Annotated in this window: 32 protein-coding genes; 3 read left to right on the forward strand and 29 right to left on the reverse strand. The window is 55.3% G+C overall.

The annotated features are described in order from the left end of the window. The 12 genes from B4A77_RS01830 to B4A77_RS01885 all read right to left on the reverse strand — a co-directional run. Nucleotides 1–197: alanine-zipper protein (locus tag B4A77_RS01830; protein ID WP_290737785.1), on the reverse strand; the 197-nt coding region annotated here is incomplete at its 3' end. Between the two features lie 64 nt (nt 198–261). Continuing rightward, nucleotides 262–660 carry a four helix bundle protein gene (locus B4A77_RS01835; RefSeq protein WP_290737788.1) on the reverse strand — a complete coding sequence of 133 codons (399 nt, stop codon included), beginning with the start codon at nt 658–660 and terminating at the stop codon, nt 262–264. A gap of 313 nt (nt 661–973) precedes the next feature. Next, nucleotides 974–1,390, reverse strand: coding sequence for a hypothetical protein (locus B4A77_RS01840; RefSeq protein ID WP_290737790.1), 417 nt, complete (start codon nt 1,388–1,390; stop codon nt 974–976). A gap of 292 nt (nt 1,391–1,682) precedes the next feature. After that, entirely contained in the window at nt 1,683–1,874 is a 192-nt protein-coding gene (locus tag B4A77_RS01845; protein ID WP_290737793.1) for a hypothetical protein, read from the reverse strand. Nucleotides 1,875–1,879: 5 nt separating this feature from the next. After that, a complete protein-coding gene (locus tag B4A77_RS01850; RefSeq protein ID WP_290737796.1) occupies nt 1,880–2,212 on the reverse strand; it encodes a DUF2442 domain-containing protein in 333 nt (110 codons plus the stop codon). 9 nt (nt 2,213–2,221) lie between these two features. Then, a complete protein-coding gene (locus tag B4A77_RS01855) occupies nt 2,222–2,488 on the reverse strand; it encodes a DUF4160 domain-containing protein (protein ID WP_290737800.1) in 267 nt (88 codons plus the stop codon). 191 nt (nt 2,489–2,679) lie between these two features. Next, nucleotides 2,680–3,621, reverse strand: coding sequence for a PD-(D/E)XK nuclease family transposase (locus tag B4A77_RS01860; protein WP_290737803.1), 942 nt, complete (start codon nt 3,619–3,621; stop codon nt 2,680–2,682). A 222-nt stretch (nt 3,622–3,843) separates the two neighbouring features. Beyond that, nucleotides 3,844–7,341: a glycoside hydrolase family 2 TIM barrel-domain containing protein gene (locus tag B4A77_RS01865; RefSeq protein ID WP_290737807.1), complete on the reverse strand. Its 3,498-nt coding sequence runs from the start codon at nt 7,339–7,341 to the stop codon at nt 3,844–3,846. Between the two features lie 112 nt (nt 7,342–7,453). Further along, nucleotides 7,454–9,475, reverse strand: a complete 2,022-nt coding sequence (locus B4A77_RS01870; RefSeq protein WP_290737810.1) for a M6 family metalloprotease domain-containing protein — start codon at nt 9,473–9,475, stop codon at nt 7,454–7,456. Beyond that, the gene (locus B4A77_RS01875; RefSeq protein ID WP_290737813.1) at nt 9,472–11,586 is read right to left on the reverse strand and encodes a hypothetical protein; all 2,115 of its coding nucleotides are present in this window, start codon (nt 11,584–11,586) and stop codon (nt 9,472–9,474) included. Before B4A77_RS01875 ends, B4A77_RS01870 begins: the two co-directional genes overlap by 4 nt. Before the next feature lie 147 nt (nt 11,587–11,733). Further along, nucleotides 11,734–13,776: a hypothetical protein gene (locus tag B4A77_RS01880; protein WP_290737816.1), complete on the reverse strand. Its 2,043-nt coding sequence runs from the start codon at nt 13,774–13,776 to the stop codon at nt 11,734–11,736. 24 nt (nt 13,777–13,800) lie between these two features. Next, nucleotides 13,801–15,945, reverse strand: coding sequence for a glycoside hydrolase family 9 protein (locus tag B4A77_RS01885; RefSeq protein WP_290737819.1), 2,145 nt, complete (start codon nt 15,943–15,945; stop codon nt 13,801–13,803). Nucleotides 15,946–16,313: 368 nt separating this feature from the next. Here B4A77_RS01885 and B4A77_RS01890 point away from each other — a divergent pair, with 368 nt between their 5' ends. Next, nucleotides 16,314–17,255, forward strand: coding sequence for an aldolase catalytic domain-containing protein (locus tag B4A77_RS01890; RefSeq protein WP_290737821.1), 942 nt, complete (start codon nt 16,314–16,316; stop codon nt 17,253–17,255). Nucleotides 17,256–17,351: 96 nt separating this feature from the next. Here B4A77_RS01890 and B4A77_RS01895 read toward each other — a convergent pair whose 3' ends face one another. Then, on the reverse strand, nt 17,352–18,827 hold the full coding sequence (locus tag B4A77_RS01895) for a M16 family metallopeptidase (RefSeq protein ID WP_290724932.1): 1,476 nt from the start codon (nt 18,825–18,827) through the stop codon (nt 17,352–17,354). Nucleotides 18,828–18,877: 50 nt separating this feature from the next. Further along, entirely contained in the window at nt 18,878–19,807 is a 930-nt protein-coding gene (locus B4A77_RS01900; protein ID WP_290737823.1) for a cation diffusion facilitator family transporter, read from the reverse strand. Between the two features lie 130 nt (nt 19,808–19,937). Here B4A77_RS01900 and B4A77_RS01905 point away from each other — a divergent pair, with 130 nt between their 5' ends. Further along, on the forward strand, nt 19,938–21,296 hold the full coding sequence (locus B4A77_RS01905) for an efflux RND transporter periplasmic adaptor subunit (RefSeq protein WP_290737826.1): 1,359 nt from the start codon (nt 19,938–19,940) through the stop codon (nt 21,294–21,296). 2 nt (nt 21,297–21,298) lie between these two features. Here the strand turns inward: B4A77_RS01905 and B4A77_RS01910 are convergent, their stop codons facing one another. The 10 genes from B4A77_RS01910 to B4A77_RS01955 all read right to left on the reverse strand — a co-directional run bounded on the left by B4A77_RS01910 (nt 21,299) and on the right by B4A77_RS01955 (nt 35,088). Beyond that, complete coding sequence (locus tag B4A77_RS01910; RefSeq protein WP_290737829.1) at nt 21,299–24,127, reverse strand: CotH kinase family protein; 2,829 nt, start codon at nt 24,125–24,127, stop codon at nt 21,299–21,301. An 87-nt stretch (nt 24,128–24,214) separates the two neighbouring features. Beyond that, nucleotides 24,215–25,051, reverse strand: coding sequence for an EamA family transporter (locus B4A77_RS01915; RefSeq protein WP_173381657.1), 837 nt, complete (start codon nt 25,049–25,051; stop codon nt 24,215–24,217). Nucleotides 25,052–25,054: 3 nt separating this feature from the next. Further along, nucleotides 25,055–27,409 carry a lytic transglycosylase domain-containing protein gene (locus B4A77_RS01920; protein ID WP_290737832.1) on the reverse strand — a complete coding sequence of 785 codons (2,355 nt, stop codon included), beginning with the start codon at nt 27,407–27,409 and terminating at the stop codon, nt 25,055–25,057. A 14-nt stretch (nt 27,410–27,423) separates the two neighbouring features. After that, nucleotides 27,424–29,271 carry a phosphoenolpyruvate--protein phosphotransferase gene (gene ptsP, locus B4A77_RS01925; RefSeq protein ID WP_173381655.1) on the reverse strand — a complete coding sequence of 616 codons (1,848 nt, stop codon included), beginning with the start codon at nt 29,269–29,271 and terminating at the stop codon, nt 27,424–27,426. After that, entirely contained in the window at nt 29,243–29,515 is a 273-nt protein-coding gene (locus B4A77_RS01930) for an HPr family phosphocarrier protein (protein WP_173381654.1), read from the reverse strand. Before B4A77_RS01930 ends, ptsP begins: the two co-directional genes overlap by 29 nt. A gap of 7 nt (nt 29,516–29,522) precedes the next feature. Further along, the gene (locus B4A77_RS01935; RefSeq protein WP_173365856.1) at nt 29,523–30,431 is read right to left on the reverse strand and encodes an MlaD family protein; all 909 of its coding nucleotides are present in this window, start codon (nt 30,429–30,431) and stop codon (nt 29,523–29,525) included. 84 nt (nt 30,432–30,515) lie between these two features. Continuing rightward, nucleotides 30,516–31,178: a TrmH family RNA methyltransferase gene (locus B4A77_RS01940; RefSeq protein ID WP_290737835.1), complete on the reverse strand. Its 663-nt coding sequence runs from the start codon at nt 31,176–31,178 to the stop codon at nt 30,516–30,518. Continuing rightward, nucleotides 31,175–32,218 carry a hypothetical protein gene (locus B4A77_RS01945; protein ID WP_173381653.1) on the reverse strand — a complete coding sequence of 348 codons (1,044 nt, stop codon included), beginning with the start codon at nt 32,216–32,218 and terminating at the stop codon, nt 31,175–31,177. The genes B4A77_RS01940 and B4A77_RS01945 overlap by 4 nt, the downstream gene beginning before the upstream one ends. A 3-nt stretch (nt 32,219–32,221) precedes the next feature. Then, on the reverse strand, nt 32,222–33,754 hold the full coding sequence (locus B4A77_RS01950; protein ID WP_290724914.1) for a M16 family metallopeptidase: 1,533 nt from the start codon (nt 33,752–33,754) through the stop codon (nt 32,222–32,224). A 305-nt stretch (nt 33,755–34,059) separates the two neighbouring features. Then, a complete protein-coding gene (locus B4A77_RS01955; RefSeq protein WP_290737838.1) occupies nt 34,060–35,088 on the reverse strand; it encodes a vWA domain-containing protein in 1,029 nt (342 codons plus the stop codon). Between the two features lie 134 nt (nt 35,089–35,222). On the opposite strand from B4A77_RS01955, the gene B4A77_RS01960 reads away from it, so the two are divergent. Continuing rightward, the gene (locus B4A77_RS01960) at nt 35,223–36,341 is read left to right on the forward strand and encodes a GGDEF domain-containing protein (RefSeq protein ID WP_290737840.1); all 1,119 of its coding nucleotides are present in this window, start codon (nt 35,223–35,225) and stop codon (nt 36,339–36,341) included. A 2-nt stretch (nt 36,342–36,343) separates the two neighbouring features. Here B4A77_RS01960 and B4A77_RS01965 read toward each other — a convergent pair whose 3' ends face one another. The 5 genes from B4A77_RS01965 to B4A77_RS01985 form a co-directional block, all read right to left on the reverse strand. Beyond that, nucleotides 36,344–37,447: a vWA domain-containing protein gene (locus tag B4A77_RS01965; RefSeq protein WP_173381649.1), complete on the reverse strand. Its 1,104-nt coding sequence runs from the start codon at nt 37,445–37,447 to the stop codon at nt 36,344–36,346. Nucleotides 37,448–37,599: 152 nt separating this feature from the next. Next, entirely contained in the window at nt 37,600–39,867 is a 2,268-nt protein-coding gene (locus tag B4A77_RS01970) for a glycosyl hydrolase family 8 (RefSeq protein WP_290737843.1), read from the reverse strand. Between the two features lie 172 nt (nt 39,868–40,039). Then, the gene (locus tag B4A77_RS01975; RefSeq protein WP_290737846.1) at nt 40,040–41,911 is read right to left on the reverse strand and encodes a cellulase family glycosylhydrolase; all 1,872 of its coding nucleotides are present in this window, start codon (nt 41,909–41,911) and stop codon (nt 40,040–40,042) included. Between the two features lie 184 nt (nt 41,912–42,095). Next, nucleotides 42,096–43,796, reverse strand: a complete 1,701-nt coding sequence (locus B4A77_RS01980; protein ID WP_290728631.1) for an endo-1,4-beta-xylanase — start codon at nt 43,794–43,796, stop codon at nt 42,096–42,098. 255 nt (nt 43,797–44,051) lie between these two features. Next, the coding region (locus B4A77_RS01985; protein ID WP_290737849.1) for a cellulase family glycosylhydrolase at nt 44,052–45,149 on the reverse strand (1,098 nt) is incomplete at its 5' end.

Below are 45,149 nucleotides of genomic sequence, written 5' to 3' on the forward strand. Positions count from 1 at the left end.
TGCTTCTGAATTTCGTCAGCACGATCCTTCGCCTCGAAATAACGCCTTTCAGCATCATTTGCACGATCCCTTGCCTCGAAAAAGCGCTTCTCTGCATCATTTGCACGATCCCTTGCCTCGAAAAAGCGCTTCTCTGCATCATTTGCACGCTGGCGTTCCTGGTCTACGGCGATGTCGATTTCCTGCTGCCAAGTCATATAGCGTTTCCTCGTTTCGTTGTCCGTCTGGTACCACCAAATATAGAAAAGCACTTAACATACATCAAATGCGAAATGTGGAATGTGTGGTGTGAGATTTATTATTACAAGCTGTTTTAGTTATAGCGTTAAGTATTCGAATAATCGCTCGGCAAGGCGAAACAATATCTTCAAATTCCTTTGCCTCTAAATACTGAGCTTCATGCAATAATTCTAGCCAATACTCTGTTTCACCCGATTCCTTCAAAGCAATATACATTTTTGCAATAAAATCGGCCTTACTTTGAGCAAACTGCGCCTCTTTTATATTAGCGCCGATACTTGTGCCGCTACGAAGCAATTGCTTGCTAAGAACAAATTCTCTTTTACTTGACACCAAATATTGATGCAACCGTACAACCCGCAAGGCGAACGTTTTACTTAACAAGAGCACATCATTCTGTTTTGCAGTAATTCCTTTCACTCCATGTATCTTATTACCATCACACATTTCACACCTCACATTCCACACCGATTCGCCGGTCCGTGATGGGGAGCTGTTCAAAGGGTATGCGTTTGTTTTCCATTTTTCCGTTTTATGGCGGGAACGCCCCCGCAAAGGCGGATAGAGATGGCCCTATCTATACTATAAAACGATTTCGCGGCGAAAATAAGCCAAACGGGGCGTGAAAATTTTGTTTACACAAAAAAGGACGAAACGGTTCGCACACCATACTTCAAAAAACAGTTGGCAAAATCAAGGAAGCACTGTCAAACCAGGTAATTATTCTGATATTCTAGTCATCGTTATAAATTACCTCGCCGGTAGCCAATAAGGCAATACGTTCCAGGTCAAATACCTTGCCGGCCCTGCCGTCCGGCCGGTCTACCGGCTTTATGACGCAAAACGAGCCTATGCCGTAGACTATATTCACTTCCGAATACAGGTCACGATATTTCAGGGTAAAGTTGTAATTTTCCCACTCGTCATCGTCGTCGTGCCATATGAAGTCGCCGAAGGCCTGGTTATACAGGTTCTGGTAAAAGAACTCCATGCACGTCCAGATTTCTTCCTTGTCCGCGCCTTCATAGCCGTACATCAGGGATTCCTCCTCAAACGACTTTCTTTCTTTTACGAGCTCGACAAGCTTTACCAGCCAGATCCTGCCTTCGAGGCTTCCCATATCCTTTTCGACAAGGGTTTTCCGTGTCATCTAATCGCAGTCCTTGCTGATAATATACTTTTCCTTGTTTAACTTTTAGGGCTTCGCCCAGCCTATTCTAAATATATCCGATTATTGCATTATGCGCAATAGCAACACTTTGGGTGTCTGAGCCGTCCCGGATTCACACAGGCTCTTGTGGCGGAAATCCTTCGAACTCCATATCGTGGATAAAACTTACAATCTATCTAAATTATTGTTCGCTTTCCCAATTTCACGGTTTTGTCACTCAAAGCAAAAAAGCCCGTTCAATGCACGGGCTTAAAGTGTTTTGTTGCGCGGGTCATGTATCCGGCGAATCGATTTCCTTCTTGAGTTCAAGGACGGTTGACTGGGGAAGCCCCGTATTGCGGGCCACTTTTTCAACAGAATCCCCGTCCAGAAGGAAATTCTTTGCCACTTCCTTCGCCTTCTTCCGGGCTGCGCCGTACTCCCAGTACGACTTGTCGATGTCCTTCATCATGTTGCTGAGCATATGAATTATTTTGCCGAATAAGGACGAGTCGATTCGCACACCATACAGGCGTCTTCGCTTTCGTAAGCAACACTATCATGATACATTGTTTCAGGAGCTACGTCTACTTTGCCGTCGTCCCAAGTCACGATTCCGTGAAAAAGGCTAGGCTTACTGAAAACAGCCTCGTCATCAAGCACCGAGAATGCAGATCCCTTAAGAGATTTCGTATCAAACAAGCGCTTTTCACCAGTAGAAAACGTTAGCAACAGCATCCTGCCCACAAGAGGTTTTACCTCCGTGACCTTGATGTTCTCTTCAAAAGAGCCCGCATAGCAGATGCCATCCATTATAAACATAAATCCATCCTATTGCATCGGAGCAATCTTTTCAAAGTGTTCGCCTTTTACAGCTAGGTTCCATGCCTTATAGGCATCTTCCTCATGAAAAGCAAGCCAGCCCGTCACCATCTTCAATTGCTTGTGAGGAAGCGACCCGGCCAAAAGTTCGCCATCAATACCGATTACAGCCTCAAAATCCCCGTAATAGACATGTACATGAGGCTTGTTATGTTGCTTTACATCACAAAACAACATGTAAATAACCATTCCAGCAAATCGACTTAGTTCAGGCATCTTCGCTCCAAGTTTCTATTTTTGAATATAGTTTTTTGTGTTTAAAAAAACAAGTTCACTTGATGGAATACACCAACTTGTTGGCGAAATAGTGTTCTTACTTAGCAAATTATCGCGCACACACACAAAAAAAATTTCTTTACGCAAAAAGCCCGTTCAATGAACGGGCTTAAAGTGTTTTGTTGCGCGGGTCATGTATCCGGCGAGTCGATTTCCTTCTTGAGTTCAAGGACGGTTGACTGGGGAAGACCTGTATTGCGGGCCACCATTTCGATGGGAAGTCCGTCCAGAAGGAAGTTCTTTGCCACTTCCTTCGCCTTCTTCCGGGCTGCGCCGTACTCCCAGTACGACTTGTCGATGTCCTTCATCATGTTGCTAAGCATATACCTTGCACTAAAATTACACAATTTTACTTCTTTTTGCAATACCCGGAACACGGGATCGCTTGCGAATTCGCTAAAATCGCCTTCCTTGTTAAGCGTGTCGATGGCGTGGAGCCACTGGGCGATGCGACTGCGGTCACCGGCGAACTGATCGGTGTGCTTCAGGAACTTGTTCACCTCGACGAGCGTCACCGTCTGCCGTTCGAAATACACGCGCTGCTCCTGGTTGCGCAACTGCACCGTGTGGAGGTAGTTCGGCGAGCCCTTGAAGGCGTCAAAGAACTGGAAACTTACCACGTGCAGGTTTTCAAGCGGGGTGAAATCGCCCGGCTTTTCCATGCTGCCCGTAAGGCGCGCCACGTAGAGGACCAGTCGGTCACTGTACAGCGAGTCGTTGTTCTCGTGCTGGACGTCGATGGAGATGCGGTCGCGGGGCACGCCGTGGCCGCGGCCGTTGGTCAGAAGCAGGTCGGGCTCGATGCTGCGGTATCCCAGCTCACTGGGGACGTACGGGTTCACGAGCTGCGGGTTCTCAATGCGGTCCGAGCCCACGAGGTTCAACGCCGCGTTGATGAGGTCGGTCGTGAGCATCAAGTTCTTCTCGCTGGCGAGAATCTTCTTGATGCATCCGTCGTTGTAGAAATAGACGTTCCGGTGCTCATGTTCCTTGACGATTGCACCGATGTCCTGACCGTTGTCGTTTGCGGTCTTGAGTTTCTTGAGAAAGATTGCGAATTCCTCTCTTGTCATTTTATTCCGTTTTATAGCGGGAACGCCCCCGCGATGGCGGATAAGGAAGACCCTATCTATACATAAAAACGGCCGAAACGGGAAAATGTTCCAAAAATGCCAAAAAATTTTTCTTTACGCAAAAAGATCCTCGCCTACGCGAGGATGACGAAAAAGATCGCGGGGATGACGACAAACGCCCCGGCAAAACCGGAGCGTTTATGGATTGGGGTGTGGAATTTCTTACTTCACGATAATGCGGAACACGGAGCCTGCATTGCCGCGGACGAGGTAGGAGCCTGCGCGCTTGACGGAGTTCTTGGTGAGCGCGCGGAGGTCTTCGACGCCGTGGGTCGTGAATTTCGCCACGAGGCGGCCCTGCATGTCGAACACGCTGTAGTTGCGTTCGTTCTCGGGGAGCAACACCATGGGGCGGCGCGGAATGTCGGTCTTGTCGCTCGGGCCGATATCGGCCGTTTCCGTCACGTCCTTCTCGGGCTGGTTCTCGTAAATCTCCTTAATTTCCTTCTGGCCATACGGTGCAGGCGGAAGGTCGTTCGTACCGAAGTTGCGGAAACCGAGCAGCGAGTATTCGGTCGGGTCGTTCAGTTGCTTGCGGATAGGCGCAATGCGGAACTTGTGAGAGTATTCGCGGTTTGCGTTCAGACGGTATTCGTTGAGCGGTTCCGCACCCCAGCTGTTGATGCCGCCGAGGCCCATCTGACGCAGGTCGACACGCATCGTGATATCCTTGTTGCGCTTGAGTTCCCACGGAAGCTTGGTATCGGAAAGCTGTTCCGGAGTGTAGTGCTGCGCGTTGAATTCCATGCGCGGGGAGCCCACGACCATCACGCCCTTGCCCGATTTTTCGTTGGTGAGCGTCGCCCACTTCACGTCGGTGCGCTGGCCCGTTTCGCCGATTTCCATGTACATGACCGTCATGGAATCCACGAGAGTCGAGTAGATGCCCATGAAGCTGCCGCGGTTACGACCGATGTAGTTCTCGTCGGGGCCGCGACCGAAGTAGCGAACCTTTTCGTAGCCGCCCGGCACGGTGAATAGCGTACCCACGTTCGGGATGTAGCTCCTGGAGCCGTCCGGAGTAAACGAGTATTCCACCACGATATCGCCACTGCCGTACACGTAGTAGGTCATCTTCATCTTGGAACTGCCCACGTCCGGGAAGCTGAAGTTGAATGTCACCCGGGTTTCCTGCGGAGAGACTTCGTTGACTTCGGAAGTCACGGAGCGGCTCTTGCTCGCCTTGCGCCATTCGCCATGGCCACGTTCCATGTTGTAGCCCTTGTCGTTGTCGGTCGGGGCGCGCCAGAAGTTCGGGATACCGCCGTTCTTGATGATGGTATCGCCATCGAGAACATAGCTCGCAAGCGTACCCGCCTTCTCGTCGAAGGAAATCTTGAAGTCGGTTCCTTCGATGGTGAGGCCGCTCCCCCTAGAAACCCTGTGACCATCCAGAGTGCTGACATCCACTTCGGTAGACCAGAGCTGTCCCAGGTTGATGCCGAACTGTTCATGGGCGACGCTGTGACCCGCCTTGGCCCAGAGTTCATCCTTCTTCAGGCGGAAATCGATATCCAGGAAATACTCAGCACCGATTGTCGTCTCGATATCCGGCATTTCGATGGTCACTTCCTTCTTCTGCAGAGGCCCGATATTCATCTGCGAGCCGCTCAGCTTGCCGTCCTTGATAACCTTGCCGTTCTCGCGGATCTGCCAGTAGGCATCGAGGAAGTCGCCGAGGTTCTTGAACAGGTAGCGGCTCTCGATTTCGATCTTGCCCTTCGCGGCGTCGACGTTCTTCACGCGAAGCTGGCTATACTGGTACTTGACCTCCCACATTTCGGGCTGAATCTTTCTGTCCGGGAACACGAGGCCGTTCGCGCAGAAGTTGTCGTCGTTCTGCCAGTCGCCCCACATGCCGCCGAATTCCCAGTACGGAGTACCCTTGTGGTGCAGTCCCTGGTCGATGAAGTCCCAGATGAAGCCGCCAAAAGCCCGCGGGTTGCCGTAGAAGGCGTTCATGTATTCCTGGAGGTCGCCCACGGAGTTGCCCATGGCGTGTTCGTATTCGCAGAGCATCACGGGTTTGTTCGCATCCTTGTAGCCGGTAATGTAGTCGTAACCCCAGTACATCTGGCTTGTCACGTCGGCATTGTTGTTGTCGCCTTCGTAATGCACGTAGCGGGTAGAGTCGATTTCGTGGGCACGCTGGCGTTCGGAGGCAAACACATTGCCGTTACCGGCCTCGTTGCCGAGCGACCACAGGATGATACTCGGGTGGTTCTTGTCGCGCTGCACCATGCTGTTCAGGCGGTCCACCACCGGAGCGCGCCAGTCATCGCTGCTCTTGGGCAGGTCGCCGTTTGCGCCGTGGCTTTCCACGTTCGCCTCGTCAATCACGTAAATACCGTACTTGTCGCAAAGGTCGTACATTACCGGGTTGTTCGGGTAGTGCGACATGCGGAGAGCGTTGATATTGAACTGCTTCATCAGGATGATATCCTGTTCCATGCGCTCGTAGTTCACTGCGCGTCCGTTATCCGGGTCGAGCTCGTGGCGGTTCACGCCGTGGAACTTCACCGGCATGCCGTTCACCAGCAGGCGCGGGACTCCATTGTCCTTCTTGATTTCGACCGTGCGGAAACCAATCTTGTTGCTTTCGACCTGGATTATCTTGCCCGCGTTATCCTTGATGGTGAGCACCGCCGTGTAGAGGTACGGCGTTTCTGCAGACCAGCGATTCGGCTTGGCATACGGGATTTCGAAATGCACGCTCTTTTCGCCACCGTTCGCGCCGATACCCGAGACCTTCTGCGCGGTCGGGGCAATCACTTCGCTGCCGGCGTCGTTGTAGAGCGAAAGTTCCACCGTATATTCGCCCGAAGAGGAACCCGTGGAGTTGTAAATCCAGGCGGTTGTCTTCAGCAAGCCGTCAGTATAGTTGTTCGTGAGGGTAGCGTCAATCTGGAAGTCCTGAATATGGACCTCGGGCACGGCGTAGATGTACACGTCACGCATGATGCCCGAAAGGCGGATGAAGTCCTGGTCTTCGAGCCAGGAGCCGTCGCACCAGCGGAACACCTGCACCGAGATGTTGTTCTCGCCCTTGCGCAGGTACTTGTTGATATCGAACTCGTGACCCGTGAAGGAGTCTTCGGAATAACCCACGTAGTTGCCGTTCACCCACACGTAGTAGGCGGATTCCACGCCCTCGAAATGCAGGCGGATGCGCTTGCCGGCCCACTTGTCGGGTACGGTGAAGGTGCGGCGGTAGTGGCCCACAGGGTTAAAATCGGTCGGGGCGCCCGGAGCGGACACGCGGTTGTTCTGCGCCCACGGGTAAACCACGTTGGTGTAAATCGGGTGGTCGTAGCCGAGAATCTGCCAGGAACTCGGCACAGGGATTTCGTCCCAGCCGGACACGTCGTAGTTGTCCTTGTAGAAGTCGTTGTTGCGCTGGCTCGGCTTGTCCACATGGTAGAATTTCCACTTGCCCGAAAGCGTCTGGTACCATTCGGATGCATGGCGGTCGCCCTTGATGGCCTCCTGCACCGTAGTGTAGGGCATCGAGGTCACGTGCGGGTTAAGCCGGTTCACACCGAAAACGCGCGGTTTGCCGTTCCATTCGTCGTTCGGGCCGCTCTGCGCAAAAGCGGAGCCCGCAAGCGCGGCAAAAATGGCCGCACACGAAACAACCTTGGCTATTTGGGAATTCTTCATAACATCCTCTTTGTTTATTCTACACCATAAAGAAAAATACCCCTTTTTGAGGGGCATTTAAATGTCATTTCGGCAAGTTCCGTGGATATTTTATCAAGAGGGGATGGGCTTTTTAATCAAAATTCAGCCGCAAAGTCCGGATTCCGAGCGATTTTCCCCGAACCGAAACCATGATAGCGAAATGCCCCCTGCCGAGTCCGGAAAGGTCCATCACGGCCGATTCCCCGGCAAACGCGGAGCGCATCACCTCGTTTCCCTGCATGTCGAATATGCGGACCGTCTTTGTCCCGCCCGTTCGGGCATTCACGGCCAGGCGGCGGCCATCTAGCGACATGGAGAATTGCGGAGGCACCTGCGTCTGCACGGCAAACGTGGCCGACGAAACCGCTTCTGCCGAGCTACTGGACTTGACCGTCTCGGAACTGCTGGAGACGGCCTCCACCGAGCTGCTGGACTGCGACGACGAAGATCCCGCAGACGAAGCCGGGACCGGCGATTCGCATTTTGCGACCTTGACGGATGCGTCCAGAGTAAAACATACAAACGAATCATCCGCCTTCACGAAGTTGAATACGCCCGGAACCGGAGAGGCCGTTTCCGACTTGTAGACCAGCGGCGAATAGGAAGTCTTGGAGCCCCATGTTCCACTCAACAGCGACGCCTTGATATCGACGCGGTTAAAATTGCCCATTCCGTTGATATTGTTGTTTTCCCAGGCCTCCAGCTCGTACTTGATATACCAGACCCAGACCCCGTTGTAGGCGTAGTCCTGCCCATGCGTAATGCCGGTATCGTATCCCTTTGCCGGGCGGTATTCCACAATAAAGTATTCATCCTTGTCGGACGGGTTCGTGACCGAATACGCCTGGCCCTGGTCGATATCGCCAAGCATGATTACGCCCGTATCCGCGGTCGTGAGTTCCGAAAGCGTCATCCAGCCCATCGTCTCGCGTTCGAACGCATTGAACTTTGCAGGGATCCGTCCGTTTTCATTATACATTCCCAACGACATCAGGTCGTAGGAGGCGGCACCCAGTTCATCTTCGCCCGAATCCCTTACCCCGTAATGGTCCATAAGCCCAAGCACATGCGCAAACTCATGGACAAAGATGCCGAACTTGTTCAAGTTGCCCGCCCTGTACAAATCGTTGTCGGCGTCTTCGAGCTGGGCGATCAGGAGATACTTGTCAAAGACATAGCCGAAATTGTTCGGCTTGTATCCGAAAGGAGCACGGAACACGTTGTTCGAACCATTGGCCTGCATCCAGAACTGGTGCGCCCAGAAGTCCTCGCTGTAGACCAGGACATCCTCTTCGCGTCCGGGGAACAGGAAAATAAAGCCGTCCACCAGCTTCTTGTTCCTGTTCGACACGTATTTGTCCACGTCGAAATCCGCACGCTTCACGAGCAGGTCAACCCCCTCCTTCGTCAATTCGTTTTCGTAGAGCGAGTCGTTTGCCGAATTCACATACTGCACAAGCTCTTTAGAAATCGTGATGGGGAAAATGTCGAAATGCGGGCTGAAGTTACCGTTGGAAGATTCCAGATAGAAATCGCGCACGCTGCCGATGTTCCCTTCGCTATCGGAATAGCCTTCCTCGTTAAAAAAACGCCACATCCTTGCAGAATCGACAGCGGCCTGTTTCGGGGTCGAGACCAGCAGCACGGGGAACCACCTCTCGCCCATCACCCAGTTTTCGGCACGCGGGCGCTTGCGCTTGACGGCGGTACCCGTCGCATCGTAGGAATAGTCAGCCGCGACAGCGTCGTATGCCACGTTCTGATTCCGGAAGCGTTCTCCCTTTTTTGCCCTGTAGGCCTCGCGGGCGGCCGCCTGGTCAATACCGGCGACAAAAGCCGTTTCGCGGGAATCGCGGAGCGCAGGGTCCTTCGCCTTCACTCCCGAACGCAGGCCGTCATTGCCGACGTAGACGAAATCCCCCGCGGAATCGCGTTCCACGAGCAGCCCGTCGGCGGTCTGCACAAAATGATAATGTTCATCGCCCAAGGTGCGCACGCTCAGCGTCGAGCCGTCGGACTGCACATGCTTTTTTACAAAGGGGTTTGCCGGATGCGCGAGAGCACCCGTCACGCACAAAGCGGATACAAGCAACGTTGTCTCAAGCAGTTTCATCGGATACCTACCATTCTATAGCCCAGCGATTTCCCTGCCGCATCCACGCGCACAATCAAGAAACCGCTCCGTGAAACAAGCGAACGCGACTTACGGAGGTTTACGCCATGCGACATTCCATCAAACGATTCCGCAAAGACCAGGTGCCCCTGCATGTCAAAAAGCCGCACCGTTTTCGCTCCCGCCACCGGGGCAAGCACATTCAGCATTCCGCCTTCGTAGCGCACCTCGAAACCCACGTGCGGCACGGCGTCCGCGGCAATCCGTTCCGTAGCCGAAGAAGAAGCCACGTCCGTCGACGAACTGCTGCGCCACGGCCACCGGAAAGAAGAACTCGACGAGGAACTCATTACGGCGCTGCTGGAACTCTCCACAGAACTGCTCGAAGCTACGGAGCTGCTAGAAACCACGAAACTGCTCGAGCTTTTTGCAAGTTCGCAGTTGCCGACAGCGACGGATCCGTCTACGGCAAAGCACACTAGGTCGTCCTGTTCCTTTATATTGAAGAGTCCCGGAAACACTTCCACATTCTTCCACGAAAGCACGGGCGAAAGTTTCGTCACGTTCTGGCTTCCGGGGAACGGGTCATCCTTCAAGTGCGACCCGCCGTAGGATGAAGAGGCAAAGCCGTCGTAGTAGTCCGTCACGCGCAGGTTTCCCGCTTCCACGACATCCACGCGCTGGTGCCTCGGCACATCGTTGAGGTTGTCATCGGTCCACGAATTCGCATCGTAGTCGATATGCCACACGAGCAATCCATGGTTCGGGAGGGCGGCGTCCCACTTGACCTTCTGGCGGTTCTCGAACACGAACCACTCGTTTTTGCTCGCACCCGCATGGTAGGCAAAGTTGCTCGTACCGAGCGGCGGGAGCGTTTTCACTTCGGAATCTTTTTCGAGAGTCGTGTATTCGAGCCAGCCCATGAAATTCCGTTCGAAAGCGCTATAGTTCGGAGGATTGTTCTGCCCGTTATACATGCCGGTCGCCATCACGTCCCACGCGTGCGCACCCGGAGCCTGGGTATCGGAATTGGAATAACTTATGTAGCAACTGTCGCTCCATACGCAGTAATGGTCCCTGAGTCCCATGGTATGGCTGAACTCGTGGATAAACCTCTCGAAGATATCACCGACCTGGTTCAAAATAAAGTAATTGTTAAATCGTTTCCCGTTTCCGGCACTCAGTCTTCCGCAAGCGTTCCACCGAAGTTCATACTGGAACCCGCCCAGGTGAGAATCGCCCGACTCGACGATGTTCCCCGCATACAGGACCGCAAAGGCATCGACCTCGCCATCATTATCGGAATCGTAGGCACCCGCATCGAACGACGGATATTTCGACAAGACCGCGGCAATCGTCTTTTGGATCAGCTGATATTCCACGCCAATATAATTCCGGAAAGAATCGCTGACCTTGACGATATAGAGGTCGAAAGACGGAACGAATAGTCCTCCCGACTGGTCTATGAAGTAATCGCGGATCGAGCCGACGTAGTTCTTCGCCTTGTAATTTTCCTGGTTCATGTAGGCATACGTACTGGCGGAATCCGCATTCGTCGTGTTGTTGTCTTCTACCAGGAATACGGGAAAGCGGTTCGTGCCATTCGCATGCGAATATGCCGCCGGAAGCCTCAGGACAGGCGGGACATCTTCTGCGGCGGAAGCGGATGCATTAGCACCCCCAGCGGCGTCCGGACTTTTCGCCGTGGGCACCCAGGAAGCGCGTTTCGATTTCTGCCTGGAATCGGGCCGTTTGTACCTGTCGGGGTGCTTTTCCCTGTGCCTGTCGCGGACCTTCTGGTTGTCGAGGCCGTTCAGGAACGCCTTTTCTTCGGCAGTGCGCCTTGCGGGATTTTTCGCCTTGAACCGGGAACGTTCGGCATTCTCGTCCGCAAAGAAGAACACTCCGTTCGAATCGCGCATCACGAGGAAGCCGTCTTCTGTCTGCGTGAAACGGTAATGTTCGTCGCCGAGCGTACGGACAGAAAGGGAATCGCCATCGTTATCGATAGTCCTGAGCACGGGATTCGAGGGATAGGCAAACGACATGGCCGTCAGCCCAGCGCACAAAGCCGAGCAAAAGAAAAACTTGTCAAGAGAATGGGTTCCCATTACCAAACCGCTCCTTTACATTCATCAAACAGCATTATAAATATATCCTCGGATACGTGCAAAAACAATCGCACGAAATGATTTTTTCGTGCAAAACTTGTGTTTGTCGCCTGTTTTTTACGATTTTCGAGCGGGAAGGTCCCGTTTTTAGCGCACTGCGGGTGCCACCCTGAAATACCCGGCAAGCCGGCCGCCCAACTCGAGACGCACCACGAGGGGAGAGCCATGAGCCATGCGGCCGAGGTCAAGTCGATGCGATTGGCCCGCGAACGAAGCCGAAGCGAGCGCATTGCCCTGCATGTCGAAGACGCGGACAATTTTCATTCCGGATTCGGACACACGGATTTCGAGCGTGCGACCTTCCATCGCGATATGGAAGCCAGCCGCTCCCGGAACGTCGCGCCCCGCGAATGTCGTCGAGAAGCTGGACTCCGGTTCGAATGACGAACTCGACTGGACGCTGCTGGAGGATTCCACGCTCGAGCTGGATTCGAATTGCGCGCTGCTGGAGCTTTCCTCGCTGGAACTCGACCCAAGCGACGAACTGCTCGATTCGAGCGCAGAACTGCTCGACGAGACACGGACAAATTCGCAGTTTTCCACGGCAACCGTCGAATCGAGAACGAAACACACGTTCGTATCGGGCTCGACAATGCCGAAGAGACCGGCAAGCACCACGGAACTGTCCCACGCGAGCACCGGCGAAAGCTTCGTCACGTCCAGGCTTCCGGGGAACGGATCGTCCTTCTGCCGCGCACCACCGCCCTGGCTCATGTAACCGCCCGTCTGGCTGAGAACGCGGATATCGCCCGCTTCGACTATGTCCACGCGCTGGTGCTCCGGGACATCGTTCATGGCATCGAGAGTCCATGCGCCGGAATTAAATTCGATATGCCACACAAGCATCCCGTGATTCGGGAGGCCGCCATCCCATTTGACCTGCTGGCGGTTTTCGAATACATACCATTCCTTGTCATTTACGTTCACGTAGTATGCAAAGTTGTTCGTACCGAGCGGAGGGAGCGCCTTCACCTGCGAATCCACTTCAAGGGTCGTGTAATCGAGCCAGCCCATGAAATTTCGCTCGAACGCGCTGTAGTTGGGCGGCTTACGGTAGTTCCCGTTATACATGCCGGTCGCCATCACGTCCCACGCATGTGCTCCCGGAGCCTGGTAGGCGCTGTCGGCATAGTAGGCGCTGCAACCACTCATCCTCACGCAATAATGATCCTTGAGACCCATCGTATGGCTGAATTCATGGATTAGCTGCACGACATGGCTTGCACCTTGATCTATGATAAAGCAGGTGTTGAACTTTTTCCCGTCCGGCGTCTCGACAACCGAACTGTATTTTTTGAGTGTAGTCTGGAAGCCGCCCAGGTGCTTGGTCCCCAGCTTGTAGCGGGAACCCGCATACATCACGCCGAACGCATCTATCTCGCCATCGTTATCGTAGTCATAGAGCGAGGCATCGAATGACGGGTACTTTTCGAGCATCGAGAGGACGGCGCGCTTCATGAATTCCGCCTCCTTCCCGATGTATCCGCTGAAGGGTTCACTCTCGCTCACCAGGAAGATATCGAATTGCGGTTCGAATACGCCCGACGACTGATCGACAAAGTAATCCCTCGCCGACCCCAAATAGTCATCCTCGTTATAGCCTGCAACATTCAGCCGCGCATACATTCCCGCAGAATCGAGATTTTGCAATCCATTCGCTTCGCCTGCCACAAGGATTATCGGGAATCGAAGTTTCCCTGCCGAATGGTGCGACTTCGGGAGTACCTTGGGAACCCACGGTGCAGGCGCCACCCGATGTTCCATATCACGGTCCGCAAACCGGTCCGGAGTCCGGCGGCGATGTTCCCTAAACGTTTTTTCACGGTTGAGCCCGTTCAGAAACGCCCTTTCTGCGCTCTTGCGCCTGTGCGGATTCCGCGCCTTGAACTTGGAGGGTTCGCCATTTTCGTCGGCGTAGTAGAAGACATTCTTTTCGTCGGCAACCACGAGGTAGCCGTCTTCCGTACGCGTGACGCTGTAATGTTCGTCGCCCAAGTCCTGGAGTGTAAGCGAATCACCGTCGTTAATGACAACACGACGTTCACTAGGGTCAAGCGGAGACGCAAACACTGCAGCCGGCAACAATGCACATAGCAAGGCCATCCCAGCAGTCAGGCGAAATTTACCCATCAAACACTCCCTACAAATAATCTACTAGCGGACAAGCACCTTCTTCGCGCCGTAGCCGTTGACCTTCACCAGGTAGGCGCCGCTCTTCACGGGTTCCAGGTTCAGCGTCGCGCGGCCCGCATTCAAAGTACCCGAGGCGACCTTCGAGCCGTCAAGCCCGAGCACCGTCACCGTAACGCCGTTCTTTGCGCCGGCAGCGTTCACCGTGAGCATACGGCCGGAAAGGTGCACGCCAAACCCTGCGGCAACGACATTCACCTTCGGAACAGAGACCTTTTCCGGAACTGCGATAAACGGTTTGTTCTCGTCGTAACGGGCGACAAGCGCATTCATGAACCACGTGGTATGCGGGAGCCACTGTTCGTCCCAGCGCCACACCTGCCACGATTCCTTCATCGCATCGAAGCCCACCGCGGCGACACCGTCATCGGTCCAGGCGATTCCCGAACCGTCGTTGTTCTTGCCGGTAATGCCGTTCGCGATACCGCCCTTGAGCGTCGCATCGTAATTCGACTGGCCGTCATAAATATTGGGATTCTTCTTGCCGATACCGTACATCATGCAAGTTGCGTAAGGGTTCTTGCCCAGAATCCAGTCGAGCTGGTCGGCAGCGTATTTGTTCACGCCGTCATCAAGCGACTTGAGAGCATTTGCAGCATACACCGCAGCAGCGGCAAGGCTTGCAATTCGTGCATCTTCGCCCTGCCACCAGTAACCACTCTCATTGTCGTGCGGAATAAAGAAACCGTCCTTGATGGCATTGTTCGTCTTGTAGGTCTGGCGAGCATAACCGAACGGGTTTTCTACCTTGTTCGTAATGGTGACAAGCCATTTCAGGTGCTTTTCGATGGCAGTCTTCGCGGCTCTCATGATATCTGCCCCAGGAATAACGCACTCTACGTCAGGCGGACACGGTTCGTAATCCACCATGGCTTCCGCTTCCAAGTAGCGCACCAACGCCATCAGCGGGAGGCCAGCATCGCTCGCATGCCAGAACGGGCGCGTCTTCGCGTCGTCGCTCCAGAAATACCCGTCATCGCTCAAGCGACCGACAAGGTGCTCCGCACGCGCCTGCATATCCTTCTGGTACTGGCTATTGCCTGTAGCCACATAGAGTTCCGTCGCTGCGAGGAGAGCCGTGTAGTCGTCGATGATGTTTTCCTTGCCGTCGTCACAGTAGGCGCAGTTGCCGCCCATGCTCTGCTTCGAGGTCAAATGTTCGTAAGCCTTCTTCGCCGCATCCAGGTACTGCGCCGCAGTGTAGTCTCCCTTGGCCGCAATGTTCATCCCTTCGAGATGCGCCACGCGGGCAAGGCCGGCAATCGCCATGCCACCGCCTTCACGGAACGCCGTCTGGTAATCGGCACTCTTTATGCCGTCGGAACCCTTGAACGCACAGAGTTCGCGCTTGCCCATCGGGCTTCCCCAGTTGTCGAACACCGTCATGTAGAAGAATCCCTGGTCGTCGAGCATGCGCACCAGGAAATCCGCACCGAACGCCGCCTCGTCGGCAGTCTTCGCCTTGGTGCTCGTACTGCCGAGCAAATGCGGAATGTGTTCTGCCGCAAAAGCGAGCGACCACACCGTGAGCGGAATCTGCTGCGGGTTCAGGTAGTTCGCATAGGAAAGGTGCGAAAGGTACTTGCTCACGTCGCCGCTCGCATCGTACCAGCCGCCGTGGACATCGCGGGTGGCGCCGCTCCCGTACACGGGAATCTTCTGGTCCATCGCCACAATTTCTTGCCGGCTCGCGCGGTCGTTGTAGAAGTAATCCATCACCATGCCAAGAGTCTTTTGCGCAAGGGCCTTGTCACCGATGAAGAACTTCTGCGAAGCCGACGGGCTACCCGCAGACACTTCCACATGGAAACTGCCCGACTGCAGCGGTTTGTCCGTAAGCTTGATGGTGTAGAACTTCCCGTTGTTCGTCCAGTTGTCCGGATTTACGCCCGCACCGAACGTGCCTGTCGCCACGGAGGCGCCGGTCATGTCGCCATCCGGGTCAAACCACAGGGTCCACTTTTGCCCTTCGAGGTTGTCGGTGCTCTTGACCACGATAGAAATCGGCTGGTCGGAGTCGTAGCCCGCCTCGTTAAAGTAGAAGGTATTGTCCGCGAAAGCGGATGCCGCAATCGCGAGGGAAAGGGGTATAAACGTTGTTCTCTTCATGGTATTGAATATAAGTTTTCGGGGCTAGTTTATCAATAAAGAAACTATTAGGTGTGCTCCCCGCCATGTCCTTTTGCTTTGTTTTCTACGCAAATTTAGCGTTAAATAACAAGGCGGATGTAAGTCCCGACTTCTTTTCAGACCTTGCATTCTCAAATTACAAGCCAAAAGCAAGTCTTTCCGTAACGTAAGGGCTTAGGTTTTCAAACAAAGCGACCGCCTATGGCAGTCGAATTTCTCCATTTTACCACTTTTCTACGCTTGTTTTGCGTTAAATAAGCCATTTTCTTTTTCAGCCATACTTTTTTCCTTGACCGGCGCTTTTGCAGAACCTATCTTTGCGGAGCAATTAAAAAAGGAACCCAACCATGTACTACGAAAGCATCAAAGTCCTCGACTGCACCATCCGCGACGGCGGCCTCGTCAACAAGCACGACTTCTCCCTGGAATTCGTCCGCCGCCTCTACACCCTCCTCACCGCAGCCGGCATCGACTACATGGAAATGGGCTACAAGAACTCCCCCGAACTTTTCGACCCCAAGGAATACGGCCCGTGGAAGTTCTGCGACGACGACCTGCTCTGGAAAGTGAAGGACGGCATCGATTCCAAGATGAAGATGGCCGTGATGGCCGACGTGGGCCGCGTGAACATGGACGCCGTGAAGCCCGCATCCGAAAGCCCGTACCAGATGTTCCGCGTGGCAAGCTACGTGAAGAACATCGACAAGGGTATCAGCATGGTGAACGCCTTCCATGACATGGGTTACGAGACGACCCTCAACATCATGGCCGTAAGCCGTGACCGCGGTCCGGAACTCGACGAAGCGCTCCACCAGGTGCAGGAAGAATGCAAGGCCGACGTGCTCTACCTCGTCGACAGCTTCGGCGCATTCTACCAGGAAGACATCGACAAGGAACTCGCGCGCTACAAGGGAATCGTGAAGGGCAAAAAATTCGGCTTCCACGGCCACAACAACCAGCAGCTCGCCTTCTCCAACACGATCCAGGCCATCATCAACCACGTGGACTACCTCGACGGTTCTGTTTCCGGCATGGGACGCGGCGCGGGCAACTGCACCACCGAGCTTCTGCTCAGCTTCCTCAAGAACCCCAAATACGACCTGCGTCCGGTGCTCGACGCCATCCAGGAGCTTTTCCTCCCGCTCAAGGAAAAGTACGAATGGGGCTACATTATCCCGCAAATGATTACGGGCATGCTCAACCGTCATCCGCAAGACGCCATCGCCGTCCGCAAGACGGAAGACAAGGACAAATACCGCAAGTTCTACGAAAAGATGGTCAACGACTAATCCAAAAGGCGAATCCAGCACGAAAACCTGCTTTCGTATTGGTGAGCCGAAGGATTAGGGACTGCGAAGCAGGCCCCTAGGAGCCGAGCGTCGCCCCTACTTCTTCAGCAGGAACCCGGCAACCGACTTCTCGCGGACGAAAGTCTGCTTCGCAGCCTCCTGAACGGCGGCTGCGTTTACTTTTTCCAGTTCGTCGGCCCAGTTGAGGAAGATGTGGTAGTCGCCGAACATCTCGTACCAGGCGAGCATCGTCGCGACATTTTCCATATCGGTAAAGCTGCGGACGAGGCCCGCATAGGTATGGTTCTTCACCTTCTGGAATTCGCGTTCGCTCACGGGTTCGTTCTTGAGCTTTTCAAGTTCTTCCCATACGATTTTCTCGACCTTCTCCGCATCGGCATCGAGCCTTAGGCTCACCATCACGGAGAATTCGGATACATACTTGTTCGGGCTGTTGCCCGCCTTCACGCTCACCGCGAGCTTTTCCTCTTCGACCAGGCGCTTGTAGAGCCTGCCGGAACGCCCGTTCAGCACGCCTTCCGCGATATCGAGCGCATAGAGGCTCGGGTCGCCCACTTCGGCCGTCTTGAACACGAGCGAATAGAGGTTCGGCGCATCGGGGCGAATCTGCTTGAAACGCTTCTCGCCCACCTGTTCCGGGTCGCGCACCGTAATCGGCGGGAACGCCTCGCCCGCGGGAATATTGGCGAAATACTTCTTCACCATCTGCATCGTGGAAGCGGTATCGAGGTCGCCCGCCAGCACGAGAATCGCGTTGCGCGGCTTGTAGTACTTGCGGTAATGCTCGTCGGCCATTTCGCGGGTCAAGTTCATGATGTCGGACGGCCAGCCGATAGTCGGCACGCGGTAGGGGAACGCCTCGTAGATAAGCGAATTCATCGTCTCGAAAAAGCGGCCCGTGGGCTTGTCGTCGTAACGCATGCGGCGTTCCTCGCGCACCACGTCGCGTTCGGAGTAGAATTCGCGCAACACCGCGTTCTGCATGCGGTCGGATTCCAGCCACATGAAAAGTTCAATCTTGTCCTTGGGGAGCGTGACGATGTAGGCCGTCATGAGGTCAGTCGTGAACGCGTTGAGGCCCGTGCCGCCCACGGACTGGTAGGCGCCCCAGAGTTCATCCTTCACAAATAGCTTGCGCTGTTCATTCAAGAGGGAATCGTGTTCGGCAGTGAGTTTCTTGACTGTAGCCGTATCGCCCGCAAGCTTTGCCGGACGGATAAGCGCCTGCAGGCTGTCCTCGCGCGCCATGAACGCCGCATCGGCGATGCTGTCGGTGACACCCACCTTGTTGGTGCCCTTGAAGAGTTCGTGTTCCAGGATATGCGCAAGGCCGGACTTTCCCGGAACCTCGTGCACCGAGCCCGTCACGTAAAAGAGGCGGCAGCTCACCGTGGGTGCCTGCTTGTTCGGGTGCAGCAGCACCGTGAGCCCGTTTTCGAGAACTTCCTTGTGGACGGGGAGATTCACGCCCGCCTGGGCAGGGGCAAACAGCATGAGCGCACCCGCGATACCGGCAGCAATACCAGAAACCTTTCGCATAAGACCTTTCATAGCCATGAATTTAGTAAAACTTTTCCCGAGGGTTTCGCCACACGCACGACCTAGCGTTCGAGCGTCTTGATTTCGCCGCGCTTTACGCGCTCCTCGCTGTACGGGTCTATGTGCACCAGCGCATCCACCACGTTCTCGCCCGCGTCGATGAGCCTGCGTTCCACATCCTCGGCCAAATCGTGCGCCGCAAGGAGGGTCATCTCGGCAGGTACCACCACGTGCAAATCCACATGCAGGTCGGAACCCACGTAGCGCGTGCGGAACCCGTGTATGCTGATGACGTTCGGGCAGGCAAGCGCCACTTCCTTCAACTTCTGCGCGACCTCCTCGCTCGCGCCCACATCGGCGACGCGGTGAATTCCGGGCCAGGCAATCTCGTAGCCGGAATGCAGGATAAAGCAAGAAACGATAATCGCGCCGACAGAGTCCGCAAACCAGAGCGTCGGGAAAAGTATCCCGAACAAGACCGCAATCAGAACCGGTATAGAACTGTACGCATCGCTCCGGTGGTGCCACGCGTTCGCCTCCACGGCCTCGCTCCGGATGGCACGGCCCTTCGCCCGCGTGTAGCGGAACAGGGCTTCCTTCACGACAATGGAGACCGCAGCCATCACGGCCGCAATCCACTCGGGGTGCGACTGTTCGCCGTTTACAAGGGCCATTATGGCATTGTAACCGAGCCCGATACCCACCGCGCATACGGCAAGCCCGATACCCACCGAGATGAGCGTCTCGAAACGCCGGTGCCCGTACGGGTGGTCCGCATCGGGGGGCGCGTTCCAGAACTTGGAACCAATGATTATCGCGATATCGGTAATGAAATCCGATGCACTGTGGATGGCGTCGGCAACAAGCGCCTGCGACCCGCCAAAATAGCCCGCGAAGAACTTGCCCACGGAAAGAACCACGTTCCAGACAAGCCCTACCAGCGTTACGCTGCGGACCTCGGAGCTGTCGTCTTTCTTTCTGATGCGCGTCATGCGACCTAATATAAAAATTATTTTATAAGCAAATGAAGGCGTTTTTCGCTTCCCATGCAACCTTTTTGGCCCGCCGGGCATCAAAATACCTGGAAAAAGGGCAATACTTTCTATTTTTTAGGCTGCATCTATGAAAATCTTGAAGAAATTGCTGAAAATCGCCATCGTGCTCGCGGTACTTGCGGGCATCGCCTACGGCGTGAAGTTCTTCTTCTTTACGGAGAAGGCAAGTGACGCCGCGGGCCCGCTCGTGAGCGCGAAGGTCACGCAGACTACGATTTCGACGACAATTTCGGCAACGGGAACGCTCGAGCCGGTCGACCAGGTGGAAGTGGGCACGCAGGTCTCGGGCGACATCGCGAAAATCTACGTGGATTTCAATTCCAAGGTCAAGAAGGGCCAGGTGATTGCCGAACTCGACAAGTCGAAGCTCAAGGCGACACTCACGCAGGCAGAAATCGCCTACCGGAGCGCAGAAAACGACTACAAGTACAAGGAATCGACCTACAACCGCGTGAAGAAACTCTCGGAGAGCAATTCCGCGAGCGCCGTGGAACTGGAAACTGCCGAATACAACATGAACGCGGCAAAGTTCGCCGTGGAACGCAGCAAGAACGAGGTGAACCAGGCAAGGCTCAACCTGAGCTACGCGACCATCAAGAGCCCGATTGACGGCGTAGTCCTGAAGCGCGCAGTAGAAGTGGGCCAGACGGTGGCCGCCTCCATGAGCACGCCCACCCTGTTCGTCATCGCGAAGGACCTGAGCCAGATGAAGGTGATGGCCGCCATCGACGAGGCGGATATCGGCCAGGTGAAGCAGGGCCAGAAAGCGACATTCACCGTCGACGCATTCCAGGGAGAATCGTTCAACGGCGCGGTACAGGAAGTGCGCCTGAACCCGACAACAACGAGCAACGTGGTGACTTACACGGTGGTGATTACCGCGGAGAACCCGGAACAGAAGCTCTTGCCCGGCATGACGGCGACCTGCACCATCGTGACGCAAGAGGTGAAGGACGCCATCGCGATTCCCGTGAAGGCTCTCAAGTTTACTCCCGCAGACGGGACCCCGATGGCAGACCCGAAGGACATGCCGCACCCGCCGCGCATGGACCGCGACTCGCTCGCAGGCGACAGCGCATTTGCGAAGGGAGACTTCCCGCCTCCGCCTCCAGGAGGTTTCGGCCCGCCGGGTAGCGGTACCGGCGGCTCCGGAAAGTTCGGGCCTCCGGGCAAGGGCGTTTTCAAGAAGCGCGCCGGAGCGAAGAAACCCGCGGGCGACCACGTGTGGGTCAGCATCGACGGGAAGGCGGCCCCCCGCAGGGTCAAGACCGGCATCAGCGACGGCGTGAACATCCAGATTCTGAAGGGGCTATCCGTCGGCGATTCCGTCGTGGTGAGCCAGGAAAGCATCAGCGCCGCCAGTACCGAGAAGGCAAAGGCCTCGAACCCGTTCATGCCTACGCCGCCGGGCAGGAAAAAGAAATAACGTTATTTGAACAGCGCCTTCACGGCAGCGACTTCGCCCGGAACAATCGTGCGCGTCGCATCCGCGACTCCATCTTCCCATCCGGCAAACACGCCGCCATCTACAGGCTGAGCCGTGAGCCTTACCGGGAATCCTTCGAAGAACTGCACCGTCAGCGCGGGGGAATCGAGCGGCAGGCCATGGACAAGGATACGGCCCTTCCCTTCCGTCCGCAGGTCGACCGCGGCGGCCGCCCCCAATTCAAAATGAGCCTGCATTTCCGAAGCGAGCTTCGCCGGGCGCTCCTCGATAAACTTCTCGATAAGCCCCAGCTGCCGTTCCATCCTAGACGCGTTCAGTTTCCAGCGTTTCTGGTCGCGTGCGATTTCCGGTTCGATTTCCGACATCATTGCGTCGAGACGCGCACGGACGCGTGAACTTTCGAAGTTCATTGCTAGCAATGCGGACATGCGGTTGATGAACGCGGCCTTGAAGCCCTCGTTTTCGAGCAGGCGGCGCAACAGCAGCGTATGCTCGGGGCCATTGGGCCAGCCGGGACCATCTTCTGCCGTCACGAAGTCGAAAATGTTCAGATCCTTGTACTCGCTGTACTCGTTGCCCATGCCGAAATCCAGGTCGTAAAGGAACCACTTCCACTTGGTCTGCGGATTGGTGCCGCGCCACTTCTTCATGTTGTTTGCCGGCCAGTCGCGGTTGTCCGCATAGATTTCGGTTTGCATGTAGTTGAGGTAGTTGTCGATATCTATCTGCGAGGCCACCTGCGCATAGTTTTCCTCGTCGTCCAGGCTATTCGCCTCCAGCCATTCCATGAGCCTTGTGTAATCGACCGAAGAGCCCGCCGATGCGGCATTGTCCGCCTTGAGCAGGTCGATAGCGCCCGGGTCGATTCCATAATGAGTCTCGAAATAGTATTCGGTACTGCGTTCGCGGATGCTGTGGATGCCGTAGTACTCGCCATTGTAATAGACGACGGCAAATCGGCCACGCTGGTAATCGACGCCGAGACCCTCGCTTACGGAACTTGCGAGGCGGTCGCGGACGTAATCGTTCCCGAAGTTGCTTCCGTTGTTGCGGAGCAAGAAGACCTTGAACTTGTCGAGTTCCGGATACTCCGGGAACAGCGCATACTTGAGGCGGCTTTCGCCATACTTTTCGCGGAAGGTGATGGCGACCGACTTCTTGGAGTTCTGGCGGCTGTAATTGCCGAAAATCTTGAGGCCCGCGTTGTGCGCGAAGGCAGGTGCATTCGTTCCCGGCTCCATCAGTTCGACCGTCACGGGAATTTCCTTGTCGAGCCAGTAATTCGCACCGTAATGCGGTTCCTTTTCCTGTGCGAAGTTTCCTTCCATGTAGATTCCAGAATCCGGGTCAAAAAGCGAATTCGGGTCGGCCGACAGGAACACCGCAGGGACCGCCGGCGCATTTTCGAATACGTAGGTGCGCGTCATGGTTTCGCCCGGAAGCTTGTAATCCACAAAGCTCGCGCATCGGACCGTCACCGTGGAGTTTATCTGTAGCGAAGGCGTCAAGGGGCTTTCGTCCGTGGGGACCGGGCCTCCCGTTTCGCACCGGACCGAGGCATCTTCGGGGAAAACAATTTCGAAAGGAGACGCATAGAATCCCGAAGGCGGAATTTCGGCGAGCGATTCTACGGACGGAGATCTAGAAACCAGCACTCCTCCGGAAACATCTCCATACGGAGACGGATCCGCGTAGCCCCACTGGTACCCGAAATCGGAAAACACCTTGTCGCCGTTTTCCGTTATATGGGTTTCCGCTCCGCGAGGGCCGTAGTTCCAGGTTTTCCCCACGGGCATTTCCGGGTAGGCGACAGAATCCACAATCGCCGTATCCGCATTCACCAGGTAAAGGCTCCCGCCCTTTTTCGATAGCTTGAATCCGGCATGAGGTTCGTGGCCACGGTTCCGCACAAAGTAATCAAACACCTTGATGGTCATCTCCTGCGACTCGTTGGATTCAGGGCTAATCCGCGTGCCATAGATATTTTCGAGATCCGGGAGCTTCAAACCCGCCGGTAGCCTTGCGCGGTAGACCGTCGAAGAATCTCCGGTGCCGGTAAAGATGAACTCGTAACCCTTCCAGTCGTCGACATCGGGCTGTGCCAGGCGGAAGGAGACCTTCCTGTCCTTGGTGATGTAGGCTCGCAAGAACAGTTCGTTCGCCACCGAGATATCGAGCACGTCATCGGTACTCGAACTGCGCGTCCCGACAAACATCGCGATCGAGGACCAGCCCAGTTCCTCGTTTTCGCCAAGTTGCATCCGCGCCCCGACGCGCCGCTTCCCGTCTTCGGAAAAGCAATTCTTCTTCTGGCCTTCCAACGGGTCGGCAAAGCTGTAGCCCGGCGGGTCGCTCTGCGCATCGGTCCATGTCCAGCATCCGGGGCCAATCATGTTGAGCGTATCATGCGGCAAGACGTAATCGGGATAATCCTTTCCCGACATGAACACGAGCAGCAGCGAATTCGGTTCCATTTTCACGTTTCCGAATTTCCATTTAAACGGGTCTTCCTGCGAATCCGTCAGGTACATTCCGGACAAATTCACCGTATCCGTCGAGCTGTTGAAAAGTTCCACCCAGCCCGCATCGTCGCCCTCGTGATCTTCGTAAACGACATTGACAGGATCTATCTCGGTAAACTTCAGCAGGCCGTCCACAAACGGCAACGTCGCCCCGGTATTCGCCGAAGAACTGGATTCCTCGTCAACAGCCGGAGTCCCATGCGAGCCGCCGTCGTCGGAACACGACGCGAACATCCACGCCACGAGCGTGCCAAGTAAAAACGTTATGGAAAATTGCCTATACACCATGAATTGAATCTATATTCTGAATCCGAAAAAGCAAGTTTCCTGTGCGGCAAAGCAAGCGATTCCGCACAAAAAAGCGCGACCGCGAGGCTAGGGATGCGATTTGCGCGGTCTGCGGACAACGAAGAGCGCAGCCCCCGTGAGCACGAGCACCGTGGAAACGATTTTCCCAATCGGGAAGGCCTCCGAGAAAACGAGCGCACCGGCCAGGGTCGGCACCGCGGCACCGACCGCCGCACTGAACGGGATGATGAACAGCGCGCGGCCACGGGAGAACGAAATCTGCGAATAGAGGAACGCGATGCCGTAGGTCGCCACGTAGCCGAGCGTGCGGAAATCGACCAGCAAGTTCGCGACGGAAGAAACTTCGATATGGTCAAGATCGAAATCCATCGCGAGGCTCTTGTAGAACGCCGCCGAAAGCCCGAAGCCAACACCCATGATGAGAGAATCCACCATTTCGCGGTTCTTCACGAACAGGTGCAGCACAAGCGTCACGCCACAGAGCACTCCGGAGTAGATCCAGAGCATGGAGACATTCTGCACCGCCGTGGATTCGCCGAGGCTCTCGACCGAATAGAGTAGACCCGCCACCACAAAACAGATGGCGACGACGATACGCTTCGTGAGCGCCTCCTTCAGAATGCAGAAACCCATCAGGGCGGTAAGCACCGGGTTCAGGACCATCATCGGCTGCACCTGCGAAAGGTCGTAGCGTGCCATTGCGATGTAGTAGCCGACAGTCGCAAGCACGGAACAGCCAAACCCGAGCCACCAGAACTTATTCGTAATGACACCCTTGAAAAACTCCCAGGGTTTCGACGTCCCGCCCGTCCGCTTGCCGACCGTGGACACCCCGGACTTTTCCAGGATGTTCCCGCACGCAAAAAGGAACGCAGGGCCTATCGTGAGAAGGAGAAACAGCATCGGCTAGATCTCGTCGTAGATTTCCTGGTAAATCCAATAGTTGCCCATGACGCGCTTCACGTAGTCGCGGGTTTCCCAGTAGCTGATATCCTCGGCACGGATATCCCACGGAAGCCCGGCGCCTGCCGCCTGCCAGCGCCTTGTCGGCTTGGGGCCCGCATTGTAGTTGCCGAGCACGTACATGTAGTCATCCTTGTATTCGGCCTTCAGGTCCACGAGGTAGCGAATGCCGAGGCGAATGTTCAGGTAGGCGTTGTAGAGCTGGGACGGATCGAAATTCGCGAGGCCTTCCTGCTTCGCGAGCATCCTGCCGGTCGCGGGCATGATCTGCAACAGGCCGCACGCACCCGCCGGGGAGACAATCTGGAAGTTGAAAATCGATTCCTGGCGCATCACGCTGTAGACAAAGAACGGGTCGATGCGCGTGCCGGAATGGAACTTGACCTGGTCCTTGTAGGGCACCGGGAACAGGTAATGCAGCACGTCGAGAGGAGGCTCCATCAGCTTGCGGCGGTCGATTTGCGCCTGGAACTGGCGGGCAAGCCTGTAGCCCGCAGCCGTCTCGCCCATCTCGTAGAACAGCTTGCCGAATTCGTAAAGGAAGTCGAGGCGTTTCGCGTTCTTCTTGCGCAGTTCCTCGTAGAGGGTGAATGCCTCTTCGGAAAATCCGTACTGGAACAGGTTCTTGATCCGTCCGTAGTTTTCGGGCGAGTAGCTCGCGTCCTTCTTGTCGTTTTTCTGGACGCTGCGCACCCAGGCGAGCGTCGAATCCAGCGACATGGGGATGCCGTGCGCATAAGGGACTTCGGATGCTTCCATGAGCTTGTATTCCACCAGCTTGATGCGGCTCCTGTGCGCGTAGTATCCGAGCGGGAAATCGCGGATACAGTCGAGGTAGGCCTCGCGAGCGAGCGAATCCTTGCCCATCTTCATGTAGGTATCGGCAAGGAACATGCGGCTTCCGCTTCCACTCCAGAGGAACGGATCCTTCGCGGCATCGACAAACGCCTTCTCCGCCTCATTCCACTTTTCTTGCTTGAAATAGATGAGACCGATGCGGAACTTGGCCCATTGACGCTTCTGGTTATTGCCGAAGCGGCTGTTCGAAAGTTTCTTGAAGCAGACGATGGCGCTATCGTAGCGCGCCTGCTGTTCATGCTCGAATCCGCGCACCCAGAGGTTGTTCGCGTTTTCCTTGCTGAACTGGCTCACGTCCTGGAGTATCGCGTCGAGCCTGCGGATTTCCTTCGTATTCTTCGTCGCCGCATTTCGCATCATGCGGAGGGCGGCCTGGATCCACACGGGGCGCGCTTCCACGGAATCGATCAAGTAGACATACTGCGCAATCGCTTCCTGTTCGCGCTTGAGCGCCTTGAGCGCCACGACACGCTTCTCCCAGAGGGCGATGCGGGCATTCAAATCGAGCGTGCTCTTCGGAAGCAGCATCTGGAGCGAATCACCGGAAGGTTCCAGGGCGGATTCGGGATGTTTCGCGACCGCGCGTTCATCCATCACCCGGATGGAATCGAGCAAGTCGAGGCATGCGGATGCCTCTTCCTTCCCGCAGGCCATCCTCGCATAGGCGACCTTCTCGGCGAGCGATTCCGGAGTCGTACGGACCTTGCGCAGGCGCTGGATAGCCGTGAATGCGGAATCCTTGTACGGGCTCGACATCGCAAGCACCTGCATGTAGTAACGCTTCGCCTGCTTCTGCTGCTTGATCTTTTCCAGGTACACCGCATAGCGGAACCTGAGAGCAGCCACCTTCTCGCCCTTGGTGTTACGGTCCAGGTAATGCTTCAGGGAATCCGCACGGGCCGCTTCCGAAAGCGTCGAATCGTCAAGGGCAGCATCGATGCGGAGGTCGGCCGCCGTCTTTGCAAACAAATTATCTTTTTCAAATTTCGCCCCCTGCTTGAGGACTTCACGCATGCCCGCAAAGTCGCCCTGCATAAAGCGGGATTTCGCCATGCGGAGCACTACAGCCGATTCGAGCTTGGGGTCGCGGGTGCGGAGCGCCTCGTAGGCCACGAAGGCGCTGTCCCACTTTTCGGTATAGTAGTAGTAGGCGGCCTTCGCAAAGTCGCGGACATCCGCCGAAAGCGTCGTGTCGGAGAAGGCGGCCTTCGCAAGGTCCGCATGCACGATAAAATTCTGGAACTTGTCCGGTTCCACCTGTTCGAGCTCGGCGTAGGGATTCACCGGGACTGCCGGGGCAGCGGGAGCCACGGAGGCCGAATCCGCCACGGAATCCTGAGCGGCCTTGTCCCCATTCTCGCCCGAAGCGTTACATGCGACAATCAGCCCGAGCACTGGAATAAAACGGCGGAAGAAAGCCGACCTACACAAATCCACCATGCACCTCCAAAAAATCAATCCTTGTCACTTTTCAGTTTGTTCGCCACAGGCCCGACAAAACTCGAAATCTCGAGGTCGGTAATGGTCTGCGCGTACTTCTTGTACATATAATCGTTGACGCGGTCCGCATCGTCCATCTGGAGGACCGAAAGCGCAGTCTCGTGCACGTCCTCGAAGTTGATGGAACGTATAATCTTCTTTGTCGCCATCACGCACCAGGGCGTCATGGAAAGTTCGTCGACGCCGAGGCCCACAAGCAGGAGTACGCTCAGCGGGTCAGAACTCATTTCGCCACAGACTGCGACCGGGATTCCCTCGCGATGGGCCGCCATGATCGTATTGTAAATCATGTTGAGTACGGCCGGATGGTGCGGCTGGAACATGTCCGTAATGAGTTCGTTCGTGCGGTCCACAGCAAGCGTGAACTGGATGAGGTCGTTCGTCCCGATGCTGAAGAAGTCCACCTCCTTCGCAAGCAGGTTCACCATCATCACGGCGGCGGGCACTTCAATCATCACGCCCACCTTCACGGCGGCGCACTTGTGGCCCTTCGCCTCCAGTTCCGCGATGCAGCTGCGGATGCAGGCCTTCGCCTTGCGCAATTCGTCGAGGCCCGAAATCATCGGGAGCAAAATCCTAAGGTTGCCCTTCTCGTTTGCAAGGAGCAGGGCCTTGAGCTGCGTGCGGAAAATATCTTCGCGCGAGAGGCACACGCGGATAGAGCGCCATCCCATGAACGGGTTCGCCTCGTTCGCCGCGGAAAGGCCTTCGACAAGCTTGTCGCCTCCGGCATCCAGGGTTCGGATCGTGACGGGGCAGGGCGCCATCGTATTGAGGATGCGCTTGTAGGCTTCCGTCTGTTCCTCCTCGCTCGGGGCGCTGTTCTGGAAGAACAGGAACTCCGAACGGTAAAGGCCGATGCCGGTCGCACCGTAGTCCATGACCTTCTCGGCTTCGCTCGGAAGTTCGATGTTCGCATGCAGCGTGATGTACTTACCGTCGCGGGTCATGGGTTCGAGCCTGCGCATGGTAAACAGTTCCCTGCGCTGGCGTTCGTAGACTTCCTGACGTTCATGGAACTTGCGGATATCGTCGTCGTTGGGATTGACGATGACCCTGCCGTCCGTACCGTCCACAATGACCGTATCGCCGGACTTCACGCGCGAGGCTACGTCGCGGAGGCCGGACACTACCGGAATCTGCAGCGAGCGCGCAAGGATTGCCACATGGCTTGTTCGGCCACCGGTATCCATCAGGAGCGCCTGCGCCTGGCCCGGCTTGAGCGACATCAGGAAGCTGGGCATGATCTCGTGCGCAACGAGGACCGCACCGTTCTCGCTGGATACTTCCGCCAAGGCCGGTTCGGAATTTTCCATAGCCGCCATGAGCCGGTTGTACAGGTCCCGCAGGTCCGCGGCCTTGTCGCGCATTGCAGGCGAATCAATCTTTCCGAACCGGTCGATGTAGTCGCCGAGAACCACATGCACCGCCCAGCGTGCATTCTTGTGCCCCTTGCGAATCATGTCCAGGACGCCGTTCACGAGTCCCGGATCCTGGAGGATCATCAGGTGAGTCGCAAAGATGAGGCTGTCGTAGACGCCCGTCCGCGTCTCGGATATTTCCTTGATCTGGTTGATTTCCTTGGAAGTGCGTTCGACGGCCTTCAAGAAAACCTGTTCCTCGGTCTGGACCCTCGATTCCGAAATTGTCTCTTCAACGACCGTCAGTTCGCGGCTGATAACCTGAAAAGCGCGCCCCATGGCAAAGCCGGGAGACGCAGGCACGCCAACCAGGACAAGCCTTACGGAAGAGCGTCCGCCAGACACCCCCGTCTCAGTTGGGTTCTTCGTTGAAGTTGTCATGGAATAACTGTTCCAGCTTTTGCACGACTTCCTGTTCGTCTTCGCCGTCGACTTCGAACCGGACTTCGGAGCCCAGCGGAATAGCAAGCATCATCACGTTGAGGATGCTCTTGGCGTTCGCCTTCGTCCCTTCGAAAACAATATATACATCACTCTTGGCCGGGCCGGTAATATCGACAATCATGCCCGCCGGACGCGCATGGATGCCCAACTTGTTAGTGACCGTTAGAGTCTTTTCGATCATTGTTTCCTCAGAAAATATCCACGTTGATATCCAGCCCGTCATGCAGGATGACACGGAACAGGCTGTCGGCGGAATGAATCGTCTTGACGAGGTCGTCGTGCAGGGCCCTGTCCGACAGCAGGATGCCCATCGTATTGTCCTTGGACTGAACCTTCGCAATCAGCTCGTCCAGGTGCTTGGTAACGCCTTCCAGTTCGGACACCAGGTGGTCGGCATTCCCGACGACCTTGTCCGCATTGGCAAAAAGATTGTCCATAGGGGGCTTCACACCGTCGACAAGAGTCTCGACCTTCCCCATCACATCGTTAAGGCCGTTCAGGCTCTTCTTGATTTGCGGGTCGGTGGTGTTGACCATGGTCATCAGGCGGTCTTCCAGGGATTCGGCCTTCGCGAGGATGGTCCTGAAGCGTTCCTGGAAATCGGGGTTCGCAATAGTGCCGTTGAGGGCCTCCTTCACTGATTCAAGAAGCACCTTCGTGCTGTCGCAGACTTCGCCCGCAAGGCCAAGCGCCTCGGCGATACCGGCATCGAACTGCCCGTTGATGGTGTCACCCGGAGCCCAGTAGCTTTCGGCGTCACCCAAGATCATGCCAATTTGGCGTTCGCCCATGATACCGATATTCTGCACGCGGATTTCGGAATCCTTCGGGATCTTCACGTCGGTGCGGAGACGGATGCGCACGACCACGCGGTGACCGGCGAGGCTGATGTCTTCCACCTTGCCCATCTTGACGCCATTGACCTTGACCGGGTCATCGAGCACCAGGGTGCTGACCTGGGAGAAGCGGAGGTAGAACGTATTGAAAGTTTCCCGGGGGTCCTTCTCGTTCAGGAAGAACATGCCGAAGACTAGAATCACAACGGCCAAGAGAACAACGAGGCCAACAGAAAAATATAGGGCAGAATTCTTTTTCATTCTTGCTTCAAATTAGTTTTTTCTACGAAGGTTTCCGGCCCGGGATTCAAAAATCGGGCTTTTTTTCGCACTTTTCGAGCAGAATCAGGCATCTACATGCACGATGGGGCTGTTGTTCTCGATCCCGTTCACGTGACGGTCGAGCCAGTCGCACAGCAGGGCGTCGCGGTCGGCAGGCGAAAGCAGGAACTTCTCGCGCCCTTCCTTCTGCATGTACACGTCGAGGTAGGTCATGAGCACGCCACCGGCAACCGAGACGTTCATCGATTCGGTAATGCCGTATTGCGGCAGCTTGAACTCGTAATCGGCATGCGCGAGCGTATCGGGATGGTTCCCGTGGAATTCGCTCCCGAGGTAGAACGCCGTCGGCTGGCTCAAATCCAGGTCGAGCACGGAATTCGTGGTGTTCGTGCTCGCGACCGCAATCTTGTAGCCCTTCGCACGGAGCTTTTCCATGCAGAGCATGCGTTTCTTGTAGAGGTAGAGGCTCATCCACTTGTAGCTGCCCTTCAATATGGACTTGTTCACGCTGTAGGCGTTGTCTTCTTCGATGATGTGCACGTCCTGTAGGCCGAACACTTCCGCCGTGCGGATAACCGCCGAAATGTTATGCGGGTCGAACAGGTCTTCCAACACCATGCAGAAATGCCTCGTGCGGCGATTCACGACTTCCGTCAATAGTTCCCTGCGCCTGTCCGTCACGCGCGCCAGGAGGGATTCCAGGCTTTCCTTTTCGCTTTCACTCATTTTTGCTGTGTCCTCACGTCTTCTACTTTCAAGGGAATCGCATCGCGCTTCTGCTTTTCGCGTTCCCTGCGTTTCTTTTCAAAATCCCCAAGTTTCCACGGAGCGCCATTCACCACGTTTTCGAAATCGAGCACATATTGCACGTTGTCGAACGACTTGAGCGAGGCGCTCTTGAGCATCGGCTCCTTGTCGCCGCCAAAGTAGCGGCCAGACGCCTTCTTGATATCCTTCACGATGTCGTCTATCTTTTCGTTCACGACCGCCTTGAACACCTGCATCTGCATGATGGAATTGAGAACCGAATTCCCGGGGAAGACAATCGCAGTTAGTTTATACTTAATCTCCTTTTGGGGAGTTTCGTCCATGTCGAGGAACGCAATGGCGGTGCCGTGCAGCGACCACTTCAGGACCTTGGCATGCCCGTAGCCAAAGAACAGGTTCCGCATGCCGAGCCTCGCGCCCGCGCTATCCTGCAGCGCCCAGTAGAATTCTCCCGATAGGCTCCGGCCGTTGCTCCCGTTGAAGTAGCGGCGGTTCGCACTCGTGTATTCGAGCTGGTAGTTGGAACCGAGGTAGGCATTGATCAGTTCCGCCGTAAAGGGCATGTTGTCGAAAAGGTAGCTGATGACGCTTTCCCCGAGCGGAAGCGTCCCCTTGTTCTCGTAGATGGCCCTGTACCTACGGCCGAGGCGCGCAAAAATCTGCACCCCCATCGGCACTCCGGGCCTGGGTTCGAATCCGCGCTTCACGACCTCGCGGTAGACGCCACAGTATTCGTCGTCATACTTCAGTCTCGGCCACGGATGCTTGTCCCCGGCGGAGCACCCCGGGTAATCGATATCGAGGCATTTCTTGAGGCCCGAACAGAGCGAACGGAGGTCGTCTTCGTTTTCGAGCTGCTTGAGGAGGCTGTTGCGGACAACCGAATCCGCGCCGAGCATGTTGTCGGAATCCGCAGCATGGGAGCATACGCCCACAAGCATCACGAGCAGCGATGCGACAGACAGACGGGAAAGATATTCCGAAACAACCCTGAACATGGATTACCTGAATTCGAGACTGTCGATCGGGACAACCGTAAAAGGCTTCAGGGCCTCGAGCTTTGCGACCGGACCCACTACAGATATCGTCATCTTGTCCTTCGCGTAATACTTCTTGATCATCGCCTTCACCTGTTCGGCGGTCACGGCGTTGATTTCCTTCACGTAGTCAAGGTAATGGTCCGGGCTCTTGCCCAACAGTTCATCCCCCGCGAATATTTCCGCAATCGAGGACGGGGAATCGAACAGCCCGGGCAAGCTCTCGACGAGCGTCTTCTTCGCCATCGCGAGTTCCTCTTCCGTGGGGCCATCCTTCGCGAGTTTCTCTATTTCCTCGTACACGAGTTTCAACGCGAACGCGGCGGATTCCACCTTCGTCTGCAGGCTAATCGAAATCATCGCCGTATCGCGGTAGTCGTTGCCCGCGCGGCTGCTGATATGGTAGGCAAGGCCCTCGTCGCTACGCACGCGCGTCATGAGGCGCGAAGAGAAGCTGCCGCCACCGAGAATAAAGTTCGCGACGGCCGTCGGGTAGTAATCCGGATGCGGACGTTTCACGAAGGGCTGGTTCATCGAGATGTTCGCCTGCGTGATATCCTTGTCCACCACGTAGGTGCCGGGCCTGTTCAGGAACACAAGCGGCTGCGGCGCACTGTAGAGCGTCTCGGAACCGGCCTCGTCACCGGACTGCTTCATGAACAAGGCCATGATAAAGCCCTTGAGCACGGTCAGGGCAGAATCGCGGTTCACGTCTCCCGACAGGGCAAACACGACGCGTCCTCGATCAGGAAGATGCATGCCATTTATGAAGGTCTTTGCAGAAAGACGTTTCAGGTCGTCGACACCCACCTTCTTGTATTCTTCGAGCGTAGCATCCCACAGCCGCGGATTCGGGGCGTAGTTGACCTTGGTCCTCAATGCGGAAAGCACCTTCGCCGGAGTATCGTAGCGCTGCTCGTGAGCCGTCACAAAATTCGTCTTGACAATTTCGAGCTGTTCCTTGTCAAAACCCGGAGTCGCAATCAGCTCCCCTGCAAGAAACAGCGTGGTGAGGAAATCCTTCGAAAGGCAATCGATGGAAAATCCCGATTTCCACGTCCCTACGGAAGTAGAAATCCCGGCGCTAATGAACTCGAGCGAATCGTCAAGGGCGTGCGCCGACGTGTTCGTGCTACCGCCACGGCGGAACATCGAGCCCAGCATCTCGGAGGCGGCCTCGTCCTTGATATTCGAAACCACCTGCGGGTTCTCGAAATACACGGAGAGGTTCACGAGCGGGAGGCTCGAATCGGGAACGATATAGCCCGAGATGCCCGGAGCAAGCTCCACGCGGTAATCCTTCGGGTAAGGCGCCACGTACTTGTAGTCGGGATACCGGATATCCTTGTAGCTAGCGGGTATATCGGATACAGCCGCAGTTTCGGCAACGGCGGGAGCCGCGGCAGGGGTCTCGGCCTCGGGCTTCGGGCCCGAGGAACATGCGGCAACAACCGCAGAGAAGGCGGCAACGGTCAAAAGTCTCATCTCTTTTTTCATCTCGTTCTAAATATAGATTTAATATGGAATTAAAATAGATTTATAAATGCCGGAATCGGCAATCATCCAACTTGGAGTAGTCATTTTGAAGATCGGGCGTCCGCAACTGACTTTTTGAGTTATATTAGACAATGAGCCCTTCCGGTGGATCACTTCGGCATCGCCTCGGCGAGCCGCCCGTCTCCAAGAGAGACATACCCACCAGAAGGGCTTTTCCTCTATCCTCCAAAACCAAAGGGACAGTGCCGGTGCGCTGTCCCTTTAGTTATTGTCGACTAGGGAGGGCACAGCCCTCTCTAATTATATCAACTGAAGCGGCCGGCGAGTTGCTTGCGGCGGCGGCCACGTTCGGAAACCAGGGCCTCGACCAGGAAGAGCAGGGCCGAAAGCGCGAGGAATATCTGGTAGCGGTCCTGGTAATTTTCCATGCGGTCGGAAGCCTGTTCCTTCTTCTCCATGCCCGCAATCTCGGTCAATACCTTCTGCAACTGGAATTCGCCCGGGCTCGCGTAGAAATACAGGCCTCCCGTCACGCTCGCAATCTCCTGCAGCGTTCCTTCCTCTAGACGCGTCGTCACGATGTTTCCCTGGATATCCTTCTTGTAGGCGACGTCGCCGTTTTTCGTCTTCACCGGGATAGGCACGCCCTCGCGGCTGCCGATACCGATGGTATAAATCTTGATGCCCATCTCTGCCGCTTCCTTCGCGGCATTCACCGCGGCGTCCTCGAGTTCTTCGCCATCGCTCATGAGAATCATCACCGAATACTGTCCTGCGCCACCGGAATTCTTGAACAAGGTCATCCCCTTGCGGATGGCGTTTTCGAGGTTCGTGCCAGGCATGAGCCAGCCCGGATTCAGCTCTCGCAGCATCATCTGTACCGTGCCGTAGTCAAGCGTCAGGGGCACCATCACCTGGGCCTCGCCGCTGAACGCGACAAGCCCCACGCGGTCGCCCGAAAGCCCTTCCAGGAAAGCGGAAATCTCGTGACGGCTGCGGACGAGGCGGTTCGGCTTCACATCCTCGGCAAGCATCGAAAGCGAAATATCCTGCAACAGCACGAGGTCGAGGCCACGGCGTTCGACATGTTCCATCTTGCGGCCCCACTGCGGACGCGCGAGCGCCACAAAGAGGAAGGCGATGGCCAGGAGCAGGATCGTCACCTTGGCAAGGCGCCTCCACGGGGATACGCTGGTCGAAAGTTTCGGGAGCATCGAAAGCGAGACAAAACGCGCGGCAAGCTTTTTTCGGCGGTAGTAGGCATAGTAAAACAGGAGCGCAAACAGCGGCAGCGAAAAAAGGCACCAAAGAAAGTTCGGTTCGGCAAAACGCATCAAATCCTCCAGGATCGGCTCGGGAATCCACCCGCAAGCACCTAGAATATACAAAAAAACGGCCCCGAAGCGTTTTTTTCAAAAAATTTTCCCCTTTCTTAAAATTTTATTATATTCAGAACAAGAAGGTTGATATGGATTCAGTCCTTTTCGCAATAGAGGTTGATGTCATCTGCATCTTGGTCCTCCTCCTGATCCGACAGGGCAACAGGGAGGCGGCATCGCTTTTGCTCTGTGCGAGGGCACTCGACAGGCTGCTCGACTTTTTCATCGTATTCGCCGCCCTCGAGATTGCCGGGAAAATCCTCTCGCCGGAATTCGTCATCGCCTGCAGAATTATCGAATGCCTCAAGATTATCGCATGCCTCGCCATCGCGGCCGCATGGTTCTACATGGTATCCTACGCGGTCACATCGAGCAGCTACAGGCTGCAGAAATGGGCCCTTCTCATCCTGGCTCCCATATTCATCACGGGCGGTTACGCCATCATCGTGGCATTCATGCACCTGCACGACACGGGAACAGCCCTGAATCCCGTCCTGTGGATCCTCCTGAACCTGGTCTCCGTCGGCTACCTCCTCGGCGCGAGCGCCGTAGCCCTCCGCAATTCGTTCAAGTGCAAGAACCGGTTCCTGCGCAGGCACTACAACCAGCTCGCCATCATCATCTTCGTTCCGCTTGCCGGCATGGCGATCCAGACCCAGTCCATGGAAATGCCGATTACCTCGCCCGCGCTCATGCTCGCGATCCTATTCATCTACCTGAGCGACCTCAAGGAAAACACCTCCACCGACCTTACCACCGGGCTCAACAGCACAAGTAAGTTCGCGACTTACCTTAGCCGCATCACGCAGACACTGGATGCAAGCAAGAGGCTCTTCCTCATCCAGATCCACATCGATGACCTGGTCACTATACGCAAGACGCACGGCAAGCACGCCCCCGACATGGCCCTCCGGCAGATGGCGCAATTCCTGCGCTCCCAGTGCAAGGACAAGAACCTTTTCCTCGCCCGGTACAGCTCGGACACCTTCGCCATCGTCTACGAATGCGGCAACTTCTCCGAAGTCGAGGAACTCTGCAACGGGATTGTCCGCAAGAGCACGCAGAATAGCCAGCTCGGCCAGATACCCTGGCCGCTGTCCTTCAGCATCTACTGGTCCGAATACGGGACCAAGTCCACGCAGAACATAGACTCCTTCCTCGACAACGCCAAGGAAAACTGCTTCAAGCCGCCAACGGCCAAAACCTAGCGCTAGGGGATGCGCACGAAGCGCGTGTTCGCAAGCAGAAGTTCCAGCAGGATCAACAGGGCGCCCGCCAAAAGCCACGGGTAGAACTTTTCGGCATAGCGCGCATAGACGACCGTTTCGATTTCGGTCTTTTCGAGCTGGTCGATTTCGGAATAGATTTCTTCGAGCTGTTCCTTGTTCTCGGCGCGGTAGAACTTGCCGCCCGTCTTCTGTGCCACCGCCACGAGGGTCGACTCGTCGATTCCCTCCTCGGGAGTGATGTCACTTTCGGCCCACGAGATTTCGCCCGTCCACGGGTTCACCTGGAACCCGAGAATCTTGCCCTTCTTCTTGCCGACGCCGACCGTATAGACCTTGATGCCGAGTGACTGGGCAACCTCGGCCGCGCGCACCGGGGATATGACGCTCGCATTGTCCTTGCCGTCGGTGAGGAGGATGACGACCTTCGATTTCGCCTCGGACTTCTGCAGTCGGGCAAGCGCGTTCATGAGGCCATCGCCAATCGCGGTCCTCGACGCCACCACGGAATCGCGAGCCAGTTCGTCCGTCGCGCCCAGGATTTCAAGAAGGCTTCCGTAATCGAGCGTGAGGGGGCATTGCGTCATGGCCCGACTTCCGAACGCCGAAAGCCCGATGCGGTCACTGCGGCGCTTCTGGATAAACTCGGCAATCACATCCTGCGCATAGCCCATGCGGCTATATTTCCAGAAATCCCCCGACTTGTAGATGCGCTCGGCATTCATCACGCCGAGTTTCGCCTGTTCCACGCGGGTAAGCATGTCGAGCGTTCCCATCGATCCCGAAACATCAAGTACGAGCATGATGTCGACGCCATCGGTATTCGTGTATTCAATTTCCATCGCGTTTTGCGGGCGGGCTAGCGCCACAATAAAGCAGCAGAGGGCGGCAAGGCGGAGCGCAGGCACGATATGGCGGAGGCGAACGCGACGGCTCGGGACTGCCTTTTTCGCAATCGCAAGGGCGGGAAACTTGATCGTGCTCTTGCGGCGTTGCTGCCTGTAAACGTATAAGGCAATCAGAACCGGAACAAGAATAAACAGCCAGAAGGCTTCGGGATTCTGAAAATGATACGCACCAATATCCATTCTAAGCTCCAAAAATTTCCGGGAACTCGTTCCCGCACTGAGAATATACAAAAGCCGAGAGTCATGGGCAAGTTTTATGCGGCATATGCAAAGCCCATATACAAAAAACCGAGGCCGCAGAGCCCCGGTTCTGGATAATTCTTTAACCCTCGCTACTTGACCGTCACGGTATGGATCTTGCCATCGACACGGACAAGGTAGATTCCCTTGTGGGGAACTGCAATGCCCTGGTCGGCAGCGCCGATACGGCCAGAAACGACAGCCTTGCCCTGGACGTCAAACACGGCATAGGAGGAGCCGAGCCTTGCGCCGAGCACGCGGACCTGCATACCGGAAGTCACGACCTTGAGCAATCCGACGGAGGCAATCGCATGGATGGCGTCTGGGCCCGAGCTGGAAGATTCCGGATTCACGGTAGCAGAGCTGGAAGAACCCGGATTCACGGCAGCAGAACTGGAGGACGCCGGGACATCCGAAATGACGATGCCGGTAAGCTTGACAGGGTCAATCGCCTGCTTGTTCGCATCGAGGAATTCAATCTTCTTGATGGAGATTTCGCCGATGCCACCCTGAGCATCCTTGACTTCCCACTTGAAACCCTTGATTGTCTTGATGATGTCTGCTCCCGGAGGTGCATTCTTGTTCACCCAGTCAAGGATGGTTATCTTCGTGCCGTTCGCACCCTTGAAGCCCCATTCATCCGGGGTCATATCATAGGTGACGGCAACGTAGTCATCGGAGTTGTCGACATAGATACCCGGTTCAGAGCCGGCACCCAAATTTTGCAGTCCCTTTTCGGCATTTTCATCCGTAATGGTATTCAAGACGGCCATACGAATCGGGCCAGAAGTCTTTGCTGTCACGCGGACATACTTGATACCGAGAGCCGTGAAATCGACCCCGCAGGTCTTTGTCTGCTTGCATTCTTCCTTCTTGAACGACACCGCAATACCGGCAGACGGGTACTTGAGAACCACATTCGGAACATAAGCCGGTTCCGGGCCGATTTCCATGGAAGCTTCGGCATAGATAGAGCCGTCGTCCTTCCTGAACAGCGGAGAGGAACCCGAATCCGGGACCATCTTGGTGCCGATACCGAGCTTGTCATGGTAGGCGCCCCAGTTCCAAAGACCCGAGACACCGACCGTCGTATCACCACGTTCCATCTGGGTTCCGCCAATCTGATTCACGGACGGAGCCTTGGTAGTATCCGGCGTGAATCTCGTAAAGCCGGAAAGATCATAGAGGTTAGGCATATTGCCCGTCAAGATGAGGAGGTAAAGCATGTTCAAGGTAGCCGGGTAATATTTTTCACCCGCGATACTTTCGCCGCAACCATCCACAGATGCACAGCTCTTCTTTTCCTTGAGGACCTTGAAAACCGTGTTAAGATAGGATTTCGCCTCGTCAGTGTTTATAGACGAAGTCGCAAGGCCAAGACCGCCGGAGAAGGTAGAAGAGACAAAGTTGCGCGAATCGCTTTCGTCCGCTATGTACGAGTTCATGTAATCTTGCCACTTGTAGCCAGAATTCACGCCACTAGCAGTGCGGGTTGTCGGAATGAGCCATTTAGTTACAGTTTCGTTGAACTTTTGCGCGTCGCTATCACCATACCAGTAATAGGCCCAAGCGGTACGCCACGGGGTACGTGCGGCGTCATCATAGAAACCAATATCATTGGATACGGCTGCACCCGGAGAAGAAATCGTCTTATGGTCACTCCAACTGCACCAGTCTCCCACTAGACCGGTCTTGGAATCCTGACAAGCAAGCAAATCCTGCATTGCCTTAGAACGGATGGTAGACCACTTACTGTTATTCGTCACTTTTTCGAACAGGCGGTAGTGCCCCGGCACCACATAACTCGGGTTGAGAGCCGGATTCCAGTTGCTGCCCGGCTTGAGGGAGTTATTGCCATCAACATCGTTCTGGGCAATCCAATTAATAAGCGCCGTCGCATCGCTCAAATAACCAGCATTGTTCCACTGCTTGGATGCCATCACGAGGGCGAGAGCGGCATCTTCGTCGGCATCCGTAGCCGAACCGTTGTCAGCCTGGCAACCAATACGCCAATTCATGCCAGCGTTTTTAGCGCTACCAACCGTATTGGACGTCCAAACCTTATAAAGGTTCTTGAACACTTCTTCTTCGTCCATGTACACAGTAATCAACATACCGTATGCAATAGCTTCAGAAACGGTAGAGCATTTTCCTTCCGGTGCATACACCCAGCCGTTGCTGGCATTGTACCAAGCCTGCTTCCACAGTTTGTAATGTTCCTTGATCATGTCCGTATTGGCATATTCAATAATCGTGCCATGCGGGTATTTCATGTTCTGCGGGAAAGGGTACTGCCCTGCATTACCCATGGCTGCGGTCAAGAGAACCGCGCAAGCTGTCGCTTTTAGAAAAGTTTTCATAAACATCCTTGTTTTTGTGTTTTCCCACCCGGTTTAAATATAACTTGGCGCACCCAAAAACAACACCCCCGGACGTGTAATAAATAGATTGCAAATTGCCGAAAAAACGTCAAAAAAGCCCCCGGAAATTTTCCGGAGGCTTCGGGTGTATGGATTAGGATTCTTTTTTGCCTTAGCGGGTCACGCGGACCTTCTGCATTTCGCCGGTGAAGCGGTTGCGCAGCATGTAGACTCCCGAGGACTTCACTGTACCGGAAGTCTGGAGCATCCGGGCGGCGGCATCAAAACCGTAAGCGGAGAGTATGCCCATGTTTACGCCGTGCATGTCGAACACGTAGTAATCCTGGAGTGCGCCCGCATCAAACTTGACATTCGCAATGGAGGTCGTACCCGGGTCAATCGGTTCGGGGTCGGTCGCGTCCTTGCCCTTCACGAAGGTGAAGTAGTCCACGTCGAACCAGGCGCCAGTCACGTCCATGCGGAGTATATGCTTACCCTCCGGGAGGGTCACGTTGGCGCTGACCTTGTTGTAGTCATCGTAGTTCTCCTCGCCGGACTTGGCTGCAGGAACCGAAATCACGTCGGTCAGGGCCTTGCCATCGAGGGAGAGCTGGAAGCTGGAGGTGGAGCCCGCGGCCGCCACGGCGGCAAACATCGTGTAGTCGCCCGCTTCCTTCACGTTCACGGTCCATTCGAGCCAGTCGCCTTCGCTGTTGTAGCCCACAATCACGCCAGTCGCCTTCTTGTAGAGGTCAACGCCCGTATCCTTGCGGTAGTCGCTATCGCCGTGGTTTTCGGAATCGTCGCTGTAGGACTGGTTGCTCGTGCCGTCTTCGTTGACGCCCTTGCCCGGGATGTCGAAATCTTCGGCTTCGACCTTGCCCGGAAGCGAAATCGCCTCGCCCTTGAACGGGAGCTGCGGTTCGGGCTCCACCGGAGTGAAGGTCACTTCGTTCTGGCCCTTGTTGAGGTTCTTCGCGAAGTAGTCTTCGAGCCAGTTCATGGAAGCGCGCTTGCGGCCATCCTTTTCGATAAGGCCGGTGTTTGCCACCCAGGTAGAGCCGTTGATATAGCCCCAAATGGTAATGCCTGCAACCCACGGAGTTTCCCACATGAACGGAATCTGGTTTGCGTAATCGTTTTTCTGTTTGGTATCGTCCGCTTCGCCGATATCGTATTCCGAAACGAGAAGCGGGAGGCCCGTCTCGTTATGGATTCGGGTCATCTTGCTTTCGAAATCGTTCTTGCTCATGCCCTTGCAGTCGTGAGCCTGCTGGCCGTAGGCATCCACCGGAGCGCCATTCTTGAGAATGGTCTGGATAAGTTCGATACCTTCGTTGATCTGCCAGGAGAGCGTGTTGTAGTCGTTGTAGATAAGCACAGCCTTCGGCCAGCGTTCGCGGGCCATCTTGAAGGCGTTCGTGATAAAGTCGTACTGGTGTTTGCCATTCACCACGCGGTCGCCACCGAGGGCCTCGATAATGTAGGAGCCGCCGCATTCGGTATCGTCGGTGCTGTGGCCTTCGGCACCTGCAGCGGGCTTGCCGTAACCGGAGTGGTAGTTGTCGCCCGCCCAAATGGCTTCGTTCACCACGTCGATGTATTCGAGGTCCGGGAACTTGGCCGCAACGGCATCGAACCATTCGGTGATGTACTGCTTGGTTTTTTCTACCGTGATGCTCGGATTCTTCTTCTTGCAGAGGAAGTTCGGGTACTGGGAACCCCAAACGAGGGCGTGGAACTTGAAGTGACGCTCACCGGGCTTTTCCTTGGCCCACTTGTAGGCGCTTTCGCACTTGTCGAAGTTGTCCCAGGCGAACTTGCTTGTACCGCTGTTGCCGTTAGAAAGGGAATGGATGGAACCCCACTTACAGCCATTTTCGGGAGTAATCTGATTCCAATATTGAGCAAAGTCGCTACGGATCTGACCACCCGTAGTAATATTGCCCACGAACTTGGCGCCACCATCGGCGAGAGCTGCGTTAGCCACGGTTGCAAGGCCAGCGATGGCAGCGACAGCGAGAGAGAGAGAAAGATTTTTCATACACCACATCCTTTTTTATTGCCTATATTCCAAAATTACCTTGAAAAAGGTCAAAAAAAGCATGTCGGGAGGGTGTTTTCATGGACAATCTATCCATGAGAACAAGGCAAACGCATAAAGAAACGAATCCCGAAACTTTCGTTTCGGGACCCGTCTCTAAAATGCCAAACTTTCGGGTTTGCTATTAGCGGACCACGCGGACCTTCTGCATTGCGCCGGTAGCGCGGTTACGCAGCATGTACACGCCCGAGGACTTCACGTCGCTGGAGTTCTGGAGGATCTCCGCGGCCGCTTCGAATCCGTAAGCGCTCAGAACACCCATGTTCACGCCGTGCATGTCGAACACGAAGTAATCCTGACGGCTGTTCGGGTCGTAGCTGACCTTCTGGGCGATAGCGTCCGGAGGAATTTCGCCGGCCTTCGTAATCTGGAACCAGTCGACATCGATATATCCCTTGGAAATTTCGAGAGTCAGGATCTGTTCGCCGGCATCGAGCTTGATGTTACCCTTGACCTGGTCGAAGGAAGTCCAGGAATCACCGGTAAATTCAAGCGTATCAGAAACAACCTTGTCGCCGACCTTGAACACGATGGAGCCAGTTCCGCTAGCAGCCACGTTTGCCGACACGACATAGTCGCCAGCCGAAGCCACGTTGATGGTGTATTCGAAGTAGTTTCCTGTCGGGTTGCAACCAAGAACAAGGCCGCCATTCTTTTCGCCAATCTTTACAGATGTACCCTTTCTATATTCCGTATTCCAGGAATCATCGCAATCGCCAGAAACGGAATAGGAGTTATTGCCCTTGCCCTTGCCCGGGATGTCGAAGTCTTCAGCTTCAATCTTGCCCGACAAGTCAAACGCCTTACCCTTGAACGGAGTCTGCGGTTCAGGTTCGACCGGCGTCAACTCGCCCGTCGGAAGGCCGGTATCGTTAGCGCCCTTGTTCGAAGCGAGGTATTCCTTCAACCAGGTCATAGCCGGACGGTCCTTGTTGTCCTTGATAATACCGGACGTACCATCATTCCATGTAGCGCCGTAGATATAGCCCCAGATGGTGATACCGGCAATATGTTCGTTCTCCATGAAGTAGGAAATCTGTTCGGAGTAGCACTTCTTCTGAACGTTATCATCGCTTGTGAAAATATCGTATTCACTGATGAACAGCGGAATCTCGGTCTTGTTCCAGATTTCTTCGATAGTGCTCTTGAGCGTATTGATGCTCAAGCAGGAGCCGCCACCGCCGGTACCGCCCTGGCCACCGCCCTGACTCATCATGTCATGGGCCTGCAGGCCGTAGGCATCCACCGGAGCACCGCCCTTCTTCAGCTTCTGAATGAGGTCGATACCTTCGTTCTTGTTCCACTGGACCGTGTTATAGTCGTTATAGATGAGGATCGCTTCCGGCCAGCGTTCACGAGCCATCTTGAACGCCGTCTGCACGAACTCGTAATTGCCGTTATCGCCGCCGAGAGCCGCGACAATGTTGTTGCCACCCTGCGAGCCGTAATTGGAATGGTACTTGCCACCCGCCTTGATGGCTTCGTTCACCACGTCGATCATTTCGAGTTCGGGGTAATGGTCCTTGACTGCATCCATCCAGGCGGTAATGGCCTTCTTGGTTTCATCGGCACTAAGACCGTTCAGCCAGTTCGGATACTGGGAGCCCCAAACCAGGGCGTGGAACTTGAAGTGGCCACCGTTGTTCTTCGCCCAGTTAAATGCAGCATCACAACCGCCCCAGTTGTAACGGCCACGGGAGCCTTCAATGGAAGCCCACTTGCACTCGTTTTCGGCGGTAATCTGGTTCCACAACTGCGTAAAGTCGCTGCGGACCTGGCCGCGAGTCGTAATGTTGCCTACGAATTTTGCAGCACCATCAGCCAAGCCGGGTCCTGCAAAAGAGAGAGTGGACGCTGCAATAGCAAATACAGCGGCCCTTTTAGCCCTAGAGAGAATGTTTTTCATGTTACACACATCCTTTTTTGAAGTTTCCCCATTTTAAAATATCCTCAAAAAAGGGCGGTTTCCCCTACAAGTGAATATTTCCCATTGACAAAATGTCCAAAACCTCCAAAGGCAGGTTCCGGAGAATCCCGGAATCTGCTCTTTTTTGTAAAATTTCGTTAATTTATTTGATTCTTACTTAATTACACGGACCTTCTGCATTTCGCCGGTGAAGCGATTGCGCAGCAGGTACACGCCCGAGGACTTCACGTCAACGGAGGAACGGAGGATCTCCCGAGCGCCTTCGAAGCCATAGGCGCTGAGGACACCCATGTTCACACCATGCATGTCGAACACGAAGTAATCCTGAAGGGCATTCGGGTCGTACTGGACCTTATGAGCGATGAACGTCGTGGAATCGTCAACAAACGGCTCATCCTTCACGATCGGTTCCGGGTCGGTCGCATCCTTGCCCTTCACGAAGGTGAAGTAGTCCACGTCGAACCAGGAACCGGTCACCGTCATGCGGAGGATATGCGTGCCGGCCGTGAGGGACACGTTAGCCTTGACCTTGTTGTAGTCGTCGTAGTTTTCTTCGCCCTGCTTGGCGGCCGGGACGCTGATGACATCGGTAATGGCCTTGCCGTCGAGGGACATCTGGAAGCTGGAGGTAGAACCGGCGGCAGCCACGGCTGCGAACATGGTGTAGTCGCCCGCTTCTTTTACGTTCACGGTGTATTCGAGCCAATCGCCTTCGCTGTTGTAGCCCACGATGATGCCGGTCGCCTTCTTGTAGAGGTCGACACCCGTCGTGTCCTTGCGGTAATCCTTCACGTCGCCGTGATTTTCGATATCGCTTTCGCTGTAAGAAACGTTGCTCACGCCATTGGTTTCGCCGACACCGGAAATATCAAAGTCTTCGGCTTCGATTTTGCCCGGGATGTCGAATGCAGAACCCTTGAACAACTTGCGCGGCACAGGTTCGACCGGAGTGAGCACACCCGTCTTGAGGCCAGTCGTGTTCACGCCCTTGTTGCTCTTGAGGTACTCCCTCATCCACTTCAAAGCGGCGCGGTCCTGGCCATTCTTGACAATGCCGGAGCAGCCACTCGCAGTGCCGTTACAGTCGAGCCAAGTGCGACCATAAATGTAGCCCCAGATGGTAATGCCGGCAATGTGTTCGTTTTCCATGAAGTGAGAAATCTGTTCGGAGTAGCACTGCTTCTGGATATTGTCGTCGGTAGTTGCAATGTCGTATTCGCTGATGAACATCGGGGTCTGGGTCTTGTCCCA

The organism is Fibrobacter sp. UBA3718 (assembly GCF_002371935.1).
Lineage (GTDB): Bacteria > Fibrobacterota > Fibrobacteria > Fibrobacterales > Fibrobacteraceae > Fibrobacter.

Bases quoted from the DNA above. Each gene is read 5' to 3' on its own strand.
- B4A77_RS01840 (WP_290737790.1), bottom strand. From the start codon at position 1,390: ATGACACGGAAAACCCTTGTCGAAAAGGATATGGGAAGCCTCGAAGGC.
- B4A77_RS01845 (WP_290737793.1), bottom strand. From the start codon at position 1,874: ATGCTCAGCAACATGATGAAGGACATCGACAAGTCGTACTGGGAGTAC.
- B4A77_RS01850 (WP_290737796.1), bottom strand. From the start codon at position 2,212: ATGTTTATAATGGATGGCATCTGCTATGCGGGCTCTTTTGAAGAGAAC.
- B4A77_RS01855 (WP_290737800.1), bottom strand. From the start codon at position 2,488: ATGCCTGAACTAAGTCGATTTGCTGGAATGGTTATTTACATGTTGTTT.
- B4A77_RS01860 (WP_290737803.1), bottom strand. From the start codon at position 3,621: ATGACAAGAGAGGAATTCGCAATCTTTCTCAAGAAACTCAAGACCGCA.
- B4A77_RS01865 (WP_290737807.1), bottom strand. From the start codon at position 7,341: ATGAAGAATTCCCAAATAGCCAAGGTTGTTTCGTGTGCGGCCATTTTT.
- B4A77_RS01870 (WP_290737810.1), bottom strand. From the start codon at position 9,475: ATGAAACTGCTTGAGACAACGTTGCTTGTATCCGCTTTGTGCGTGACG.
- B4A77_RS01875 (WP_290737813.1), bottom strand. From the start codon at position 11,586: ATGGGAACCCATTCTCTTGACAAGTTTTTCTTTTGCTCGGCTTTGTGC.
- B4A77_RS01880 (WP_290737816.1), bottom strand. From the start codon at position 13,776: ATGGGTAAATTTCGCCTGACTGCTGGGATGGCCTTGCTATGTGCATTG.
- B4A77_RS01885 (WP_290737819.1), bottom strand. From the start codon at position 15,945: ATGAAGAGAACAACGTTTATACCCCTTTCCCTCGCGATTGCGGCATCC.
- B4A77_RS01890 (WP_290737821.1), top strand. From the start codon at position 16,314: ATGTACTACGAAAGCATCAAAGTCCTCGACTGCACCATCCGCGACGGC.
- B4A77_RS01895 (WP_290724932.1), bottom strand. From the start codon at position 18,827: ATGAAAGGTCTTATGCGAAAGGTTTCTGGTATTGCTGCCGGTATCGCG.
- B4A77_RS01900 (WP_290737823.1), bottom strand. From the start codon at position 19,807: ATGACGCGCATCAGAAAGAAAGACGACAGCTCCGAGGTCCGCAGCGTA.
- B4A77_RS01905 (WP_290737826.1), top strand. From the start codon at position 19,938: ATGAAAATCTTGAAGAAATTGCTGAAAATCGCCATCGTGCTCGCGGTA.
- B4A77_RS01910 (WP_290737829.1), bottom strand. From the start codon at position 24,127: ATGGTGTATAGGCAATTTTCCATAACGTTTTTACTTGGCACGCTCGTG.
- B4A77_RS01915 (WP_173381657.1), bottom strand. From the start codon at position 25,051: ATGCTGTTTCTCCTTCTCACGATAGGCCCTGCGTTCCTTTTTGCGTGC.
- B4A77_RS01920 (WP_290737832.1), bottom strand. From the start codon at position 27,409: ATGGTGGATTTGTGTAGGTCGGCTTTCTTCCGCCGTTTTATTCCAGTG.
- ptsP (WP_173381655.1), bottom strand. From the start codon at position 29,271: ATGACAACTTCAACGAAGAACCCAACTGAGACGGGGGTGTCTGGCGGA.
- B4A77_RS01930 (WP_173381654.1), bottom strand. From the start codon at position 29,515: ATGATCGAAAAGACTCTAACGGTCACTAACAAGTTGGGCATCCATGCG.
- B4A77_RS01935 (WP_173365856.1), bottom strand. From the start codon at position 30,431: ATGAAAAAGAATTCTGCCCTATATTTTTCTGTTGGCCTCGTTGTTCTC.
- B4A77_RS01940 (WP_290737835.1), bottom strand. From the start codon at position 31,178: ATGAGTGAAAGCGAAAAGGAAAGCCTGGAATCCCTCCTGGCGCGCGTG.
- B4A77_RS01945 (WP_173381653.1), bottom strand. From the start codon at position 32,218: ATGTTCAGGGTTGTTTCGGAATATCTTTCCCGTCTGTCTGTCGCATCG.
- B4A77_RS01950 (WP_290724914.1), bottom strand. From the start codon at position 33,754: ATGAAAAAAGAGATGAGACTTTTGACCGTTGCCGCCTTCTCTGCGGTT.
- B4A77_RS01955 (WP_290737838.1), bottom strand. From the start codon at position 35,088: ATGCGTTTTGCCGAACCGAACTTTCTTTGGTGCCTTTTTTCGCTGCCG.
- B4A77_RS01960 (WP_290737840.1), top strand. From the start codon at position 35,223: ATGGATTCAGTCCTTTTCGCAATAGAGGTTGATGTCATCTGCATCTTG.
- B4A77_RS01965 (WP_173381649.1), bottom strand. From the start codon at position 37,447: ATGGATATTGGTGCGTATCATTTTCAGAATCCCGAAGCCTTCTGGCTG.
- B4A77_RS01970 (WP_290737843.1), bottom strand. From the start codon at position 39,867: ATGAAAACTTTTCTAAAAGCGACAGCTTGCGCGGTTCTCTTGACCGCA.
- B4A77_RS01975 (WP_290737846.1), bottom strand. From the start codon at position 41,911: ATGAAAAATCTTTCTCTCTCTCTCGCTGTCGCTGCCATCGCTGGCCTT.